This is a genomic window from Lacisediminihabitans sp., from assembly GCF_036404185.1.
Taxonomy (GTDB): domain Bacteria; phylum Actinomycetota; class Actinomycetes; order Actinomycetales; family Microbacteriaceae; genus Lacisediminihabitans.
The window spans coordinates 1-55,326 of the sequence record NZ_DASWPB010000174.1; the positions used below are offsets into that span (position 1 = coordinate 1).

Sequence of the window (55,326 nt, forward strand, 5' to 3'; positions counted from 1 at the left end):
TGCCCGCTGCGGTCAGCACTGCGGCGGCCGAGGCCGCCTGCCCCAGCACCACGGTCTGGATCTGGGGACGGATGTACAGCATCGTGTCGTAGATCGCCGTCATGGCCGTGAACGAGCCGCCGGGCGAGTTGATGTACATGACGATGTCGCGGTCGGGGTCCTGGCTCTCCAAGACGAGGAGCTGGGCCATGATGTCGTCCGCCGACGCGTCGTCCACCTGCACGCCGAGGAAGATGATGCGGTCCTCGAAGAGCTTCGCGTAGGGGTCCTGCCGCTTGTAGCCGTAGGCGGTGCGCTCCTCGAAGCTCGGGAGGATGTAGCGGGAGTCCGGCATGGCGACGCGCGGGGCGCCGCCGACAAGGCCGGAGAAGTTCGGGGTTTCCATCTGTGTCGTGTCCTTCGCTCTCTCTCGCCTACTCCTGGGTTCCGCCGCCGCCGACCACGTCGGAGGCGGATTCGCGGATGTGGTCGACGAATCCGTACTCCAGTGCCTCGTGCGCGTTGAACCAGCGGTCGCGGTCGCCGTCCGCGTTGATCTGCTCGACGGTCTTTCCCGTCTGGGCCGCGGTGATCTCGGCGAGGCGGCGCTTCATGTCGAGGATGAGCTGCGCCTGCGTCTGGATGTCGCTGGCCGTGCCGCCGAAACCGCCGTGCGGCTGATGCAGCAGCACGCGGGCGTTCGGGGTGATGTAGCGCTTGCCCTTGGTCCCCGCGGTGAGCAGCAACTGGCCCATCGACGCCGCCATGCCGATGCCGACCGTCACGATGTCGTTGGGAACGAACTGCATGGTGTCGTAGATGGCCATGCCCGCGGTGATCGAGCCCCCGGGCGAGTTGATGTACAGGTAGATGTCACGCTTGGGGTCCTCGGCGGCCAGGAGCAGCAGCTTCGCCGCGATCTCGTTGGCGTTGTCGTCGCGCACCTCCGAGCCGAGCCAGATGATGCGGTCCTTCAGCAGTCGGTCAAAAACACTGGGTTGCAGTGTCGGTTCCGCCATGAACGTGCTCCTTCTTCGTACGTGCTCTCGAATCTATCGAAGGGGTCGCCCGCCCATGCCGCTGTTCGCCGTCGGCAGAGCCGAGGCGGCCAGCACGCCGCGCACCTCGTCAGGGCGCGGCTGCCACCGGGCGCGCCATCGCATCGGCTCGAGCCACCGACTCGAGTCTCAGGCGTCCCCAGACGCGGTGAGGGGCGGGTGCCGCGCACCCGCCCCTCACCGCAGCAGCGGGCACCCCGCGCTAGGCCTTCGCGCTCTTGGACGCCTTCTTCTTGGGCTTCTTGCCGGCGGTCTCGCCTGAATCCTGGGCCGGCTCGTCCGCATCCGCTCCGGGGACCTCCGCGTGCTCCTCGGCAGGCGACTCCTCGGCGGCAGACGCCTCCGCGGACTCCGGCACAGCGGCGAACTCGGAGAGGTCGACCGGCTGACCGTTGCTGTCCTTGACCACCGCGCGGCCCAGCAGCACGGCGATCGTCTTGTTGCGAGCGACCTCGCCGAACATCTGGGGCAGCTGGCCGTTCTCTCCCAGCACCTGCACGAACTCGTTCGGGTCCATGCCGTACTGGGCGGCGGCCTGCACCAGGTAGCTGCTCAGCTCCTCCTGGCTGACCTGCACGTTCTCCTTCTGGGCGATCTCGTCGAAGAGCACCTGGGTGCGGAACGCCTTCTCGCTGGCCTCCTTCACCTCGGCACGGTGCACGTCGTCGTCGAGCCTGTTCTCGGCCTCCAGGTGGCGGTGCACCTCGTCTTCGACCAGGCCCTCGGGGACCGGGATCTCGGTGAGCTCGAGCAGTCGGTCGACCAGCAGGTTGCGGGCCTCGTTCCCCTGGGCGAAAGTCTTGCTGCGAGCGGCCTCGCCGCGCAGGCTCTCCCTCAGCTCCTGGATGGTGTCGAACTCGCTGGCGATCTGCGCGAAGTCGTCGTCGGCATCCGGGAGCTCCCGCTCCTTCACCGCGTTCAGCGTGACGGTGATCTCGGCGTCCTCGCCCTCGTGGTCGCCTCCGAGCAGCCTGGAGGTGAACGTCGTGGTCTCTCCGGCCGACAGGGAGTCGAGGGCCTCGTCGATGCCGTCGACGAGCTCTCCGGAGCCGATCTCGTACGACACGTTGCTCGCGGTGTCCACCTGCTCGCCGTCGATCGTGGCGACCAGGTCAAGCTGTGCGAAGTCGCCCTTCGTCGCCGGGCGGTCGACGGTGACCAGCGTGCCGAACCGGCTGCGCAGCCGGTCGAGCTCGGCCTCGACGTCGTCGTCGGTGACCTCGGCCGCCTCGACGGTCAACTCGATGCCGTCGTAGTCGGGAAGAGTGATCTCGGGGCGCACATCCACCTCGATCGCGACGACGAGGTCGCCGGAGTAGTCCTTGTCGCTGGGCCACTCCTGGATGTCCGCCTCGGGACGCCCGACGGGCTTGACGTCGTTCTCCTCCACCGCGCTGCGGTAGAACGCCTCGAGCCCCTCGTTCACGGCGTGCTCGAGGACAGCCGCCTTGCCGACGCGTTGGTCGATGATCGGTGGCGGCACCTTGCCCTTGCGGAACCCCGGCACGTTCACCTCTTGCGCGATGTGCTCGTAGGCGTGCTTGATGCTGGGCTGCAGCTCCTCGGGGGTCACTGCGATGGTGAGCTTCGCGCGCGTGGGGCTCAGCTTCTCGACCGTGGTCTTCACGTGAGAGATCTCCTGTGTTCGAAATGGTTCGGTCAGAGTCGACCTTGTCGGGGCGACAGGATTCGAACCTGCGGCCTCCCGCTCCCAAAGCGGGCGCTCTAGCCAAGCTGAGCTACGCCCCGGATCGTGGTGGACCCGCGAGGTCCGACCGGCCAGGCACGCACCAGGGCGTTCAGCAAGCCGAAATGACCTCGGACAGTCTAGCGAATGACAGGCGATGCCCGTCCCGGCTGGTTCCGAGCCTCCAGCGGCCATGCACTACACTTGCTGGCGCGGCTCAACCGCCGCGATCCGGGGATGTAGCTCAATGGTAGAGCCTCAGTCTTCCAAACTGATGGTGCGGGTTCGATTCCCGTCATCCCCTCTCACGATCGGCCTCATCCAGCGGCCTTCGCCGGGTGCCATCGACGAACCGATGGCCGTACTCGCGTGCCTCGTTCCCCACGGACCGGGGCGACTACCCAGGTGATCAGCGTCGGCGGTCCCCCACTTTGCGGGTGGCCGAGCTTGGACGCCGCGGCATGGTCATCTGTCAGGATGGGCGGGTGCCGTCGCGCAAGTCAGCAGTTCTCCGCGCCGCGACCGCCCTGCTCGCCGGAGCTCTTGCCGTCGGCATGGCCGGCTGCGTGAGCGCGGAGCGTCCGACGGATGACGCGACCCGCTACGCTGCCGGCCATCATCGCTGCGTGCCCGGCGCATCCGTCGAGCTGGACGGGCCATCGCACACGTTCCACCTCTCCGGTTCGTGCGGAGAGGTGGTGGTCAGGGGCGACGGGGTCACGGCGCGACTGCAACGCGCGGTCTCGCTCGACGTACAGGGACAGTCCAGCACCGTCGCCGTTGCCGACCGGGTGGGATCGGCCGTGGTCCGGGGCGACGGCGTGTCGCTGTCGGCCGACTCCGTGGGATCCGTGCTGATCACAGGGCAGAGCAACTCGGTCACTGCCCCGGCGCTCGGCTCCGTGATGGTTCAGGGCGACCACAACGTGATCACCACCCACGTCCACCCCAGCGACTACCGCGTGAGCGGGCAGGACGACAGGCTCCTCCTGCAGTGACCCTTCCCGTATCCGTCCTCGGCCCGGCAGCTCCGAAGGACATGTCGACGGTCGGGCCCATATGACGTTCGAGACCGCCTCTGTCCTTCCGAACGGCGCGTCCTTCGGGTAGCTGAGGGACTCCCTTGGGTTTGGGAGAATGTCCGGGACGCACGTCCGCCAAGCACCCAGGAAGCCGCTCATGACGCCCGACGAAGCCGCCGACATCCTCGAGGTCGGCAAGGATGCCCCCGCCGCCGACATCCTCGCCGCCTACTCCGCCAAGGCCAAGGCAGCCGGCGGCACGTACGCGGGCAACCTCGAGGCGGAACGGGCCGAGGTGCAGCTGCTCGGCGAGGCCAGAGTGACGCTGATGACGCATCGCCAGAGGGCACAGGGGGCGCAGCAGCGCACCGCGGCGGCGCAGCGAACGGACCGCGGGCCGACGTACGGGGAACGCGGCGAGGCCGTCATCGGCTGGCCCGACGAGACGAAGGGCAGGCCGCGCACCGCCGAGGAGGAGCTCATGCGCAAGCGCCGGTCGTTCGCGATCGCGATCGTCGGGCTGGTGCTCTCGCTCACCGCGTGGGTCTGGTGGCTGCTGGAGCCCCTGTCGCTGTTCGGCATCGGTCTGAACATCTGGGCCCTGGTGAGGGTGCGCGGCTACGGGAGCGGTCTGTACACCGGCACGCGGATCGTGGCATGGGTCTCTGTCGTGCTCGGTGCGCTGGGGCTGCTGGGCAACATCCTGCTGGTCGTCAACGGACTCTCGGCCGCCCACTGACGACCGCGAAACTTAGCACAGCCTGTGCTTCCTTGCGGAATGCACGGGGCCGCGTAGCGTTGAACATGACAACGAGCGAAGGGATCAGCATTCCATGAGCACAACCGACACCACCCCCCAGGCCACCACCAACCCGGACGTCGCCGCGGGCACGGCGCAGTTCCTCACGCCGGTGGTCATCGAGCTCGAGGCCCTCGTGGTCAACGGCAAGAATGCGCACTGGAACCTGCGTGGCTCGAACTTCATCGGCGTGCACGAGCTGTTGGACACGTTCGTCTCCCACGCCCAGGAGTGGGCCGACCTCGCCGCAGAGCGCATCGTCGCACTCGGCCTTCCGATCGACTCGCGGATCGCCACCGTGGCGGCGAACACGAAGGCCGCTCCGCTCAGCGACGGATTCGTGCAGTCCGACAAGTCCATCGCTGAACTGATCGGTCAGATCGACGTCGCGCTCGACGCGGTGAACACCGCCGTGCGCGAGCTGGAGGAGCTCGACCAGACCAGCCAGGACGTCGCCATCGAGATCGCTCGCGGGCTCGACAAGGACCGCTGGCTGCTGTTCGCGCACATCGCCAAGTAGCGATCCGATCGCGAGGGGTCACGGCCGACGGCCGTGGCCCCTCTGCCATGTGAGTGCACGTCGCCGCGGCGCGTCGGCCCGTCGCCTCCTCGAGCGCCCGGTCAGGGGGCGGGCGGCAGCTCCCGTCCCAGCCGCGCGTGCGTGCGACGCATCTCGGCCGCGAGCCGGGCATCCGCATACGGCCCGTCGCCTTCGAGCTCGGCGATGATCGTGCCGACGATCTCGGGCGCCCGGTTCTGGCTCATCTTGTTCTTCGCCACGATCCGCGTGGGGGTGAGCCGCACACCGACCGTGCCGCTCAGCAGGCGTGCGGCGTACGCCTCGTTCTCGGGGGTGTCCGCCATGCGCCGCGGCGCGGCCATCCGCTCCTCGAAACGATCGACGAGGCGTCCGAGCACCTCCCAGTTCTCCTCGTCGCTGAGGAGAACCGGCACTCCCGTCAGATGCGCCGCGACGAAGTTCCACGTCGGCACCGCGGGTCGCTCGTCGTACCACCCCGGCGAGACGTAGCCGTGCGGTCCCTGCACGACCACGAGCAGCTCATGCCGGCCGAGCTCATGCACCTGATCGTCCGGCCTGCCCAGGTGGGTGAGGATCGAGATCTCCTCGCAGGACTCGTCCAGCAGCACCGGGTAGTGCGACGCGACGAGCCCGTTCGATGTCTGACTGACCAGGAGGGCCCACGGGTTCTCGCGAATCAGCCGCTTGATCTCCTCGACGTCGCCCAGAGCGAAACTCGGGTTCTGTCTCATCGTTCCTCCCGTGGCGGCCAGCGGGACGGCGCGTCCTCGCCGGCCGGGGCGGCCGCCGGCATCCGGTGACGCGGACCGAGCACCAGGATGCCTACGCCTGACATCTCGGACACCAGTACAGCTTTCGCCCCGCCATCATCTCCATCACGATGTGCGTTCCGCACACCCGGCACGGGAGACCCTCGCGCTTGTACACCCAGTGCCGGTCCTCCCGGCTCGCCATGGCGCGGGCCCAGTCCTCCGGGCTGAGGTCGTCCATCGTCATCATCTGACCCGTTCGGACCCCGACCTCCAGCAGGTGCGCCCAGTCGCGCCACAGCCGACGCGCCGTGTCGAACGGCACCCTCGTGCCGGGCGTGTGCGGGTTCAACCGGGCTCGGAACAGCAGCTCGGCGCGGTACACGTTGCCGATGCCGCTGATCACGGACTGGTCCATCAGCAGCACGCCGATCGGCGTCTGCTTCGCCGTGAGGTCCCGTGCGACGCTCTCCTCCACCTCGGGTCCGTCGTCCACGAGCGGGTCCGGTCCCAGTCCGGCGATGATCTCCGACACGGCATGCTCATCCAGCACCTCGCACACGGTCGGACCGCGGAGGTCGGCCACAGCGGTGTCGGTGAGCAGCCGGGCGCGCACGGCGCCGACCGGCTCCGGGGGGAAGACGAAGTCCGAGTCGTCCTCCTTCTCCGACTCGGACATCCGCAGCCGCGCCCGGCGGGGAGCCCCCATGCTCGCGATCGAGTCCTCGCCCCGCGAGTCCAGGACCGTGCCGTGCTGGTTCGTCTGCCCGATGCGGCCGCCCGAGGAGCGGATCGTGTCGTCGACCGTGATCTCGCCGGCGAAGTCCCACGCCCCGTAGATGCCGAGGTGCACGCGCAGCCAGAGGCCGTTGTCGAACTCGAGGAACATCTGCTTGCCGACGGCGCGGGCATCCACCATCGTCGCGCCGTCGATGAGGGCCGCGCCGGAGCTGAACCGCCCCTGCGGCGAGCTGACGGCGACCCTCTTGCCCACGAAGTTGCGAGAGAACTGCAGGGCGATGCGATGAACGGAGTGACCCTCGGGCATGGCGGCGGCTACTCGATGTTCCTGTCGGCCCTGTCGGCGATGTCGCACGTCGCCTCGAACTCGGCGATCTGCGCGATGCGGCGCACGTGCCGCTCCTCGAACGAGAACGGCTCGGCGATGAACGTGTCGATGAAGGAGATCGCCTCCTCCACGGTGTGCTGCCTGGCGCCGATGGCGATCACGTTCGCGTCGTTGTGCTGCCGCGCCAGCAGCGCCGTGCTCTTGTTCCACACCAGAGCGGCGCGTATGCCGCGGACCTTGTTCGCGGCGATCTGCTCACCGTTGCCGGATCCGCCGAACACGACGCCGAGCGACTGCCGCCCGGCCTGCTGATCAGCCACCACACCCTTGGCAGCGTTGATGCAGAACGCCGGATAGTCGTCCAGCGGATCGAAATCCCTCGGCCCGTGATCGACGATCTCGTGCCCTGCCTCGCGGAGGTGCCGTTGCAGCGTCTGGGAGAACTCGAGCCCGGCATGGTCCGTGCCGATGTGGATGCGCATGGCCATCAGTCTAGGGACGTCGGGAAACGCGCCGGCCGTCGTTCCTCAGTCGAAGATGGGGTCCCGGGTGCGGGTGCGCTTGAGCTCGAAGAAGCCGTCATACGACGCCGCAGCGACGATGCCGTCCCAGAGCGTGAGCGCCTGCTCGCCGCGGGGGGCGGGCGAGATGACGGGTCCGAAGAAGGCGGTGCCGTCGACCGCGATCACCGGCGTGCCCACCTCCTGCCCCACTCTGTCGATCCCGTCCGCGTGGCTGGCGCGCAGCTGGGCGTCGAACTCGTCCGAGTCCGCGTATCGTGCGTAGTCTTCGGGCAGGCCGACCTCCGCCAGGGCCTCCGCGACGATCGCCTCGACATCCTTGCGACCGCCCGGATGGATGCGGGTGCCCAGCGCGTCATACAGCGGCTTCACCGCCGCCTGCCCCTCGAGCTCGCCGACGGCGGTGACCAGACGTGCGTACCTCAGGGTGCGCGGCAGTATCGCGCGGTAGGACTCCGGCACGTCCTTGTCCTCGTTGAGCACGTAGAGGCTCATGATGTGCCACGTCACGTTCAGGTCGCGATGCGGTGCGACCTCGTCCACCCAGCGCGAGGTCATCCACGCCCACGGACACGACGGATCGAACCAGAAATCGACATCGGTCATGCGGTCCATCTAAGCCGCTGCGCCCCGGCACCGCAGCGCGTCGAGAAGGGACGCGAGGCGAGCTCTCGAAGCGGCGGTGACGCCCTAGGCTTGAGGATCGGACGCGCTGCCGAAGGCGCCGCGCGCAGCGGCCCGCAGCGGAACACGCCCGGGCACGGACACGCGGCACAGAGTCACCGGGGCACGAGAGCACCGGGACACAGAACAAGGAGAGCCATGCCAGGAGAGAATCTCACCCGCACCGAGGCGCAGGAGCGCCGCGCCGTCGTCGACACGCACAGCTACGACGTCGCTCTCAATCTCACGACCGGCGACGAGACCTTCCTCAGCGTCACCACGGTGCGGTTCTCCGGCCGGGCGGGCGCGTCGACCTTCATCGACGCGATCACCGAGTCCGTGGAATCGGTGGTGCTCAACGGCGAGCAGCTCGATGTGGCCGAGGTTAGCGACGGGGTGCGCATCCGGCTGCCGCGCCTGGCTGCGGAGAACGAGCTCACCGTCGTCGCACGGGCGAGATACACGAACACCGGCGAGGGGCTCCACCGCTTCGTCGATCCCGTCGATGGCGAGGTCTACCTTTACACGCAGTTCGAGGTGCCCGACTCCCGCCGCATGTTCGCGGTGTTCGAGCAGCCCGATCTCAAGGCACGGTTCACCTTCACCGTGACGACCCCGCAGCACTGGGCGGTGGTGAGCAACTCTCCGGTGGCGTCCGTCGAGGAGGCCGGTCCCGTCAAGACCACCGTCTTCGACGAGACACCGCGCATCTCCTCCTACATCACAGCGCTCATCGCCGGACCCTACCGGAGCTGGCACTCGGAGCTCACCAGCAGTGACGGCCGCACCATCCCGCTCGGCGTGTATGCGCGTGCGTCACTCGCCGAGCACATGGACGCCGACTACATCTTCGAGAAGACCCGCCAGGGCTTCGCGTTCTACGAGGACCGGTTCGGCGTTCCCTACCCCTTCGCCAAGTACGACCAGCTCTTCGTGCCCGAGTTCAACGCGGGCGCGATGGAGAACGCCGGCGCGGTGACCTTCACCGAGACGTACGTGTTCCGCTCGAAGGTGACCGACGCGATCAAGGAGCGCCGGGTCGTGACGATCCTGCACGAGCTCGCGCACATGTGGTTCGGCGACCTCGTGACCATGAAGTGGTGGAACGACCTGTGGCTGAACGAGTCGTTCGCCGAATACGCCTCGACCCTGGCCACCGCCGAGGCGACCGAATGGCGCGAGGCGTGGACCACCTTCGCCGCCATGGAGAAGAGCTGGGCGTACCGGCAGGATCAGCTGCCCTCCACCCACCCCATCGTCGCGACGATCAACGACCTCGAAGACGTCCAGGTGAACTTCGACGGCATCACCTACGCGAAGGGTGCGTCGGTGCTGAAGCAGCTCGTCGCGTGGGTGGGTCGCGACGACTTCCTCGCCGGCGTCTCGAACTATTTCACGAAGCACGCGCACGGCAACACCGAGCTCCGTGACCTGCTCGTGGAGCTGGAGGCCACCAGCGGCCGGGACCTCACGACGTGGTCGAGGCTCTGGCTCGAGACGGCCGGTGTGAACACCCTGCGACCCGAGCTCTCGACCGATGCCGCCGGCACGATCACCGCGTTCGCCGTGCGACAGAGCGCGCACCCGGATCACCCCACCCTGCGCCCGCACCGGTTGGCGATCGGCCTCTACGACTTCCGCGGAGGCAGACTGGTGCGCGACGGAAGGCTCGAGCTCGACATCGACGGCGAGCTCACCGAGGTTCCGGAGCTCGTCGGCAAGAGGCGTCCCGACCTGATCCTCGTCAACGACGACGATCTGGCCTACGCGAAGATCCGGCTCGACGACGCCTCGCTGGCGGCGGCGATCGAGCATCTCTCCGAGATCGAGTCGCCGCTGGCGCGCTCCCTCGTGTGGGGCTCGGTGTGGGACGCGACACGGGACGCGGAGGTGCCAGCGAGCGACTACGTGCGCCTGGTTCTCGGCAACATCGGCGCCGAGACCGAGTCGACGACGCTGCGCACCACGCTGAACCAGCTGGTGCTCAGCGTCACGGCGTACGTGGCCCCGCAGCGCCGCGCCGAATCCCGGCAGCGGGCCGCGGACGCGCTCTGGGAGCTCGCCACGTCGGCCGAGCCCGGCAGCGACAGGCAGTTCCAGTTCGTCAAGTTCTTCGCCGTCCTCGCCTCCACACCCCAGCAGCTGGCGAACGTCGCCGGACTTCGCAACGGGTCGATCGCACTGGACGGTCTCACGATCGACACCGACCTGTCGTGGGAGCTGCTGACGTCGCTGGTCGCCGGTGGTGCTGCGGGTAACGCGGAGGTCGACGAGGCGCTCGCGGCGGACAACACGGCCAATGGCGCACAGGCCGCGGCACTCGCACGCGCCGCCATTCCGACGGCGGAGGGCAAGGCGGCCGCATGGTCCAGCGTGTTCGATGCGGACGACCTTCCCAACACGATCGTGCGGATGACGACATTGGGCTTCCAGCGCGTGCACGACGCCGCGCTCCTGGAGCCCTACGTGGCCAGGTACTTCGACGCACTGCAGTCGGTGTGGGCGTCGCGCAGCTACAAGATCGCGGAATACCTCGTCGAGGGCATGTATCCGTTCCCGCTGGCCGACGAGCGGCTGGCCGAGGCCACCCGTGCGTGGCTCGACGCCAACCCCGAGCCGGCAGCGCTGCGCCGCCTGGTGTCCGAGCATCTCGCGTCGGTGGATCGGGCGTTGGCGGCGCAGGCGCGGGACGCGAGCGCCTGATCCGCCGACGCGAGCTCATCCTCTGGGTGGATGCCGCGCGCGCACGTCGCCACGTAGGTTGAAGTCATGATCGAGATCGAAGGCCTCTCCAAGAGGTACGGGACGAAGCTGGCGGTGGATGACGTGAGCTTCACGGTGCGCCCCGGCATCGTCACCGGCTTCCTGGGGCCCAACGGCGCGGGGAAGTCAACGACCATGCGGATGATCATGGGGCTCGACAGTCCGAGCGCCGGCCGGGCGCTCGTGGCGGGCCAGCCGTATGCACGGCTCCGCTCCCCCCTGCACGAGGTCGGCGCCCTGCTGGAGGCCAAGGCCGTGCACACCGGCCGGACCGCCTTCAATCATCTGCTCGCCCTCGCCGCCACCCACGGCATCCCGCGCAGCCGCGTGCACGAGGTCATCGCCATGACCGGCCTCGAGTCTGTGGCGAGCAAACGGGTCGGGGGCTTCTCGCTCGGCATGGGCCAGCGGCTGGGAATCGCCGCCGCACTTCTCGGGGACCCCCACACCCTCATCCTCGACGAGCCCGTGAACGGGCTCGACCCCGAGGGCGTGCGATGGGTGCGCGAGTTCTGCCGTTACCTCGCCTCCCAGGGGCGCACGGTGTTCATCTCCTCGCACCTGATGAGCGAGATGTCCCAGACCGCGGACCATCTCATCGTGCTGGGCCGCGGCCGCGTTCTCGCCGACGCGCCGATCGCCCAGGTCATCTCCGGGGCGACGCGACGGGTCGTTCGCGTGCGCACCCCTCGGGCGCGGGCACTCACGGCCGCTCTCACCGGTCCCGGCGTCACCATCACCTCGTTCGACGACGGAGCGCTGGAGGTGTCCGGCCTCGAGGCGGCGCAGGTCGGCGACGCCGCCGCGGCGGCGGGCATCGCGCTGCACGAGCTGACGCCCGTGGACGCCTCGCTCGAGGAGGCCTACCTCGAGCTCACCCGGGACGACGTCGAATACCACTCGGAGGTGACCCGATGACCGCGACCAGCGATGCACGCACCCCGGGAACGTTGCCCGGCAGCCCCCTCGACGGAATCCGAGTCACGTTCCCCGGTGTGCTGCGCTCGGAATGGATCAAGCTGCGCAGCCTGCGCTCCACGTTGTGGTGCTTGGGGCTGGTCGTTTTCATCTCGGTCGGCTTCTCGGCCCTGGTCGCGGGCGTCTACCACGTGGAGAACGTGGCGGCGGTGCCGGTGGAAAGCGGCAGGCAGCTCCAGGTGCTGGCCGCCACCGTCGGCGTCAGCTTCAGCCAGCTCGTGGCAGCCGTGCTCGGCGTGCTCGTCATCACCGGCGAGTACTCCACCGGAATGATCCGGTCCACCTTCTCGGCCGTGCCGGGCCGCCTCGCGGCGTATTTCGCGAAGCTGATAGTCCTCGCGCTCGTCGTGTTCCTCGTCTCGGCGGTCTCGCTCGCCCTCTCCGCGCTCGTCGCCACCGCCATCTTCTCCTCGCGCGGCCTGCACACTGACCTCTTCTCCGGCCAGGTGCTGCTTCCCCTGCTCGGCGGCGCGTGCTACCTCGCCATGATCTCGATGCTGGCGTTCTCGACCGGCGCGATCGTCCGCAGCTCCGCCGGTGGCATCGCCACCGTCCTCGGCGTGCTTCTGGTCCTTCCCGTGGTGCTGAGCCTGACCGCGAGCCTGACACAGGCGAAGTGGGTGGACAACATGACCCAGTTCCTGCCGTCTCAGGCCGGGGCGAAGCTGTACGCGTTCCAGCCGACGCATGAGGCCCAGGTGCCATCGGGAACCGTGTCGCTGGACGTGTGGCAGGGCCTGCTCGTGCTGGCGGCGTGGGTCGTGGTCCCGCTCGTCGTGGGGGCGGTGCTCGTGAAGCGACGCGACGTCTGACCGGGCCTCGCCGCCCGGCATCCGGTGCCCAGCCCACGCATAGCGTCCGCCCAGGTCGGCTCATGCCGTCTCACTAGACTCGTCTGCGATGATCCTTCTCGCCGACCTCCCGACCGCGACCGACATCGCCGATCCGACCTTCTGGGAGACGGTGCTGCACGGTCTGGCCACTCTGGGCTGGAAACTCGTCTGGACCGCCGTCATCATCGCGCTCGCGTTCCTGGCCTCATGGCTGCTGCGGTTCGTGATTCGCCGCGTGGTGCGCCGGATCGTCACCGGCGTGAAGAACAAGCAGAACGTCGAGGACACGCAGGCCCTCGCGGCCTCGCCGATCGCCGCGGTGCGGCTGGTGCAACGCACGCGAACGCTCGGCACCGTGCTGAGCAACATCGTGAACGTCGTCATCGCGATCATCGCGATCGTGCTCATCGTCTACACCATCAACAAGGACATCCTCGGCTCCTTCGCCCTCCTCAGCGCCGCGCTCGGAGCCGGCCTGGGATTCGGCGCCCAGAACATCGTCAAGGACGTCTTGAACGGCCTGTTCATGGTCATGGAGGACCAGCTCGGGGTCGGGGACGTGGTCGACCTGGGGCCCGCGACCGGGATCGTCGAGGCCGTCGGCATCCGCGTCACCCAGATCCGCGACGTCAACGGCACGCTGTGGTTCGTGCGCAACGGCGAGATCCTGCGCGTCGGCAACACGTCGCAGGGATGGGCCCGGGTCATCACCGACCTGGCCGTGCCGTACGACAGCGATGTGGACGCCATCCAGGAGCGCATGCTGCAGGTCGCCAACGAGCTCGCGACTGCGCCGCGCTGGCGCGCCCGGATCGTGGAGAAACCGGAGTCCTGGGGCATCGAATCCGTCTCGAGCGACGCCGTCGTTCTGCGCATCGTGATCAAGACCCGCACCACCGCGAAAGACGACGTGGCACGCGAGCTGCGCAGGCGCATCAAGGCGGCGCTGGACGAGATGGGTGTCGCGCTGCCGTCACTGTCGAGCGTGGTTCTGACGGGTTTCGACGGAGCGGCGAGCATCACCGGCTCCCATCCGCCCCGCACCCGTCCCGAGCCCGTCGTCTCCACGCAGGAGCAGAAGCCCAGGAGGCGAGGATGGAAGCGAGAGGCGGCGGCCGACGAGAAGTCGAGCCCGAGCGGTGCGGCATCCACCCCGGCGCGCACCACCACACCGACGCGGAGCACGTCGGCCCCCCGGAATCCGTCTCCGGGGGAGCACGGCCTGCAGAGCGACCACCACTCCGGCGAGGATGGGCGATGACTCAGGAGCACTCCCCCGGCGACACGCCAGCCGCGACTCCGGCGGCGAACGGCGCTCCGCTGATGCTTCGAGTGTCGCCGGGTGGGGAGGCGGCCGGTGGAAGCCTCTATGACCAGGTCGGCGGGCATGAGACGTTCCGCCGGCTCGTCGACGCGTTCTATCGCGGCGTCGCCGACGACCCGGTGCTGCGTCCGATGTATCCCGAGGAGGACCTGGGCCCCGCATCCGATCGGCTGCGGATGTTCCTGGAGCAGTATTGGGGCGGGCCGACCACGTATAGCGAGCGCCGCGGCCATCCGCGCCTGCGCATGAGGCACGCCCCGTTCGCCGTGACCCCGGACGCCCGCGACCGATGGCTGACCCACATGCGCGCCGCACTCGACGAGGTCGCCCTGCCGCCGCTGCAGGATGCGACGCTGTGGGCGTACCTCGAACGCGCCGCGCACGCGATGGTGAACACGTTCGACCAGTAGGGCCGCGCCGCGACGACAGGCTGGATGCGACGGCGCGCGGGCAGCGATACTGAGACATCGCCGCGATGACACCGAGGCGGTGAGATCCGTTTCGAAGGAGACCCGGATGCCCCCAACGCCCGCAGCCTCGCCCGCACCCGCCACCGCCACCCCCGCGGATCCGACCAGCGCCGACGCGATCGTCGTCGGGGCGGGGCTCGCCGGCCTGGTCGCCGCCGCGGAGCTGCTGGACCACGGCAGACGCGTCCTGCTCCTCGAGCAGGAGCCTCCGCAGTCGCTCGGCGGGCAGGCGTTCTGGTCGTTCGGCGGTCTGTTCCTGGTGGACTCGCCGGAGCAGCGTCGCCTGGGCATCCACGATTCGCTCGACCTCGCCAGGCAGGACTGGTTCGGCACGGCCGGCTTCGACCGGGAGGAGGACCGGTGGCCGCGGCGCTGGGCGGAGGCCTACCTGGAGTTCGCGGCCGGCGAGAAACGGCGCTGGCTCCGGGCCCGGGGCGTGCGGCTGTTCCCCGTCGTGGGGTGGGCCGAGCGCGGCAGCGGAACGGCGGGCGGTCATGGCAACTCGGTGCCGCGCTTCCACATCACCTGGGGCACCGGTCCCGGCCTGCTCCGACCGTTCATCGAGCGGGTGCGGCGAGGGCAGGACGAGGACGGGGCGGTGCTCGCGCACCGGCATCGGGTGGACGAGCTGATCGTCGAGCACGGATCCGTGGTCGGCGTGCGCGGGAGCATCCTCGCCCCTGACGACGCGGAGCGCGGAGTCGCCAGCACTCGCGACGTCGTGGGCGAGTTCGAGTTCCGTGCGCCCGCCGTGATCGTCACCTCGGGCGGCATAGGCGGCAACCACGAGCTGGTGCGGGAGAACTGGCCGGGGCGTCTCGGAGCACCGCCCGCGCACATGCTCGCCGGCGTTCCGGCCCACGTCGACGGACGGATGATCGCGATCGCGGGGCGGGCCGGGGCCCGTGTGATCAACACTGACCGCATGTGGCACTACACGGAGGGGATCCGGAACTGGGCACCGGTGTGGCAGAACCATGGCATCCGGATCCTGCCCGGTCCCTCGTCGCTCTGGTTCGACGCGAACGGCGTTCGTCTGCCCGCTCCCCTGTTCCCCGGCTTCGACACGCTCGGCACCCTCGAGCACCTCCAGAGGACCGGACACGACTACAGCTGGTTCGTGCTGACGCAGAAGGTGCTCGAGAAGGAGTTCACCCTCTCGGGGAGCGAGCAGAACCCCGACCTGACCGAGAAGGACGTGCGCCTGCTGCTGCAGCGCGTACGCCCGGGGGCGCCCGCTCCGATCGAGGCCTTCACGCGCAACGGCGCCGACTTCGTGGTCGCCGCGACCCTTCCGGAGCTCGTCGCGGGCATGCGCGCCATCGCCGACACACCGTTCGATGAGACTGCCATCGAGCGCGCCGTGCTGGAGCACGACCGGGAGCTCGACAACCGGTTCTCCAAGGATGCCCAGCTCGCCGCGATCACCTCTGCCCGCCGCTATCGCGGTGACAGGCTGCTGCGCGTGGCCGCACCGCACAAGTTCCTCGACCCGAAGGCCGGCCCGCTCATCGCGGTGAAGCTGCACATCCTCACCCGCAAGACGCTCGGCGGCATCGAGACCGACCTGCAGGGGCGTGCCCAGGACGCGAATGGGGGGAGCGTTCGCGGGCTGTATGCCGCGGGCGAGGTGAGCGGGTTTGGCGGCGGCGGCGTGCACGGCTATCGGTCGCTGGAGGGCACGTTCCTCGGCGGATGCCTGTTCTCCGGCAGGCAGGCCGCCCGCGGGGTGCTCGCCGACCTCGCCTGAGGCGCCTCTGTCAGCCGCGAAGGGACCAGGCAGGACGCTTCAGGAGCACATGCCCGCGAAGCAGGGTGAGACGCGTCCACGGCCCGGTCTCGTGCACGGTCACCGGTTCCTCCGGCTCCCCGAGGAAGCCCAGCGAGCGGGCGGCGAACGCGGCTCCGGCCGCGACGTATTCCAGTTCCGGCATGGGTCTGCTCCAGACCTCCGCGCGCACGCGTTGCACGAGCTGCTCCCCCGCCTCGTGCGGAATCGCGGACGCCACCTCGGCGATCCCCTCGTCCGCGGACCGCGCCAGCACCGCGGCGGTGGTCTCGCCGACGCGACGCCAGCCGCCGCGCGGCGGCGTTATCCCGGCCCAGGTGACGGTGCTCACCTGCAACGGCAGCCGGATGCCGATCGGGTTGGCCTCCTCGTCCGCCTGGCGCGGGGCGTCCGCCGCGCGTGCCAGGCGGTCGAGCAGCGACCGGGTGGGGACGACGGCGTCGAAGACAGCACCGGGGTCGGTCACGAACGTGCGCAGGCCGAGCACGGTGGGTATGCGATCGAGCAGGCCGCGTGGGTACAGCACGGCCGTGTATGCCGCCAGCACGCCGGAGCCGGCGATCAGTCGCACGGACCCGTCTTCGACGCGGCCCGCGCGCGACAGGTACACCTGGAGGTCGGAGACGGCGAGCGCATCGACCAGGGAGAAGGACTCACTCATGTGCTGTCTAAACTAACGGAATGCGACCCACGCCACGGTCGCGCTGCGCGCCCAGACGCGGCATCCCGCACACGATTCCAGAGGCACCATGACGCTTCCCCTCGACGGCCTGCTCGCCGCTCTCGACCTGACCGACACCGGCGCCCGCACCGACGAGGACATCTTCACGGGACCGAGCCTGTGGATGCCGCACGGCCGAGTGTTCGGCGGCCAGGTCCTGGCCCAGTCTCTGGTCGCGGCGATGCGCACGATGCCGGAGGGCCGCGCCGTGCACTCGATGCACGGCTACTTCCTTCGACCCGGCGACGTCAACGAGCACATCACGTTCTCCGTCGACCGCATCCACGACGGCCGGTCGTTCTCGACGCGCCGGACCCAGGCATACCAGCACGGACTGCCGATCCTGTCCATGATCGCCTCCTTCCAGGACCCGAGCGAGGGTCTCGAACACCAGGCCGAGATGCCCTCCGGCTTTCCGGGGCCCGACGAGCTGCCCAGCGACGCGGACATCCTGGCCGGCTTCGAGCATCCGATCGGCGTCTACTGGCGCACCGAGCGGCCGTTCGACCTGCGGCACGTCCCCTCCCCGGTATATCTCACGGTCGAGGGCGAACGGGTCGCGCACCAAGCCGTGTGGTTCAAGACGCTCGGACCGCTCCCGGACGATCCGGACCTGCACCGTGCCGCGCTCGCCTACGCCAGCGACTACTCGATCCTGGAACCGGTGATGCGACGCCACGGGATCAGCTGGTCCACCCCCGGCCTGAAGATGGCCAGCCTGGATCACGCGATGTGGTGGCACCGGTTCAGCCGGGTGGACGAATGGCTGCTCTACGTACAGGAGTCGCCGAGCGCGACCGGCGGCCGCGGTCTGGCCACCGCCAACATCTTCACACGCGAGGGCACGCTGGTGGCCACGGTCGCCCAGGAGGGGATGATCCGACTGGCGCATGGCTGAGCCGACGGCCGTCCGGTCACCGGCTCGCACGGATCACCGGCCGCCTCCACCGTGCGTGGCGGGTGCGGGAGCGCGCCTCGTCTCAGCGCCGCCACAGCATCGCACGTCATGGTGATAGTGCTGCGGCCTCGGCGCGGCCGCCATCGGCGACGCGAGCGCGCAGACGTCGCGTCGCCCTCGGCGGGGCGAGCGTCGCCATGGCCGCCGTCGCTCTTGCCGGCTGTTCCGCCGACGGGGACCAGAGCGGCGGATCCTCCGGCGAGCACACCCGGGCCGGCTCCGCCACGGTCGAGCTGGCGAAGGTGCCGGTCGGCGGCGCGCTTGCGGCGACGATCGACGATCAGCCCGTCGTGATCGCCCAGCCGACGGAAGGACGGGTCGTGGCGTTCTCCGCGGTCTGCCCGCACCAGGGATGCGTCGTGAAGCCGTCGGGCGACGAGTTCGACTGCCCGTGTCACGGCTCGCGCTTCGACGCAGCGACAGGGAAGGTGCTGCACGGGCCGGCCACACGCGGATTGACACGGCTCACGGCATCCGTCGACGGCGGCACCGTGAACGTAAGACCCTGAGGACGGCGCGACCGTGACGGAGCGAGCATGAGGACGGCGCGACCATCGAACCCCGGCGCTCGAACGTGGGCTCCGAGGGCGCCGGCGCGTGACGTCGGCGCCGCGGTGATGGCGGCGCCGGAGCTCACCGACGGTGGAACTCGATCGCCGGCTCCTGATAGGGCGACCAGGCAACGCGTTCCCGATCGTTGACGCGGCGCGGACGGCCGGTGGCCGCATCGACGAGCACGATCGTCGTCGCGGCGCGCGAATACAGGGTCGCCGGCTCGAGCCCGGCAGGCGACCAGACCTCATAGCACAGTTCGAGGCTCGCTCCGCCGATCGCTGCGACCCAGATCTGGATGTCCAGGGGCTTGCGCATGTAGGGGATCGGAGCGAGGTACTCGATCTCCTGGCGCGCGATGAGGCTCAGGGTGTCCGCACCCGGACGGCTGTCCAGCACGGCGGTCGAGGCGCCCAGCGCCTCGCCCCGATCGACGTCGTCCTCGGAGTCATCCGTCCACAGGGCCACGATCCTGGCCTCCTCGAGAAGCCGCAGCATCTCGGCGTTGTTCACATGGCCGTAGGCATCCAGGTCGCTCCAGCGCAGCCGGATCGGCACCCTCATCCGCACGGATTCAGTCTCTCGTGAGCTTGCGGTACGCGGATCGATGCGGCTTCGCGGCGTCCGGACCCAGGCGCTCCACCTTGTTCTGCTCATATGCCTCGAAGTTGCCCTCGAACCAGTACCAGTTCGCCGGGTCGTCGCTGGTCCCCTCGTAGGCGAGGATGTGCGTGGCGATGCGGTCGAGGAACCATCGATCGTGGGTGATGACCACGGCGCAGCCGGGGAACTCGAGCAGAGCGTTCTCCAGGCTGGAGAGGGTCTCGACGTCGAGGTCGTTCGTCGGCTCGTCGAGCAGGAGCAGGTTGCCGCCCTGCTTGAGGGTGAGGGCGAGGTTGAGCCGGTTCCGTTCGCCGCCGGAGAGCACGCCCGCCTTCTTCTGCTGATCCGGGCCCTTGAACCCGAAGGTCGACACATAGGCTCGGCTGGGCACTTCGGTCTTGCCGACCTGGATGTAGTCCAGGCCGTCTGAGACCACCTCCCACAGCGTCTTGTTGGGGTCGATCCCGCCACGCGACTGGTCGACGTAGGAGATCTCGACGGTCTCGCCGATCTTCAGCTCACCGCCGTCGAGCGGCTCGAGTCCCACGATCGTCTTGAACAGCGTCGTCTTTCCCACGCCGTTCGGACCGATGACGCCGACGATTCCGTTGCGCGGCAGCGTGAAGCTCAGCCCGTCGATGAGCGTGCGATCGTCGAAGCCCTTCCGCAGGTTCTTCGCCTCGATCACCAGCTGGCCGAGCCGCGGCCCGGGCGGAATCTGGATCTCCTCGAAATCGAGCTTGCGGCTGCGCTCCGCCTCCGCGGCCATCTCCTCATACCGTGCGAGTCGTGCCTTCGACTTGGCTTGCCGTCCCTTCGCCCCGCTGCGCACCCACTCGAGCTCGTCGGCGAGGCGTTTGGCCAGCTTGGCATCCTTCTTTCCCTGCACCTGCAGGCGTTCGCGCTTCTTCTCCAGGTAGGTGGAGTAGTTGCCCTCGTAGGGGTACAGGTGCCCACGGTCGACCTCGGCGATCCACTCCGCGACGTGGTCCAGGAAGTATCGGTCGTGCGTCACGGCGAGCACCGCACCCGGGTACTTCTGCAGATGCTGCTCCAGCCAGAGCACGCTCTCGGCGTCGAGGTGGTTCGTCGGCTCGTCCAGCAGGAGCAGGTCGGGCTTCTGCAGCAGCAGCCTGCACAGCGCAACACGGCGCCGCTCGCCGCCGGAGAGCACGGAGACCGGGGTGTCCGAGGGCGGGCAGCGGAGGGCGTCCATCGCCTGTTCCAGCTGGGAGTCGAGATCCCATGCGTCTGCGGCGTCGATCTGCTCCTGAAGGGTGCCCATCTCCGCCAGCAGGGTGTCGAAGTCCGCGTCGGGCTCTGCCATGGCCGCCGAGATCTCATTGAACCGGTCGACCTTCGCCTTGATCTCGCCGACGCCCTCCTGCACGTTCTCCAAGACGGTCCTCGACTCGTCGAGCTCCGGCTCCTGGAGGAGGATGCCGACGCTGTAACCGGGTGACAGCTTCGCCTCGCCGTTGGAGGGGGTGTCGAGCCCGGCCATGATCTTCAGGATGGTGGACTTTCCGGCACCGTTGGGACCGACCACGCCGATCTTCGCACCGGGCAGGAACGCCATGGTGACGTCGTCGAGGATGAGCTTGTCGCCCACCGCCTTCCGGGCGCGCACCATCGAATAGATATATTCGGCCATGCGTTCCAGTCTATGGTCGCGGGCGCCGTGGCCTCGCCGTTGCGGCGGAGCAGGCCGGGGCGTCCGATCGCGTCCTACTGAATGGGCACGGTGTCTCCGATGAGGCACTTGCCGGTGGCCAGCACGGGCGCGACGGTGCTGTGGTAGCCGCCGATGTCCGCGCCGAACTGGCCGATCAGGCATCCGCCGTTGATCAACACGGAGAACTGCACGGAGCCGGGGCTGAGGTTCACCGTCGTCTTGTCGGCGGTCATCTGCATGGCGGATTTCGAGAAGCCGGCCGCGGCGAGGCCATCGACGAACTGCTGCGCCGAGGGGTTCTTCAGCGCGGTGATCGTGCGATTGTTGACGTAGTCGAAGAAGTCACGGTTCTGCTGTGCCGTGCCGTTCGGGTTCAGCGTGGGCAACGCGCTCGGGACGGGCGCGGACGACTGCGTGGTCGTCGGCGTCGCCGACCGCGTCGGAGCGGGCGTGGGCGCGTTCGCTCCGCACGCGGACAGCCCGACGACGAGTGCCACGGTTCCTGCGACCGCCGCAAGGCCGGCCGACAGGCGCCCCCGCGGTTGCCGGGCATCGGTCACGGATCCGACTCCCTTCCCGTCGCCGGACGCGGTCCGAGTCGACGCGTGAGCAGTCTAGGGCGCGGAATCCGGTATGGCATGGGGGCCGGCGTCGCCTCGTCGCCCTGTCGCCCGGCGGCCACGCACCGGTCGGGTCGGAGCACGGGCGTCAGAACGGCGGCTCCACCGCGGTCTCCAGGTGTCGCACCTCCGCGTCATTCGGCGCCTGCTCCAGCGCGCCGCCATCCGTGTCGCGTGCGAGCTGCGGCCGCGCCCCTGGCGCGCTCCCTCCGGGAACGGCCCAGCCATCGGCGTCCACGGCACCGCGCTCCGTCCGCTCCGGCGTCGAGCCGCCGGCCGTCTCGTCCGGACCCGTGCGCGCCGGACCGCTCGCCGCCTTCGCGAGGGTGCTGGTGCCGAACGTGAGGTCATGGCCGATGGCGTCCGCGATGAGCTGCACCGTGGTGCCGTGCCGCCCGTCCTTCTCCCATTCGTTCACCCGCAGCCGGCCGCTCACCACAACCCGGTCTCCCTTGTTCAGGGATTGCGAGCCGTGTTCGGCGAGACGGCGGAAGGCGACGACGGTGTACCAGTTCGTCTCACCGTTCTCCCATCCGCTCGCCTCCCGATTGAACTTGCGCTGCGTCGACCCGAGCCGGAAGGTGAGCCGGGCGAGCCCGTCGCCCACGATGGCGAGCGCGGGCGGGGTACCAACGACCCCCGTTGCAGAGATGGTGTCAGGCATTCTCGTGTCTCCTTCGATCGCGTGTTCCGAGATCGACTCCGCGCGCGCGGGCCGTGACTCCACTGTGGCCGCGCCGGCGAGGGCGCTGGAGGCGCGCGGCCGATGTGGTGGATGAGAAGCCCGGTGCGATGGCTGTGGACGACGAGTCTGTGGGCGCCGGCCACGCTCGTGATCACAGGAACACGGCATGGCTGCGCGAAGATCGACACCGACACGGGTAGTCTCCGGCCCATGCAGTGGTGGAATGACTTCTCTCAGTGGCTCACGTCCCAGGACGCGCGGCCGGTGATCTTCACCGCGATCGTGCTCCTGGTCTCCATCGTCGTCGCCGGGCTGCTGTCGGCCTGGATCGCGCGCGGCGCGATCCGAGGGCTGCTCTCGCGCGCGGAGCGCGAGCAGAAGGCCGCCGCCGTCGCCGCCCTGGTGGACGCCGCCGTGGAGGCGTCCGTCTGGAACTCGTTGACGCCTGCTGAGCAGTTGCTCTCCGATCGCTCGGTGGGTCAGGCGGACATCCAGGTTCGCCTGCTTCCGCTGAAGGGCGCGGCCGTCGCCGCCGACTGGGCCGCGCACCAGCTCGCGGAGCTCAAGCGCAACTCGGCCACGTACGGCTACAGCCTCGAACCGGCGATCGTCGAGTTCCGCGACCGGCTCGTGGAGTGGCAGAACAAGCCGCGCCGCTCACGTCGCCTCTTCCTCGAAGATCTCGAGAGGTGGCGCTTCGAGCGCACCACCACCGGCGATGCGGAGTCCGCGTATGCGGAACAGGACGACTGGGTCGCCAAGCAGCACCACGAGCGCTTCGTCGCGGGCTCCGCGGCCGACGCGACCACCGCCTCATCTGGGCTCCCGGCACGGGACTCCGCGCAAGAGTCTGCGCCTGCGGCAGCCGACGACACCGCCCTGCTCGAGGACTACAGCGCCATCGCCAGCCCGGTCGGCGCCTACGCGGCGCGCAAGCCCACCGGGCTCGAGGAGAGCTGAGCGAGCGGTCCCGCGCGATGCGCTGAGCGTTCGTCCGCCGCAGTCGTTCACCATCGCTTGCGCGGCAGCCGTCCGTCGCGCCTCATACGGCCGCGGTCAGGAACGCCACCACGTGTCGAACGGAGTCACGGGGGTGCGCCGCTTGTGCTCCGTGGACAGGTACTTCGCCTCGATGGCTTCGGCGATGGCATCCGGCACGTCCATGCCCTCGAGATACGCGTCGATGTCCCGATACCGGATGCCGAGGTTGTCCTCGTCGGCCTGCCCGGGGGTCTCGTCGAGCAGATCCGCGGTGGGCGACTTCTCGTACAGTCGCGAGGGCGCTCCGAGGTGCTCGAGGATCTGCCGGCCCTGGCTCTTGGTCAGCCCGGTGAGGGGCGTGATGTCCACGCCGCCGTCGCCGAACTTCGTGAAGAAGCCCGTGACGGCCTCGGCCGCGTGATCGGTGCCCACCACCAGAAGGCGGCGCTGGCCGGCGAGCGCGTACTGGGCGACCATGCGCATCCTCGCCTTCACATTCCCCTTGGTGAAGTCGTGGATCGGCTCGCCGGTCGCATCGGCGAACTCCGCGGCGACCCCGTCCACGCCGCGCTGCACATTGAAGGTGACGGCCCGTTGCGGCCGGATGAACTGGATCGCCAGCTTCGCGTCCTCCTCGTCTGCCTGCACCGCGTAGGGCAGACGCATCGCGATGAACTCGGCCTCGGCTCCGGACGCCAGCATCCGCTCGGCCGCGAGCTGACAAAGCCGCCCGGTGAGCGTCGAGTCCTGACCGCCGCTGATGCCGAGGACGAAACCGCGTGAGCCCGACGACCGGGCGTAGTCCACGAGGAACGAGACACGGGCCTCCACCTCTACGGCGGGGTCGATCGATGGCTTCACATTGAGCTGGCGGATGATCTCCGCCTGGATTTCGCGCATGGTGTGCACTTTATTCCGGTCGTGTTTCGGGCGCGCTACGTCGGATCCGCCGGGTCGCGTCGGCGCATGGCGGTCTCCGCCCGCGGAACGGCCGGTCGCATCGGAACGCCGAGCGCGCGGCGTCCGGATGGCTGCTGATGGGCCATGTCAGACGGTGGATGTTCGTTCCCGTGGCGACGACCACGTCAAGCCGGGCGAGCACGCCGTCCGAGAGCACGATCATCTCCGTCCGACCGAAGCTCCCGCACGGTCGTCTCGATCGGTCTGAGCGCCGAGGCGGGCGGTGGGCGAGCCCGCCGAGGGCGCACCACTCACGCCAGCGTCCCCTCGACCGGCACGAAGATCCGCATGGCGGACGGGCCGCGGTTAGCCCAGAGGGCGTAGGGAATCGCCACGAGGCGAAGTTCCTGTCCGCAGCTCGGGGGCACGTCTTCGCGACGCTTCCAGCCTGCACCCCTCCACCCCGCATCGTCGCGGGCACGCCCCGGAACAGTGAGCACGACGGCGCGCTGACCCAGGAAGTCTTCGCGGACCTCCTCGACCAGCTCGCCATCGCGGAGCAGCTCGACATGATTCAGATCGACACCGTCGGCTTGGTCTATGCCCTCGAACGCGTACACGACCGGGCCGCGCTCGATGGCGACTGTGCCGCGCACCGCGTCGACCGAAGGATGCGCGACCGTCAGTCGCGGCTTCACGGGAAGTCGCAGTATGACCACGTCGCCAGGCATCCAGGCGCGGTTCACACTCGCGTATCCGAGCTCGTTCACGGTGAACGTGCTCAAGACGCCGTTGACCAGCAGGCTTGCGTCCTCCGCCCAGTCCGGAATGCGGAACTCCATCGCCCAGTCCGTGCCTGGTGCTGCGGCGACGGTCACCGTGACCGTCCCGTCGATGGGATAGTCGGTGACGACGTCCAGGCGAGTCGCGCCGCCGGACACGGCCGCCTGGATGGTCGTCGGCATGTACTGGTGGATCTGGATTGCCTCGCCGGTGCGGGTCGCAACGTACGCGGCCAGCGATGCAATGGTGCGCATGACGTTGGACGGGCAGCACGCGCACTCAAACCATGCCGGGCGGGTCCCGGGCGCATCGGCGCGGTTCGGTCTGGTGTCGGTGGGAGCTGCAGGCAGCGCTGTCCTTCGCTGCGCGGGGTTGTTGTAGAAGAAGCCCCGCCGGTCGACGGCAGTGGATGCGGCGAACAGGTTGTACAGCGCCCGCTCGATCGCGTCGGCGAAGCGCGACTCTCCCGTGGCGAGCAGCAGACGCCAGCTGACCATGATGTTGCCGATCGTCGCACAGGTCTCGCCGTAGGCGAGATCGGGCGGGAGCTCGTAGCTGTCGCCGAACGCCTCGCCGACGAATCGGGAGCCCAGCGCGCCCGTGATATACGTCTTGGTCGCTGTCATGGACTCCCACTGTGTGAGTGCAGCGGTCAGCAGGGCCTCCTCCCCCGTCTCGATATAGAGGTCGACGACGCCGGCGAGAAGATAGACGGCACGTACCGCATGTCCGACGACCGTTGTCTCCTCGCGCACGGGTGTCGCGTCCTGGTAATAGGGGCTGTCGCCGAAGTTCGTGGTGTCCAGGGTCTTGTGCCCACGCACGTCGATGAACTGCTCGGCGAGCTCGAGGTAATCACGCTTGCCGGTCTCGCGGTACAGCTCGACGAGGGCCATCTCTATCTCCTCGTGGCCATCGGTGTCTGTGCGGCGACGGCCACGTCGAACAGGACTGTACGGTAATTGGTGTAACTCCGTTTCAGGAGTGACACATGAGTATGGAAGGCTCCGGGCCTGCCGTGGCTGCGACCGAGAATCGTTGAGAATCCGCGTGTTTTCGCGGTTCTCATGGGGTTCAGTGTACCTATGAGTACCGGCTCGTAACGGCCAATCTGGTCACTTCTGAGGGCAATCTGGTCACCAAAGTGGTCACCAATTTCAACGGCACCGGTTCTTCACACGACCGGCATCTGAATGTAGTTTTCCTGCCTCCAGACCCAACCCACGGTCAGGGAACGTCCTGGAAAAGTGGTGGCTCGGGCGCCACGCCGCAAGGCTGGCGATCGCGGACGGCACAGGATTGTCGGAAGTGCCGGATAGCGTGTGCGCAGCAGACCTGCCTCGGATGGGCAGGCAGACAGGAACCGATGGCGACCCGAGTCTTCGTGAGCTTCGACTATGACAACGATGCGCGACTGAAAGACCTGCTGATCGGGCAGGCAAAGAATCCGGGCTCGCCCTTCGAGGTGCAGGACTGGTCCGTCAAGACCGCCAGGCCCGGATGGCGTACAGATGCGAAGAATCGCATCGCGCGCAGTTCCCAGGTCGTCGTCCTTTGCGGGCGTCATATGGGTACGGCCTCCGGTGTGAATGTCGAGATCGAGCTCGCGCGCGAGGCCGGCAAGCCGTACTTTCTGCTTGCCGGCTACGACAATTCAACTCGACCCACTGCCGCCGCTGGCGACAAGCTGTACAAGTGGACTTGGGAGAACCTGAAGATTCTGATCGCCGGGGGGCGGTAACACTGATGCTGCCTCTCGAAGCGTTTGACATGTACAAAATGGCTGTCGAGATGGCCGACCGTGTATCGGCGCGACGCGGCCAGGCGAACCAGTTCTATCTGGCGGTCGAAACGCTTCTGCTCGGCATACCTGCATCGATCACGCTCCTGCTGTCCGCAAGCGCATCTGCGGGTCTCGATCCGTGGGTTACGTTGGTGCTCGGCATCTGCGGTCTTGCGGTCAGCACAATCTGGTGGATGCAGCTTCGCAGCTACCGCGACCTGAACACCGCGAAGTTCAAGGTCATCAACAAGATTGAAGCTGACTATTTCGAGGTCCGTCCGTTTTCAGACGAGTGGGCACACCTGAAGCACGATGAGAACATCAAGCGGTGGCGTGGCCGGTACGCAGAACTCGGTACGGTGGAACGCGTCATGCCCGCGGTGTTCGCCGTGCTGTATCTGGCGCTGATTGTGATTGGGTTCCTATGAACTATCTCGACCAGGTCGCCAGCGAAATCAAGCAGGCGATTCCAGCGGAGTTACGCCCGGACAACGACGCACAAGTCCTGTATCGCTTATACGCGCTCCTTGTCCTCACACGAGGAGTCGAGACCACCCTCGCTAATGTCCACGATGCATGGTCGGTGTGGATGCTCGGGCGTGAGCCCAGCCACGAGTCGCTGGTTCCCTTCGAGAGTCTTCCCGAAAAAGTGCGACAGGAAGACGAGCCATATCAGCGTGCGATAGTTGTCGTTGCGCGGGCTAGAACGGTCAGAACATAGAAGTTCTGAGGGCTCCGGGCTCGCCGCGGCTGCGGCCGAGAATCGTTGAAAATCCGCGTGATTTCACGGTTCTCATGAAGTTGAGTGTACTGACGCGTATCGGCCGATGACGGCCAATCTGGTCGCTCCTAAGGTCGATCTGGTCACCAAGGTGGTCACCGATTCCAGCGTCCCTGATTCTTGAAGTACGCCGCACTCGGATGCGGTTTTCCGGCGTCCGGGTCCCGATAGCGATCAGGGAGGCTATGAATCCACTCGACAGCTTCCCTCGGGAGGAAGCGAGGATCGACTTGGTTGACGTACCCCCATAGCGACTCACGTGACCAGTAAGGATCATTCCGAGATGGACCGCCGACCTCGGCGATCTCCTCAAGTACAGGCTCAGCGAGCGCCGCATACGGATGACTCTCGATCCACCGACGGTATGCCTTGTTCAGCAACGGGAGCCACTCTTGAATTTCCATCGAGCCCCCTTATCCGAGCCCGGAGAATCGCTCGAAGTAGGCCAGGAGCGCGTCGAGGACGGCCGTGCGTTTCTCGACGTAGTGTGCGGCCGCACCGGCGCCGAAGCGCGGCATCGGGGGCAGGAGGCGGCCGATGGCCGTCCCTCCCGTCTGCACGCTACCGTCGCGGAACGCGGCGGCCATGAACGCTCGTGTCTCCTCAGGCTTGAGGGACTCTCGCTCGATGATCTCGGCGAGTTCCTCGGCCTTGCGCTCCGCGATGAATCGCCGCCACTCTTCGTCGACATCCGCGCTCACCGCGATGGACGCGACGAAGGCTTCAATGAGGTCCTTCTTGGAACGCAGCGTGATCGAGGAGTCGAGGGCGCGGGTGATCGAGGCCGTGATCTCCTTGCCGGCCTTCAGGTCCTTGCCGCGGCCGTCGTTGTAGGAGCGCACCAGCATGAGCACGTAGTCGACGCCGACCTCGACGGACTTGACCAGCTCGATCTCGAAGACGACGTCCTCGGTGATCGCCTCCTTGTCAACCTTCGTCCGCTCGCGGCGCTCGGCGTAGAGGTCAACGTAGCGGCTCTGGTAGTCCTGGAGCACGCCTTCCGGAACGATCTCGTTGCCGGCGAACTCGTCGAACGCGGTGAGGATGTTCCGCAGCCGCAGGATGTCGCCGTAGAGGGCGATGAAGGCGTTCTCGGCCTGCTCACCGAACAGCGCCTCGCCGGGCGGGAACTCGGTGAGCAGACGGTCGACGAGCGCCTGGTAGTCGCCGTAGTAGTCGGCGAAGGGCTTCAGCACGACGATACCGCGCGCGTCCTTGTCGCCGAAGAGCGCGATGGCGTCGTTCGTCGCCTCTTCCAGGTTCCGGAACGAGACGATGTTCCCGTATGCCTTGACGGAGTTCAGGATGCGGTTGGTACGCGAGAACGCCTGGATGAGGCCGTGCTGCCGGAGGTTCTTGTCGACGAAGAGCGTGTTCAGCGTCGTCGCATCGAAGCCGGTGAGCAGCATGTCGACCACGATCACGAGGTCGATCTCGCGGTTCTTGATCCGCTGGGTGAGGTCGACGTAGTACCGCTGGAAGCCGTCCCCGCTAGTCGAGAAGTTCGTGCGGAACAGCTCGTTGTAGTCGTTGATGGCGTCTTCGAGGAAGTCCCGTGAGACCTTGTCGAGGCGGTCGGTGTCCATCGCCTCGTCGGGCAGCAGGTCGCTGTCCGACTCGGCCTCGTTGGCCGCGTAGCTGTAGACGATCGCGACCTTGAGACGCTGCGCCTCGGGGATGCTCTGCTGCTGCCAGGAGAACTGGTTGTAGTAGCGGCGGCCCGCATCGATGGAAGCCGTCGCGAAGATCGCGTTGAAGCCCGCGACGCGACGGCCGCGGAAGTCATAGGTGTCGTGCCGCTGGGTCTTCTGGTCGAAGTGCTCGCGAATGTACTCGACGACCCCCGCGATCCGCTCCGGGGCGAGCAACGCCTGCTCGGTGTCGATCGCCCGCACCTGCTTGTCGGTGATCACCGGCGGCGCCTTGATCGTGTCGATGTAGTCGATGCGGAACGGCAGCACGTTCCGGTCGCGGATCGCGTCGACAATCGTGTAGGTGTGCAGCTTCTCGCCGAACGCCTGCTCCGTCGTGCGCAGATGCACCTTGCCACCGCTGGCGGCGTTCACCGCGAAGATCGGCGTACCCGTGAAGCCGAAGAGGTGATACTGACGGAACGCCTTCGTGATCTCCGCGTGCATGTCGCCGAACTGTGAGCGATGGCATTCGTCGAAGATGACGACAACGTGCTGCCCGTAGATCGGGTGCTGCCTGTGCCGCTCGACGAAGACCGAGAGCTTCTGGATCGTCGTGACGATGATCCGTTTCGTCGGATCGCCGAGCTGCCGGGTGAGCACCGCGGTCGAGGTGTTGCCATTCGCGGCGCCCTCTTCGAAGCGGTTGTACTCCTTCATCGTCTGGTAGTCGAGATCCTTGCGATCGACGACGAAGAGTACCTTGTCGACCTCCGGCATCCGGGAGGCGAGCTGCGCGGTCTTGAACGAGGTGAGCGTCTTGCCCGAGCCAGTCGTGTGCCAGATGTAGCCGCCGGCCTCGACCTTGCCGAGCTGCTTCGCGTTCGTGGCCGTGACGATGCGCTGGAGGATCTTCTCCGTGGCGACGATCTGGTACGGCCGCATCACCAGCAACATCCGGTCGGTGTCGAAGACGCAGTACTTCGTCAGGATGTTGAGGAGCGTGTGCTTCGCGAAGAACGTCTTGGTGAAACCGACTAGGTCCTCGATCGGCTGGTTGTTCTCCGCGGCCCACCACGACGTGAACTCGAAGCTGTTCGAGGTCTGCTTGCCCCGGCCACCCCTGGTGCGCGCGGACTCGTCGATGTGCCGCTCGCGGGTCGTGTTCGAGTAGTACTTCGTCTGCGTGCCGTTGGAGATCACAAAGAGCTGCACATATTGGAACAGCCCGCTCCCCGCCCAGAAGCTGTCGCGCTGGTAACGGCCGATCTGATTGAACGCCTCGCGGATTGGCACTCCGCGGCGCTTCAGCTCAACGTGGACGAGCGGCAGGCCGTTCACGAGGATCGTCACGTCGTAGCGGGTGGACCTGCTTGCCGCCTCCGCGCCATCGACCTCGTACTGGTTCAGCACCTGGAGCACGTTGTTGTGGATGTTTCGCTTGTCCAGCAACGCGATGTTCTTCGTCGTCCGGTTGTCACGCCGGAACGCGATGATGTGGTTCTCCTGGATGCGCGCCGTCTTCTCGACGATGCCGTCCGAGTCGCGGGCCAGCTCATCGCGATAGAACCGCGCCCACTCCTCATCAGTGAAGGTGAAAGCGTTCAGCGCCTCGAGCCGCGCCCGCAGGTTCGCCACCAACTCGGCCTCGGACGTGATGCGGAGCCGCTCATACGCCTGCGCGACGAGCTGCCCGATGAACGCCTCTTCGAGCTGCGCCTCCGACTGGTAGGCGGCGACCACGGCCGGCTCCGGCGTGAATTCCGCGACGACCGTCGACTCGCTGGAGACCGCGATTGGCTCATACCGCAGGGCTGGAAGATCAGTCACCGAGACCCCGATCCTCCCAGGCGCCGTAAGAGATGCCTGCGTCGCTGACCCATTCCTTGCGACCGTTGCAAGACCGGCCGAGCGCCACCGCTCCCGCAGCGGACGGCGATCGGAACGGGATGTCGCGGGTCAGCGTTCCGACCTTCCCCTGCACCGCGATCGAGCCATCGGCCACGAGCTTTTGATGCTGGCTGCGGTACGCGCTGTACGCACGTCTCGTGCTGTCCGCGGTGCCGGTGGCGTTCCAGGACGCCACCACTCTCGAACCTTCGAGCACCAGGAACTCGTCGCCCACCTGCTGCGCGAGTGCACTCACCCCAGACTTCTTAAGTTCGAGGCGGAAGATCGGCGATTCGATCGAGGCCGCCTTCGGACTGTCAGGAGCGGGCCTGACCTTGATGGCGTCGACCCCGAGAACGGGGAGGATCACTTCGAGCTGCCCGATGAACGCCTCCATATCTGACGCCTGTGCCTCGGAGAGCTTGCGGCCCTGTGGGGTCTGGATGTTGCTCAGGTCGACGCGCTTCGCCTGGCGCGCCAGCTCGACGAGCCGGGCTTCCAGGTAGCCCCAGTGCCCCTCCGTGAGCGCGTCGTCCTTCGCCGACACGAGCACAGCTCGATCGAAGAACTCCTTCGACGGCTTCGCCTTGTGGTCCGCGAATCGCCTCGCGAAGCTCTCGGTCCGCCCGATGTAGCAGCGCACTCCGCCGAGCGCCTCATCATCATCGCCGAGCAGGAGGTAGACGCCGTTCCGCTGTGCCTCCGGACGCTTGAGCAGGTCACCGAGGTCCGAGCGCGGGCCGAAGAGCACATGGCCGGTCCAGCCGACGATCTCCGCCGTCGTGATCCCGCCCGGCACCCCCTCGACGAGGAAGACCTCAATGTGCTTCCCCATCATGCCACCTCCTGGAACGTCAGCAGCCGATCCCGGTAGTACCCGTACTGCTGCCGCCTGGCCTCCAGTTCGGCGGGCAAGCCGATTGAGAGGTCGTTCACGAGGGCATCGAACTTGTCGAGGATCGAGACGATCCGCCGCTGCTCGTCAAGCGGCGGGAGCGGGATGCGCAGCCCTAGGAGAATTTCGTCATTAAGGCTGACACGCGTTGACAGAATCGCCTTCTTCGCGATCTGCCGTCTGAGTAGAGACGACCGGAAGCAGTAAGCGGCAAATTGCGCATCAATAGCACCAACCCGCTTGGGGCGAAGCCGCTTCGTGAAGCCGTTGAACGTTGCCTTGGGGTAGTCCACAAGCGCAGCACACGCCATGCCCAGTCCGTCAATGTCCTCGCTGGTCCTCGTGACGAATACATCACCAGCTCTGACCGAATAACGACCCTGTTCCGCCAGGGTCGAATTAACCAGACTCTGAAGTTCAGAGGGAACGGCCAGATTGTTGAACACTGTCTTGAAGGACAGGAACGGCTGGCCAAAGCCGAACTGATCGGCGTTCTTCGAAAGTCCGGAAGAGGACTCGTATAGCTCACCCATCGAAACCCATCGGACCCTCTGGGGAGCCTCTGCGAAGCTCAGAAGCTGGTTCCGATAGTAGGCATACTGACGCCGCCGAGCCTCCAGCTCCGCCTCCAGCTCCGCCTCCAGCGTCTGGAACAAGTCGAGCACCCGAACGATCTCCCGCTGCACTTCGACAGGAGGAACGGGGATCTTGTACTTGAGGATCATCGCCTTGTCTCCGCGAGGCATCGCGGCGCCCTTGGCGAACTTTGTGTCGTACGCAAAGAACAGGTCCGACGCGAGCAACTGGTAAAGAAACCGCGGTTCGATCAACCCTACGTTCTCAAAGCGAATCCGCACCGAAAGCACATCGCCGGAGTGACCGCCGGACCCCGCAGCAAGCCAGATCTTCTTCAGGTATGGTCGGATATTCCCGATCAGGACGTCTCCGGGCAGGTATTGCGACACCTGACCTGATGACGGAACGAAGGATGATTCAACTCGTCCCCCGCGGTTCGGTCGGAGGTTGTCGACGCCGACGAACGAATGCTCGTCCAATAGCGCACCGTCGACGCGCGTCCGCGAATAGTCGGCGACCTCACCGAGGGTCTTGAATGGCACCCCATCCGGGCACAGCTCGCGGATGAGATCATCGATGCGGCTCATTCGTCAGCCTCCAGCTCGGCGACGATCGCGTCGATCTGCGTGCGCAGCTCGACCTGGCGGGTGACGATCCCGGCGATCCGGGCGTTCAGCTCGGTAATGTCGATCGCCTCGGTCGTATCCTCCTTGTCGACGTAGGCATCGACGGAGAGTCGGTAGTCGTTCTCGGCGAGATCGGCGGAGGAGACGAGCTTCACGAGGTAGTCGGCATCCGCCCGCTCGGTGAAAACCTCCATGATGCGGTCGCGGTGCGCAGCGAGCAGCTTGTTCTTGTTGCCGACGCGGGTGAAGAGCTTCGAGGCATCGATGAAGCACACGTCGTTGGTCTTCTTCGACCTCTTGAGCACGATGATGCAGGTCGCGATGCCGGTGCCGAAGAACAGATCGGGCGGGAGCTGGATGACCGTGTCGATGTAGTTGTTGTCGATCAGGTACTTGCGGATCTTCTGCTCCGCGCCACCGCGATACAGCACACCGGGGAACTCGACGATCGCCGCGGTGCCATCGACCGCGAGGTACGACAAGATGTGCATCGTGAAGGCGAGGTCGGCCGCCGATTTCGGGGCGAGCACGCCGGCCGGGGCGAAGCGCGGGTCGCTGATGAGCACCGGGTCGCTGTCGCCGGGCCACTTGATCGAGTAGGGCGGGTTGGAGACGATTGCCTCGAAGGGCTCGAAGTCATCGTGGCGCGGATCGAGAAGCGTGTCCCCGTGGGCGATGTCGAACTTCTCGTAGGGGATGTCGTGCAGGAACATGTTGATCCTGGCGAGGTTGTACGGGGTCAGGTTGATCTCCTGACCGTAGAAGCCCTGCCGGACCTTCTCCTTGCCGAGCACCTTGGCGAACTGGAGCAGCAGGCCACCGGAGCCGCACGCCGGGTCATAGACCTTGTTGACCTCGGACTTGCCCGCCACCGTGATGCGCGCGAGCAGCTCGGAGACCTCCTGAGGTGTGTAGTACTCTCCACCGGACTTGCCCGCGCTCGATGCGTACATCTGCATGAGGTACTCGTAGGCGTCGCCGAAGGCGTCGATCGTGTTGTCCTCGAAGCTTCCGAGCGGCAGGTCGCCGATCGCCTCCAGCAGCTTGACGAGCTTTTCGTTGATCCGCTGCACGGTGGGGCCGAGCTTCGGGGAGTTCACGTCGAGGTCGGCGAAGAGCCCCTTGAAGTCTTTTTCGCTCGCGGCTCCCGCCGCGGAGCCCTCGATGTGCTTGAAGACCGCGTCGAGCCTCTCGTTGAGGTTCTCGTCGTGCCGCGCGTGGGCACGAACGTTCACGAACAGCTCGGAGGGCAGGATGAAGAAGCCCTTCTCCTCGACGGTCACCTCCCGCGCCGGCTCCGCCTCTGCATCAGGCAGCCTCGCGTAGGAGAAGGTCGCGTCGCCAGTCGCGTACTGGGCACGGTCGAAGTGGGCGGCGAGGTTCTCGCTGATGTAGCGGTAGAACAGCATCCCCAGAACGTAGGACTTGAAGTCCCAACCGTCGACGGAGCCCCGCAGATCGTTCGCGATCCGCCAGATCGTCTTGTGCAGCTCGGCGCGCTGCGCTTCCTTTGTCGTCGGTGTCATCAGAACTTGGCCTTCATCCTCAATACCGACACAAGGTTGATCCTATTGACTCGCTCGCGGCGTCCCGGACCACAGCTCGCCCCGGAAGTACCACGCTTCTTGCAGATCAGGTGCTCCGCATATGCTGCGGGGCGCAGACGCGTACTCGGATTGAATGAAATAACGCTGCGTTGCCGGAAGGTCAAGAGCGGCGTACCTCGACCCACAAGGAGCTTCAAGGACTGTTTCGACGCGTCCCATCAAGCCCCAGCGGTCCTCGGTCGGGCACAACGAGATCCCGGCCGCACTCTCGTTGATTGAGACGTCCAGACGCTAAACGGCTATTGAAAAGTCGAACCTTGAGCTCTAAACGATCGGAGCCCAAGGTAACTTTCCTCACCACAGGACTTCTACCGGGGCTCTCGATCTCGATAGAACTGGACGCCGCTCATCGCCTCGGCGAGGACGAACGTGGTCACGCGCTCCTCGGCCGAGTCGAACAACTCATTCCACGCGCGCATCGCTGCTTCCAGAGCATCGAGTGCCCGCCCGGCCTCGGCGATGAGAAGACGGTGGTCGTCAGGTTGAAGCGTTTCACCCTGATACACGGTGAGCACGCTGAATCTCTCGCCGTCGGCCTCGGCCTCAATCCACGGGCTGGCAGGTTCTACTCCACCGGCAACCGACTGCGGGCGCCAACGGTGGAAGTCAGTGTTTCGGCGCTCAACGAGTCTGGTCCATCGGTCGTCCTCCACGAGCGTCCGCAGAAGTCCGACGATCTCTCGGACTTCATCCCTGTGATGGTCGACGGCCTGCTCCAGCCCAGTCACGGATCCCGCGTTGAAAGCCAGCCAGTGGTCGGTCTTCTCATCGAAAGGAGGGAACCCCTTGCTCGCTTTGAATCGCTGCGTGAGCACCGCTCGGCTACGGTTATCGAACGCGAGCAAGCGCGCAGTCACGTTGACCAGCCCATGGGCTGCGGCCAAGGCATAGTAGCTGGCGATCTCGGCGAGCGCGCGTGCAGGAGGACGAACCTCGTTATCGGAGTGAACGCTGCTGAGCCATGCGCATGCGTCGCGGTAAGCAGCACCCGCTAGACCGAGTTGCTCCCCCGCCGAAGCGATGCGACCGTAGAGCACATAGGCGCGGTTGGGCTGAACTCGAAGGCTAATCGCGCGCATCTCCTGAAACGTCGCCTGCTCGCCACGGACTTGCCAAGCGAGCGCCGTCTGAATGACGCGCTGATCGAACGCACTGTAGTCCTCGACCCGGCCAGAGAACAGCGTGGGCACGATGATCCCAATGGGAGCCCCAACGGAGTCTGCGTCTGTCATAGGGCGAGGCTATATCGGGATCGTTATCCTCGATCTGCAAGAGGCGTGGTAGCTCAGGAAGGTCCTCGCGGCGAAATTCTTGAAGCTCCGACCGCGGCAAGAGGCTCGTCACGGATTCGCTCTATGCCGCACCGCCGGCATTCGCCCGATTCGACAGGCTGGCCGGTACAGCGCGTGCACCTTGGCTGATGAACTACCGATGACCTTGAAGCACAGCTGAAGGAGACATGACACCACCGAGCTTTCGCGCGACACGCGCGGAGTCGACATAGATCTCACGGTGCCGCCACCGTGGCGGGGCCGTCCATGCCTAGGGCGGGGCAACCGCCGACGGCGGTGCCACGGTGGCCCCACCGGCCCTCTTACGGTGGTGCCAACTTGGCACCACCGCCATTTCCAGAGAAATGGACGATCTTCGCGATGAGGAACGCCCCACGCTCGCCCCGGCCTCAGCGCCAACTACTTCGACACAATAGGCACGCGCTCGTTCGTCTCGCAATAGCACGCCTCCGGAATCTCCCGATCTCTCAGCAGCCATTCACCTCCGATCTCGCCGCAATGAGGGCTCACGTACTCACAGCTTGACAGGCACGCGCGCTGAGAGGGGTGAAGCGCTCAACTAGTGCTACCGCCACTCCCTCGCTTCCGGATCCCAGCGTACGGAGCCCGCGCCGCCCAGCGCCGGATCGGCGAACGCCGTGCACTCCGCGAGAAGCTCCTCGAACTGCTCGGGCGTCGAGTCGATCAACCACTGATTTTTCCGCCAGGTCGCCCACTTGCGCTGGGCTAGGACTGGCATCCCCGCAAGCAAAGGCGCGAGCGGTTCGAGCGTGACACCGCGGTAAGCAGCGACGCTATTGAGCGCCTCGCGCAGGTCACGGGCGGCTATCTGACGCGTCCGGGTGATCGCGGCGATGTCAACGAAGTCACGCCATCGGGTGTTCTGCTCGCCACGATCGATCGCCGTCACGATCTTCTCTGCGAGCACCATATGGTCGGGATAGCCGCGCAGTCGGAGCACGCCGCCGAGCAGCAGCGGGAGCTCGGCTTCGGTGGGCGCCGGCCAGATCGGATCGCCGAAGTTCACGTCAACGTGCAGAGCGATGACTGCCGAGACCAGTCGTGCGACCACGCGGACGCGCACACCGCTGTAGGCAGCGTCCTCCCGGATCTCCGCAGCCGACACCGATTCAAGGTCGAAGGAGAGCCCGTCCTCCACTGGGTTCGCCAGCACATCGCGGATCCGCCGCTCGACCTCGGCGACCTCGTTGGCGAAACCGAGGGCGGCGAGATCGATGTCGCGAGTCGGACGACGAACGGCGAAGGCGGCCATGAGCACGCCGCCCTTGAGCACGAAGTCTTCCGCGTTCGGTGAGGCCGCGAGACGGGTGAGGAAGCCTTCCAACGCGTAGAGCGTGAAGTACTCGGACGGCTCCCGGCCATGGCGCTTCGCAAGGTTGCGAAGGTCGTTGTAGGCGCGGCCTTCCGGAGTGTCTCGCCTCGGCGCAGGCGGCGTCACAGGAGCACCTCCAACGCCACCCGCAACCGGGGCGATGCCTTCGGGAATGAGCGCGCCATCTTCAGCAGAGCTGCCGGAGAGTTCCCGCGGCGCCGCAGCCAGCGCCGCAGCGCCTCGTGGGCCACGTCGCTGCCTTCCTGGTGCATGAGGCGGAACGCGTCGATGATCGTCCGCTCCGCCGAATAGATCGACACCTTGATTCCTTCTCCTGCGTCGATCTGCTCGCGGCCGATGTCGAAGGTCGCGGCATCGAAGCTGTGCCAGCTCGCGTGCGCGAAGCCCGCCGGGTGACGGGTCCCCCGAGGCAGTGCGATGTCCGTGGCGAAGGGGATGGCGTCGCTCAGCTCGTGGTGCACGAGCGCGCTCGTCAGACACAGCGTTGCGGCGGCGTTCACAGCCGTTGCGGCCGCAATCGTGGCGAACGCAGGGTCGACCGCGATCGGGCGCACGAATGCGCCGCGGCCCACGCGCTCGATCTCACCCCGTTCGAGCAGCTCGTAGATCTGGTCCTTGCGCAGGCCAGTCGCACGCGCATCATCGAGAGTGAATGCGGGTGCGAGCTCAATCGTTGCCACGACTCCTCCTAACTGATGACAGATCAATGCTACCTGTATGCGGATAGGAAGACAATGCGTGCTCAGCATCCCAGCACCGCGTCGAGGATGTCGACGGTGATCGGGTCGACCTGTTCGGCGGAGACGACGTAGCTGGCGCGGGTGATCTGCTCGTTCGCGTGGCCGAGCAGGCGTGAGGCGAGCGTGATGCCCGCGGCCTGCTCGACGAGGGTTGCAACCGTACGGCGGTAAATGTGCGTGGAGTAGCGATCCGGGTCGACGCCGATTGCGGTGAGCGCGCCGCGGTTGTCGTCAACGAAGGAGCGCAACAGTCGTTCGTAGTTGCTCACGCTCATCGGCGACCCGGTCGCGGTTGGGAACAGCAGCGCCTCGGCGCCACGATCCGCCAGCGCAAGCCGGCGTCGCACAGCGGCAGCGGCCATGCTCGGCAGGGCGATCCTGCGCCGCTGCCGGGTGCGCTTCGGCGCGTTCTTGCGTCGCACGCCCAGCTCGCGGGTCTGCGTGATCGTGCCGTCAATGAGCAGCGTCGGCGGGTTCGTGGTCATGTCGACGTCGCAGCGGCGCAAGCCGATGCACTCCCCGACGCGGGCGGAGGTGCCGAGCATGATGTCCATGCCGTCGATGAGCGCGCGATAGTTCGGGCGCGGGCCCATGCCGCTGTCCTCGCGCCAGCGCTCCATCAACTCGCGGATACCCGCGATCTGCGGCGGTGTGAGCACCGTTGTCTTCTTCTCGGGCAACGGCAGGCGTTGCACGTCGCGCACCGGATTGAACGGGATCGCGTCGTCGCGCACCGCGTAGCCGCACACGAGCCCGAGCACCGAGCGGATGCGGCGGGCAGCGGAGAGGGACTGCTCCAGGAAGGCGGCCTGGATGATCCGGTCGCAGCGCCCGACGGTCAGCGCACCGAGGGTGATGCCGCCGCAACGGGGCACGAGCAGCAGCCGTGCGGTCTGCTCATAGGACTCGTAGGTGGAGAAGCTGAGCGCCCCAGCCTGGGCGCGCACCCGCACTTGGGCAAGCCAGGCTGCACAGGCGTCAGCGACGGTGTCGAATGCGGTCAGCCCGATGTACCCCGAACTGCTCAGGGCTGTGGCGCGGCGGGTGATCTCTGCGCACGCTTCGTCCTCGGTGTCCGCGACGACACGCAGCTGGTGCAGTTCGCCGGCGTCGTCTCGGGTGCGCGCTCGTGCTCGCCAGGTGCCGTTTGCCAGACGGGTGAGCTGGATGTCGCCGAGCTCGCCGGCGGCGATGCGGCGCCTAGCCATGTCGTCGCTCCCGCACCCAGGCGAGCAGCTCAGCCTGCTCGTAGCGGACGTGATGGCCGAGCTTCACGTAAGGCGGCCCCTGCCGGGTCTGCCGCCAGTCCTCCAGCGTGCGCTCCGGCAGGCGCAGCGCCTCAGCGACCTCGCGCTGGGTGAGGAAGACGGGGAGAGCAGGCGTCGGCTCCATGACGGGCAGGTGCGCCCGTGCTCCCCCGCATGCGCCCGCAATCTGCCGTGGTTTCGACGCGCTTCGCTCGCTCAACCAGCGGGTTCGAGCCAATCTGGTCACCAAAGCGGTCACCTGAGCCGAAACGGCCTCTCCGAGAGGAGTTCGGAGCTGCCTGCTTAGAGGCGGAAACTCAACGATCTCAGTGCTGGGGTACCTGGACTCGAACCAAGAACAACTGAACCAGAATCAGCCGTGTTGCCAATTACACCATACCCCATCGGCCTTGGCCGACGGCCGGGATGCTGCCCGGCACGCACCGCAGCGGAGGCGGCACGAGCGTCAACTTTACCGCACGGCGCAGTGGCGTTCAAAACGCGGTGGCCTCAGAGGGGCCCGATCAGGATGCCAGCTGCTCGACCAGCCGACGCAGGCGCGCGAGGGTCTCGGCCTTGCCGAGGATCTCCATCGACTCGAACAACGGCGGGGAGACACGACGACCGCTCACGGCAACCCGGAGCGGCGCGAACGCGACCCGCGGCTTGAGACCCAGCACCTCGATCAACGAAACCCGCAGGGTCACCTCGATGCCCTCGTGCTCCCAGAGGTGTTCGGCGAGACGATCGAGCGCGGCGATCGAGCCCTCGAGCGCCGGCACCGCGTTCTCCGGCAGCCCGGCCAGCGCGTCCTCCTCGTATCGGAGGGCCGCGGCATCGGTGAAGAGGAAGCCGAGCATGCCCGGGGTCTCGCCGAGCAGCTGCACGCGCTCCTGCACGAGCGGGGCGGCCGCGTCGAGCACGGCACGCTGGCGGTCGGTGAGCGGCTCGGTGAGGATGCCGGCCGCGACGAGGTAGGGGATCGTACGCCGCGCAAAGTCGGCCGTGTCGAGCATCCTGATGTGGTCGGCGTTGATGGACTCGGCCTTCTTCAGGTCGAATCGCGCCGGGTTGGGGTTCACGTCGACGACGTCGAACCTCTCCACCATCTCGTCGAGGGTGAAGACGTCGCGGTCGTGCGAGTACCCCCATCCGAGCAGGGCGAGATAGTTGTCGAGCCCCTCGGGGATGAAGCCGCGGTCGCGGTGATGGAAGAGGTTCGACTCGGGCGAGCGCTTCGACAGCTTCTTGTTCCCCTCGCCCAGCACGGTGGGGAGGTGCGCGAACTGCGGGATGAAGTCGGTGATCCCGACATCGATGAGCGCACGGTAGAGCGCGATCTGCCGCGGCGTGGACGGCAGCAGGTCCTCGCCGCGCAACACGTGCGTGATCCGCATCAGGGCGTCATCGACCGGGTTGACGAAGGTGTAGAGCGGCCGTCCGTTGGGGCGCACGACGACGAAGTCGCTGAACGATCCGGCCGGGAACGTGATCGGACCGCGCACGAGATCGTGGAATCCGAGCTCCGTGTCGGGCACCCGAAGTCGGAGGGCGGGGCGGCGTCCCTCGGCGCGGAAGGCCTCGCGCTGCTCATCGGTCTGGTCGCGATCCCCGTTGTCATACCCGTGCTGCCGCGGTCGCCCCGCGGCCACGTTGCGCGCCTCGATCTCCTCCGGGGTCGAATAGCTCTCGTAGACGTGGCCGGCGTCGATGAGCCGGTCGAGCACGGCCGCATACACCTCACTGCGCTCCGACTGCCGATAGGGGCCGTCCGGGCCCCCCGTGACGACGCCCTCGTCCCAGTCCAGGTTCAGCCACCTCAGAGCCTCCAGGATCTGCTCGTAGCTCTCCTCGCTGTCTCGCGCGACATCCGTGTCCTCGATGCGGAAGACGAGCTTGCCCCCGGTGTGCCGGGCATACGCCCAGTTGAACAGTGCCGTGCGGATCAGTCCCACGTGTGGTGTGCCGGTGGGCGAAGGGCAGAAGCGCACGCGCACCTGGGATCCGGTGGCGGAGCTGAACGGATACGCGGCCGGTGCTGGGGTCTCGGACATCGCCTCGATTCTACGGGGACCGAAGGCCGCCGATCGGTCCGCTCCCCCTAGCGCTGGATCTCCACCAGGAGCACCCAGGCGTTCAGCATCGACGTCACGAACACCAGGACCATGGCGGCGGCGACCAGGAACAGTCCGGCCGAGGACCCGGCGATCACGACCACTCCCCCGGCCAGCGCCAGCGCGACCGGGATGACCCCGATCGCGACGCGCGACACTCGCGTGGCGACGCCCGCCGCATAGGTGCGGTCGGTGATCACGCGGTGGGACATCAGCAGCACCGGCAGGAGTGCGATCGCGCTGGCGAGGACGATCTCGAGCCCGAGCACGACATCGGTCTGATGCGGCATCAGGCCCAGGATCGCCAGCACCAGGATGAGCACCATCGAGCTCACCGTCGCGCCGGCACGAGAGGGAAGCGTGCGCGAGGCGATGATCTCCTTGATCGTGACGCTCATCGCCACGATGATCAGACCCGCGAGCGCCGCCGCAGCGCCGGCCACCGCGACGAAGAAGTCGCCCCAGCCCTCCGCCATGCCGGAAGTCTAGGGTGCGCTCGTCTCCTTCGCCCGCACCGGGTTCGAGAGCGTTCCGATGCCGCTGATCGTCACGTCGACGCGGTCGCCCGCCGCCAGAGGGCCGACGCCCGCCGGGGTGCCCGTCATGATCACGTCGCCTGGCAGCAGCGTCCACACGCCGGCCGCGTACGCCACCAGCTCCGGGATGCCGTGGATCAGGTCCGCCGTCCGGCCCGTCTGCCGCGGCTCGCCGTTCACCTTCGTCTCGATGGTCGCGGATGCCACGTCGAAGTCCGTCTCGATCACCGGGCCGAGCGGGCAGAACGTGTCGAACCCCTTGCCGCGCGCCCACTGGCCGTCCGCGCGCTGCAGGTCGCGGGCGGTGACGTCGTTGCCGGCCGTGTAGCCGAAGACGTAATCCAACGCGTTCCGCGCGCTGACGTCCTTCGCGATGCGGCCTATCACGACGACGAGCTCGCCCTCGTGCTCCACGCGCTGCGACTGCGGCGGCAGCACGATCGCATCGTCGGGGCCGATGACCGACGTGTTCGGCTTGAGGAACATCAGCGGGGACTCCGGAGCCTCCGATCCCATCTCCTCCGCGTGCTCCCGGTAGTTGCGCCCGATGCCGACGACCTTCGACCGAGGCAGCACGGGCGCCAGCAGCGTCGCGTCCGACAGCGCGATCCGCTCCCCCGTGGTGTCGTAGCCGGCGTACTTCGGATCACCGGCGAGCACGACCCACTCACGTTCGTCCTCGTCGAGGATCCCGAACGACAGCGCTCCCCCGTGCCGAAAACGTGCGATCTTCACGGGTTCAGGCGTCCAGTCGCGTGAGCCAGCCGTGCCTGTCCTCCGCACGCCCGTACTGGATGTCGGTGAGCTCGCGACGCAGCGACATCGTGAGCTCGCCGGCCGGGGCGTCGGCGGATCCGATGGTGAAGTCCCGCGCCTTCAGCTGTGCGATCGGGGTCACCACCGCCGCGGTGCCGCAGGCGAACACCTCGGTGATGTCGCCGGATGCCTCGCCCGCCTTCCACTCGTCGATGGACACCGGACGCTGCTCCACCCGGTGACCGCGATCGCGGGCCAGCTGCAGGATCGAGTCGAGCGTGATGCCCTCGAGGATCGAGGCGGACGCGGGCGTCACCAGGGTGCCGTCGCGGTAGACGAGCACCACGTTCATCCCGCCGAGCTCCTCGAGGAACTTCCCCTCGACCGAGTCCAGGAACAGCACCTGGGCGCAGCCGTGCTCGTGTGCCTCGGCCTGCGGCAGGAGGCTCGCCGCGTAGTTGCCGCCGGTCTTCGCCGAGCCGGTGCCCCCGACACCCGCGCGGGAGTACGCGTCCGACAGCCAGATCGACACGGGCGCGATGCCACCCGTGAAGTACGGACCCGCCGGGCTCGCGATGACGTAGAACGCGACCTTGTCCGCCGGCCGAACGCCGAGGAAAGCCTCCTTGGCGAACATGAACGGGCGGATGTAGAGACTCGTCTCGGGCGCGGAGGGCACCCAGTCGCCGTCCAGCTCGATGAGCCGACGCAGCGACTCGATGAAGTACTCGGTGGGAAGCTCGGGCAACGCCAGCCGATGCGCGGAGCGCTGCATGCGGCGGGCGTTGGCCTCCGGGCGGAACGTCCAGATCGATCCGTCCGCGTGGCGATACGCCTTCAGCCCCTCGAAGACCTCCTGCGCGTAGTGCAGCACGGCCGCGGCCGGCTCGAGCTGGATCGGCCCGTAGGGGCTGACCCGCGGCCGATGCCAGCCGCCACGGACCGACCAGCAGATGTCGACCATGTGGTCGGTGAAGTACTGGCCGAACCCCGGATCGGCCAGGATCCTCTCCCGCTCCGCCGGGCTGCGCGGTGCCGGGTTGGGCGTGACCTGCCAGGTGAGCGGCGTGATGTCCGTGAGCGGGATGGTCATCGATGTTCCCCTAATCAAGGTCGGACGACGCGATGCGTGGCGCGTCGAGAACAGGTTACGTCAGCGGGCCGCTCGTCCTCGCGGCGATTCAGCCCGCCAGCCGAGCGGCGATCGCGTCGCCGATCTCGGCCGTGCGGCGCGGACCCGACCGCTCGGCGAGGTCCGCCGCGACGGCTGCGCGCACACGTGACGCGGCGTCCGCGAAGCCGAGATGATCCAGCATCAGCGCGACGGAGAGGATCGCGGCGGACGGATCCGCCTTGCCCTGGCCGGCGATGTCCGGTGCCGAGCCGTGCACGGGCTCGAACATGCTCGGGAACGCGCCCTCCGGGTTGATGTTGCCGGATGCCGCGAGACCGATGCCGCCGCTGATCGCGGCCGCGAGATCGGTCAGGATGTCGCCGAAGAGGTTGTCCGTGACGATGACATCGAATCTAGCAGGATCGGTCACGAGGAAGATCGTCGCCGCGTCCACGTGCAGATAGTCGACGACGACATCCGGATGCTCGGCCGCCGCCTCGTCCACGATCCGCTTCCACAGACCGCCGGCGTTGACCAGAACGTTCGTCTTGTGCACGAGGGTGAGCCTCCCGCGCCGTCTCCGCGCCTGCTCGAACGCGTAGCGCACCACCCGCTCGACCCCGAATGCGGTGTTCACCGACAGCTCGTTCGCGATCTCGTGCGGTGTGCCGACGCGGATCGCCCCGCCGTTGCCGACGTAGGGCCCCTCCGTGCCCTCGCGCACGACGACGAAGTCGACGTGGCCAGGATCGGCGAGCGGGCTGACGACCCCGGGCAGGATGGCGGTCGGACGCAGGTTGACGTAGTGGTCGAGCGCGAACCTCAGCTTCAGCAGCAGTCCGCGCTCGATGTTCGCCCCGGCGAGCCTCGGGTCGCCCGGTGTTCCGCCGACCGCGCCGAGCAGGATGGCGTCGTGCCGGGCGATCGCTGCGAGGTCGTCGTCGGTCAGCACGTCACCGGTCGCCAGGTATCGTGCTGCGCCGAGCTCGAAGCGGGTCTTCTCGAAGACGACCTCCGCGGGGTCGGCGACGGCGTCGAGCACCTTGAGCGCCTCCGTCACCACCTCCGGACCGATGCCGTCGCCCGGGATGACGGCGAGCCTGACCTGACGGGACATGGAACTCCTTCTCGACATGCGACCGACGCCGCGCACGGGCGATCCGGTTGGGATACCAGCCTACGGCCGCCGCGGACCCCGGCGATCGCACCGCGACCGAGACGCGGCCGTCGAGTGCCGCTCGGCGACTCAGAGGGCCGCGAGCCCGTCGACCACCGTTCGCGTGCTGCCGCCGATCCAGTAGCGGTCGCCGATGCGCTCCACGTGCACCCGCCCGACACGACCCAGCACGGTGCCCTGGGACGCGACGTAGCGGTCGGGCGCGAAGCCTGAGCCGATCAACCACATCGCGATGCCCGCGTTGAGGCTCCCGGTCACCGGGTCCTCGGGGATCCCGAGGCCAGGGACGAAGCCCCGCACCTCGAGATCGGCGTCGGAGTCTGGCGGCAGGGGCGCGACGACGCCGACGTCCATGCCGCGCATCGCGGCGAAGTCGGGACGCAACGCGAGCACCTCGTCGGCCGAGCGCAGGAGCACCGCCAGCCATCCCGGGCCGTTGTCCACCCACTCCGCGGCGACGACGTCGCCCGGTCGGATCCCGAGCGCGGCCACGGCACGCGCGAGCGTCTCGGAATCGACGGGGCCGGAGCGGACGAGCGGCGGTGCCGCGAACGCGAGACGATCACCATCACGACGGAGCTCCACGAGACCCACGCCGCATTCCTGCACCATGGTGTCCGTGCCGCGTGGCACGCCGCCCGCGGCCAGCCAGGCGTGCGCGCTGCCCAACGTGGGGTGCCCGGCGAAGGGGAGTTCGCCACCCGGCGTGAAGATGCGCAGCCGGTAATCGGCGGCCGGGTCGGTCGGCGGCAGGAGGAAGGTGGTCTCCGACAGGTTCGTCCACCGGGCGAAGGCGGCCATCTGAGCATCCGGCATCCCCTCGGCGTCGACGACCACGGCGACCGGGTTGCCGAGCAGCGCCTGCGCGCCGAACACGTCGACCTGCGCGAACCGCCGCCTCCGGCTCATCGGATGCGCCTACGCGGCCGCGATGTCGATGGCCTGCAGCAGGTCGGCCTCGATCGCCGCGCGCACCGACTCGAGGATGCCCTCAGGCACCGGGGAGTCCACCGTGAGCACGCTCAACGCCTTGCCACCGGCGGTGGTGCGCGCCACCTGCATGCCGGCGATGTTGATGCCCGCCTCACCGAACTCCCGCCCGTAGACGGCCACGATGCCCGGCCGGTCGTCGTAGACCATGACGATGAGGTGCTGGGCGAGCGGCACCTCCACGTCGTAGCCGTTCACCCCGACGATCTTCTCGATCTGCTTGGGGCCCGTGAGCGTGCCCGAGACCGACACCTGTGAGCCGTCGGCGAGGGCGCCGCGCAGGGTGAGCACGTTGCGGTAATCCTCGCTCGTCGAGTCGGTGATGAGACGCACCTCGATGCCGCGCTGCTCGGCCAGCAGCGGGGCGTTCACATAGGACACGTTCTCGCTGACGATGTTCGTGAAGATCCCCTTGAGCGCCGCCAGCTTGAGGACGCTCACGTCGTAGTCCACGAGGTCGCCACGGATCTCCACGTCGACGCTGGTGATCGGGCTGTTCCTCGCGAGGCCGCTGAACACCTGGCCGAGCTTCTCCAGCAGCGGGATGCCCGGCCGCACGTACGGATCGATGACTCCGCCGGCCACGTTGACCGCATCCGGGACGAGCTCGCCGGAGAGGGCCAGGCGCACCGAGCGGGCTACAGAGACGCCCGCCTTCTCCTGGGCCTCGGCCGTGGACGCGCCCAGGTGCGGGGTGAGCACGACGTTCTCGAGACCCAGCAGCGGGGAGTCCAGCGGCGGCTCGGTCGAGAAGACGTCGAGGCCCGCGCCGGCGATGGTGCCTGTCGTCAGCGCCCGGAAGAGAGCGTCCTCGTCGATCAGGCCACCACGGGCGACGTTCACGATGTATGCGCTGGGCTTCATGAGCGCCAGCTGGTCATCGCCGATCATGCCGATCGTCTCAGGCGTCTTCGGCATGTGGATGGTGACGAAGTCGGCGCTCTGCAGCAGCTCGTCGAGGCTCACGAGCCGCACCCCCAGCTGCTGCGCCCTCGCCGAGGTGACGTACGGGTCGTACGCGACGATCGTGGTGCCGAAGGCCTGCAGTCGAGCCGTGATGAGCGCGCCGATGCGGCCGAGGCCGATGATGCCGATCGTCTTCTCGTACAGCTCGGTTCCGGTGAACTTCGACCTCTTCCACTCCCCGGCAGTGAGCGAGGCGTTCCCCGCGGGGATGTGCCGTGCCAGCGACAGGATGTGGCCGATGGTCAGCTCCGCAGCCGAGATGATGTTGGAGGTCGGCGCGTTCACCACCATCACCCCGGCCGCGGTGGCGGCCTTGATGTCGACGTTGTCCAGGCCGACGCCCGCCCGCGCGATCACCTTCAGCTTCGGAGCAGCGGCGATGGCCTCCTCATCGACCCTCGTCGCGGACCGGACGAGCACGGCGTCAGCGTCCGACAGCGCCTCCAGCAGCGCGGGCCGGTCGGTGCCGTCGACGGTGCGGACCTCGAAGTCCGGGCCCAGTGCCTCGACGGTGGCGGGCGAGAGTTCTTCGGCGAGCAACACGACCGGTTTCGACACGGAAGATGACCCTTCGATGGAGAGGAGAGCTCGGGAGGACGAGCACGGAAGCGGGACGAGCGCCCGCGCGCCAGGGGGCGTCGGGGCGTGATCACACACAACTGTAGTGGTCGCCGTGACCACCGCCGGTCGAGCCCACCGCCGGTCGAGCCCCCACCGCCGGTTGAGCCTGTCGAAACCGATGCCCTCGTCAGACCGGTTTCGACAAGCTCAACCGGCGAGAGTGGCCGGTTTCGACAAGCTCAACCGACGGAACGGGACCGCGATCAGCGGGCGACCTCGCCGTCGACGTAGTCGTCGTCGTTGGACGCGTTCCAGGCGAAGAGCTTGCGCAGCTCGCGCCCGGTCGACTCGATCGGGTGGTCCTCGCCCTCCTTGCGGAGCCTCAGGAACTCGGGGGCGCCTGAATCCTGATCGGCGATGAAGCGCTCGGCGAACGCGCCGGACCGGATGTCGTCGAGGATGCCCTTCATGGCCTGCCTGGTGTGATCGTCGATCACCCGCGGCCCCGACACGTAGTCGCCGTACTCGGCTGTGTCAGAGACGCTCCAGCGCATCTTCGAGATTCCACCCTCCCAGATCAGGTCCACGATGAGCTTCATCTCGTGCAGCACCTCGAAGTAGGCGATCTCCGGCTGATAGCCGGCCGCCGTCAGCGTCTCGAACCCGGCCTGGATGAGGTGCGAGACCCCGCCGCAGAGCACGGCCTGCTCGCCGAAGAGGTCGGTCTCGGTCTCCTCGGTGAACGTCGTCTTGATGCCACCGGCACGAAGACCGCCGATGCCCTTGGCGTAGCTGAGCGCGAGCGGCCACGCGTTCCCGGTGGCGTCGTTCTCCACGGCGACGATCACCGGGACTCCGCGTCCGGCGACGTACTCGCGGCGAACGGTGTGACCGGGACCCTTCGGTGCGACCATGACGACATCGACCCCGGCCGGCGCCTGGATGTAGCCGAACCGGATGTTGAAGCCGTGCCCGAACACGAGCGCCTTGCCGTCGCTGATGTTCGGGGCGATGTCGTTCGCGTAGAGGTGCCGCTGCACCTGGTCGGGCGCGAGGACGACGATGACATCGGCCCACGACGTCCCCTCGGCGGGCGTCACGACCTGGAAGCCGGCCTCCTGGGCACGCTGAGCGGACTTGGAGCCCTCCTGGAGGCCGATGCGGACCTCGACGCCGGAGTCGCGCAGGTTCTGCGCGTGCGCGTGGCCCTGCGACCCGTAGCCGACCACGAGCACCTTCTTGCCCTGGATGATCGTCAGGTCGGCGTCGTTGTCGTAGTAGATCTCAGCCATTGATGTGTCCTTCTCCTTCGTGACCGGGCCTCGAGGTCGTCCACGGGCCGGTGGGATGATCCGCTCACGCTGTGCCCCTCGACGAGCGCGAGGCGGCGTGAGCGCCGTTCTAGTTCTTGAAGACGCGATCCGAGATCGACTTCGAGCCGCGCCCGATGGCGAGCAGGCCGGACTGCGCCATCTCCTTGATGCCGTACGGTGCGAGCACGCGCAGCAACGCCTCGGTCTTGCCCGTGTCGCCGGTGACCTCGATCACCAGCGCATCGGTGGAGACGTCGACGACCCGTGCACGGAACAGGTTCACGGCCTCCAACACCTGCGACCGGGTGGTGTGGTCGACACGCACCTTGATCAGCAGGTGCTCCCGCTGCACCGACTGGTCGGGGTCGAGCTCCACGATCTTGATCACGTTGATGAGCTTGTTCAGCTGCTTGGTGACCTGCTCGAGGGGGGCATCCTCGACATCGACGACGACGGTGATGCGCGAGAGTCCCGGGACCTCGCTCACCCCCACGGCGAGCGAGGAGATGTTGAACCCGCGGCGCGAGAACAGCCCGGCCACGCGGGTGAGCAGGCCCGCCTTGTCCTCGACGAGCAGCGACAGCACGTGCGTCGACACGGCCTACTCCTCTCCCCAGGTAGGTGCGTGATCCTTCGCGTACTGCACGTTGGAGTTGCTGACCCCCTGCGGGACCATCGGCCACACCATGGCGTCTCGGCTCACGATGAAGTCGATGACGACGGGCCGGTCGTTGGTCTCCAACGCCAGCCGGATGGCGTCATCGACCTCGTCCTCCTTCGTGACGCGGATGCCCAGGGCACCATACGCCTCCGCGAGGCGCACGAAGTCCGGGATCATCGCCGTCTCGTGCCCCGTGTTCAGGTCGGTGAACGAGTGACGCCCGTCGTAGAACAGGGTCTGCCACTGGCGCACCATGCCCAGCGACGAGTTGTTGATGATCGCGACCTTGATGGGAATGTCGTTGATGGTGCAGGTGGCGAGCTCCTGATTGGTCATCTGGAAGCATCCGTCACCGTCGATCGCCCACACCACGCGATCGGGCTGAGCCACCTTGGCCCCCATCGCGGCGGGAACCGCGAAGCCCATCGTGCCGGCACCGCCGGAGTTGATGAAGGCGTTCGGGCGCTCGTACGAGATGAACTGCGCGGCCCACATCTGATGCTGGCCCACCCCCGCGACGTACACGCCCTCGGGACCCGTGAGCTCGCCGATGCGCCTGATCACCGCCTGCGGGGCGAGGAGCCCGTCGCTGGTCGGCGTGTAGCCGAGCGGGAACTGGGTGCGGAGCCCGTCGAGCTTGGCCCACCAGTCGCTGAGATCGGGCTTGCCGACCGCGGCGACCTCGTGTTCGTAGGCCGATGTCAGGTCGGCGATGACGTCCTTGGCATCGCCGACGATCGGGACATCGGCGTGCCGGATCTTGGAGATCTCGGCCGGGTCTACGTCGACGTGCACGATCTTGGCGTGCGGAGCGAACTCCGACACCTTCCCCGTGACGCGGTCGTCGAAGCGTGCGCCAAGAGACACGATGAGATCGGCGTCCTGCAGTGCGAGCACCGCGGCGACCGTGCCGTGCATGCCGGGCATGCCGAGATGCTGCCGGTCGGAGTCGGGGAACGCGCCCCTCGCCATCAGCGTGGTGACCACCGGGGCGCCGGTCGCCGCGGCCAGGACGGCCAGCTCGTCGGAAGCCTCCGCACGCACCACCCCGCCGCCCACGTAGAGCACGGGCTTGCGCGACTCCGCGAGCAGGCGCGCCGCCGCGTGCACCTGCTTACCGTGCGCCTTCGTCACCGGCCGGTATCCGGGAAGGTCGACCACCGGCGGCCACGAGAACTCGATGAGGTCCTGCTGGGCATCCTTCGTCACGTCCACCAGCACCGGCCCGGGACGACCGGTCGAGGCGATGTGATGGGCGGCCGCGATCGTGGACGGGATGTCCTCGGCACGCTTCACCAGGAAGGAGTGCTTGGTGATGGGCATGGTGATGCCGACGATGTCCGCCTCCTGGAAGGCATCCGTGCCCATCAGGGTGGAGAACACCTGGCCGGTGATGAACAGGGTCGGCACGGAGTCCATGTGCGCGTCGGCGATGGCCGTGACGAGGTTCGTGGCGCCAGGGCCGGAGGTCGCGATCGCGACCCCGACGCTGCGACCGGCCGTCGCGTAGCCCTCGGCGGCGTGACCGGCGCCCTGCTCGTGCCGAACCAGGATGTGGCGGATCGCGTCCTGCGCCATGAGCTCGTCGTAGAAGGGGATCACGGCGCCGCCGGGGATGCCGAAGACGTCCCTGACGCCGAGGTGCGCCAGCGACCGCAGGATGGCCGCCGAGCCGGTGATGAGCTCCGGCCTCTCCGAAGTGGGATCCGCCCCGGCAGCGCGCGCTGCCGAAGCCGGCACGACTCGAGGTTCCGTTGTCATGGGGGGCGACTTCCTTCGGTGCGTCGATGGAACGAGCTGACGAGCGAGACGACTACCCCGTGATCGCGCCCTCCGCGGCGGAGTGCACGAGCTTGGAGTACTTCGCGAGAACGCCACGGGTATAGCGCGGGGGAAGAGGCTTCCAGCCTTCCCGGCGGGAGGCCAGCTCGGACTCGTCGACAAGTAGGTCGAGGGAGCGAGCCGCGATATCGACCCGTATCAGATCACCATCGCGCACGAAGGCGATGGGACCGCCGTCCACCGCTTCGGGTGCTATGTGGCCGATGCACAGGCCGGTTGTGCCGCCGGAGAATCGACCGTCCGTCAATAGTAGTACATCCTTGCCGAGGCCTGCGCCCTTGATCGCCGCGGTGATCGCCAGCATCTCCCGCATGCCCGGACCGCCCTTGGGCCCCTCGTACCGGATGACGACGACGTCGCCGTGGTCGATCCTGCCCTCCGTGAGGGCGTCCATCGCCTCCCGCTCGCGCTCGAAGACCCGGGCGGGCCCCTCGAACACCGTGGCGTCGAATCCGGCGGTCTTCACCACCGCGCCGTCGGGCGCGAACGAGCCCTTGAGGATGGTGAGGCCGCCCGTGGGATGCAGCGGGTTGTCCAGCGTGTGCAGCACCTCGCCGTCGAGAGGGCCCGGGTTCAGCTCCGCGAGGTTCTCGGCCACCGTCTTGCCGGTGACGGTGATGCAGTCGCCGTGCAGCAGGCCGGCGTCGAGCAACGCCTTCATCAGCACGGGGATGCCGCCGTGCCGGTCCACGTCGTTCATGACGTACTTGCCGAACGGCTTCATGTCGGCGATGTGCGGGACCCGGTCGCCGATGCGGTTGAAGTCGTCGAGGGTGAGCTCCACCTCCGCCTCGCGGGCGATGGCCAGCAGGTGAAGCACGACGTTGGTGGAGCCGCCCAGCGCCATCGCGACCGTGATGGCGTTCTCGAACGCCTCCTTCGTGAGGATGTCGCGGGCGGTCAGCCCGCGCCGCAGCATTCCGACCACGGCCTCCCCCGAGCGGTGCGCGTAGTAGTCGCGGCGGCGGTCGGCGGACGGCGGTGCGGCGGATCCCGGGTAGCTCATCCCGAGCGCCTCGGCGACGGACGCCATGGTGTTGGCCGTGTACATGCCGCCGCACGCGCCCTCGCCCGGCGCGATGGCGCACTCGATGCGCTTGAGGTCTTCCAGGCTCATGGTGCCCGCCTTGCAGGCGCCGACGGCCTCGAAGGAGTCGATGATGGTGACGTCCTTCTGCGTTCCGTCGCTGAGCTTGACCCAGCCAGGCGCGATGGAGCCGGCGTAGAGGAACACCGAGGCCAGGTCGAGCCGCGCCGCAGCCATCAGCATGCCCGGTATCGACTTGTCGCATCCGGCGAGGAGCACCGACCCGTCGAGACGCTCGGCCATCATCACCGTCTCCACGGAGTCGCAGATGACCTCCCTCGAGACGAGCGAGAAGTGCATGCCCTCATGCCCCATCGAGATGCCGTCGGACACCGAGACGGTGCCGAACTCGAGGGGATAGCCGCCACCTGCGTGCACGCCCTCCTTGGCCGCCTGGGCGAGCCGATCGAGGGAGAGGTTGCACGGCGTGATCTCATTCCACGAGCTGGCGATGCCGATCTGCGGCTTGTCCCAGTCCTCGTCTCCCATGCCCACCGCGCGAAGCATTCCGCGACTCGTCGTCGCCTCGATCCCGTCCGTGACGACGCGGCTGCGCGGCTTCATGTCGATTTCTGGCATGAAAACGAGTCTAGGACCGCCGCGGCACCGTCGAAGACGACCGCCGGTCGCCCCGCTACCGGCCGGTCGGTCGTGCCGCCCTGAAGCGGGCGAGCACCTCGAGCGCCTCCGCGACGGCATCGGGATCGGGGACCCGGAACCTCGCCAGGCTCTGCCCCTCGCCGACCTTCACGCCGATGTCATCGGGGCCGAGCACGGCGAACGCGTCCTCGTCGGTCACGTCGTCACCGGCGTAGAACGCCCCGGTGGCCTCGACATGGTCGCGCAGGCGCCGCATGCCATCGCCCTTGGTCACGTCCCGCACGGCGAACTCGAGGATGTCCTTGCCCGCTCGTTCCAGGAACCCGCCGCCCAGCTCGGCCGCCGCAGCGCGGGCGGCGTCCTCCGCCACCCGGGCCGCCGCGGCCGGCACCCCGCGGGTGTGCAGCCCCAGCCCCACCGGCTTGCGCTCGAGGCGGGCACCCGGCACGGCGGCCACGACCCGCTGCAGCGCCGCGGCGAGCGCGTCGAGGCGGGAGCGTTCCTCGGGCGTCAGGCCGACGTCCACCGCTCCCCCGGTGAGACGCACCTCGGCTCCATGCGAGGCGATGAGCAGATCGGATTCGTCGGCCTCCGTCACGCGGATCAGCCCGGCCAGCGGACGGCCCGACACGAACGCCACCCAGGTGTCCGGCGTCCGTTCGAGCTCGCGCAGCGCCGCCCGGGCGGCGGGAAGCACCCGGGAGTCGCCCGGGTTGTCGACGAGCGGACTCACCGTGCCGTCGAAGTCCAGCGCGACGAGCAGGCGAGGGGTGTCGGCGAGGCGACGCAGGGCGTCGACGAGAGCGGCGTCGAGGCCGGTGCCGCCAGGCGACGTCACGATTCCGACGGCGCCACTGACCCCGGCACCGACGAGGCCTGCTGCGCCCGCTCGTACGCCCCATAGTCGTCGTCGGACGTCACGTGGGCGAGGGCATCCAGGAACGTGGCTGACCATCGCTGCACGTCGTACGTGAGCACGCGCTTGCGCAGCGCACGCATCCTCCTGGCGCGTTCCCGCTTGGGCATGTGGATGGCCTGCAGCATGGCGTCCTTGAGCCCCTCGATGTCGTGCGGGTTCACCAGCAGGGCCTGTTTGAGCTCGTCGGAGGCACCCGTGAACTCGCTCAGCACGAGCACGCCGTCGTTGTCGATGCGGCTGGCGACGTACTCCTTGGCGACGAGGTTCATGCCGTCGCGCAGAGCCGTGACCAGCATGACGTCGGCGGCCAGGTACAGCGCCACCATCTCCTCGCGCGGGTAGCCCTGGTGCAGGTAGCTGATCGCGGTGTGGCTGATGGTCGAGTAGTCGCCGTTGATGCGGCTCACCGTGAGCTCCACCTCGTCGCGCAGCTGCTTGTACGTCTCGACACGTTCCCGGGACGGACTCGCCACCTGCACCAGCGTGATGTCGTCCACGTCGATGGAGCGGTCACGCAGCAGCTCCCCGTAGGCCTTCAGCCGGTGTCGGATTCCCTTGGTGTAGTCGAGCCGGTCGACGCCGAGCATGATCGTCCTCGGATCGCCCAGCTCCTCACGGATCTGATGCGCCCTCGCCTGGATGTCGGGCCGGGACGCGAGCTCCTGGTAGCGCTGGGCGTCGATCGAGATGGGGAACTGCTTCGCCAGCACGGTGCGCACCCGGATGCCACGGCGGTTCGTCTTCACACGACGATGCCCAACGGCCTCGCCGTCGCGAACCGGCACGTCGATCACCGATCCCCGCGTCTCGTAGCCGAGCAGACGCCGCACGGCCCGGGCGAAGTTGCCCGCGTCCGCGAGCCGTTGGAAGCCGATCACATCGGCGCCCAGGAGTCCCTCTATCACCTGGCGGCGCCACGGCAGCTGTGCGTAGATGCCGTACGCGGGGAACGGGATGTGGTCGAAGAAGCCGATCACCAGGTCCGGCCTGGCGTCGCGCAGCATCTTCGGCACCAGCTGCAGCTGGTAGTCGTGCACCCAGATGGTGGCGCCGGGCGCGGCCTGCGCGGCGGCGGCCTCGGCGAACCGGCGGTTCACCCGCTGGTACACGTCCCACCACTGCCGGTGGAACGTGGGCGGCTGGATCACGTCGTGGTACAGCGGCCAGAGGGTGTCGTTGGAGAAGCCCTCGTAGTAGTCGGTGAGCTCGTCCTCGCTGAGCGGGACCGGCACCAGCCGCATGTCGTCGGCGTCGAAGGGCTCCAGGTCGAGGTCGGCCGCCCCGCCCCACCCCACCCAGGCGCCGTCGGAGCCCTGCACCACCGGCTCCAACGCGGTCACCAGACCGCCGGGGGACCGGGTCCAGCTCGGGTTCCCGTCGTCGTCGAGCGTCACGTCCACCGGGAGGCGGTTCGCGACGACGACCAGGTCATAACCAGCAGATGCCACTGCCCATCAGCTCCTTGGTGTCGCCCTGACCTTAACGTGACCTCCCACGGGTCGCCTCCGGATCGGACGGGGTGCGGGCCGCGCGGGTGCCCGGGTC

The 55,326-nt window shown here is 67.7% G+C and carries 51 protein-coding genes and 3 tRNA genes; 16 read left to right on the forward strand and 38 right to left on the reverse strand.

Annotated elements, in window-relative coordinates; all coding sequences use genetic code 11:
- From VGC18_RS12655 to VGC18_RS12670, 4 genes are all read right to left on the reverse strand, one after another.
- Window positions 1-385: ATP-dependent Clp protease proteolytic subunit (locus VGC18_RS12655; RefSeq protein ID WP_331097917.1), on the reverse strand; the 385-nt coding region annotated here is incomplete at its 3' end.
- 28 nt (window positions 386-413) lie between these two features.
- Window positions 414-998, reverse strand: a complete 585-nt coding sequence (locus VGC18_RS12660; protein WP_331097920.1) for an ATP-dependent Clp protease proteolytic subunit — start codon at window positions 996-998, stop codon at window positions 414-416.
- 241 nt (window positions 999-1,239) lie between these two features.
- Window positions 1,240-2,664: a trigger factor gene (tig, locus tag VGC18_RS12665; RefSeq protein WP_331097922.1), complete on the reverse strand. Its 1,425-nt coding sequence runs from the start codon at window positions 2,662-2,664 to the stop codon at window positions 1,240-1,242.
- A gap of 47 nt (window positions 2,665-2,711) precedes the next feature.
- Window positions 2,712-2,786 (reverse strand) — tRNA-Pro (locus tag VGC18_RS12670).
- Window positions 2,787-2,957: 171 nt separating this feature from the next.
- Here VGC18_RS12670 and VGC18_RS12675 point away from each other — a divergent pair.
- The 4 genes from VGC18_RS12675 (at window position 2,958) to VGC18_RS12690 (ending at window position 5,065) form a co-directional block, all read left to right on the forward strand.
- Window positions 2,958-3,028 (forward strand) — tRNA-Gly (locus tag VGC18_RS12675).
- A gap of 181 nt (window positions 3,029-3,209) precedes the next feature.
- Window positions 3,210-3,722 (forward strand): hypothetical protein, encoded by a 513-nt coding sequence (locus tag VGC18_RS12680; protein ID WP_331097924.1) that lies wholly within the window; start codon window positions 3,210-3,212, stop codon window positions 3,720-3,722.
- A 181-nt stretch (window positions 3,723-3,903) separates the two neighbouring features.
- Window positions 3,904-4,485 (forward strand): hypothetical protein, encoded by a 582-nt coding sequence (locus VGC18_RS12685; RefSeq protein WP_331097926.1) that lies wholly within the window; start codon window positions 3,904-3,906, stop codon window positions 4,483-4,485.
- 94 nt (window positions 4,486-4,579) lie between these two features.
- Complete coding sequence (locus VGC18_RS12690; RefSeq protein WP_331097928.1) at window positions 4,580-5,065, forward strand: DNA starvation/stationary phase protection protein; 486 nt, start codon at window positions 4,580-4,582, stop codon at window positions 5,063-5,065.
- A 101-nt stretch (window positions 5,066-5,166) separates the two neighbouring features.
- Here VGC18_RS12690 and VGC18_RS12695 read toward each other — a convergent pair whose 3' ends face one another.
- The 4 genes from VGC18_RS12695 to VGC18_RS12710 form a co-directional block, all read right to left on the reverse strand.
- Window positions 5,167-5,817 (reverse strand): FMN-binding negative transcriptional regulator, encoded by a 651-nt coding sequence (locus VGC18_RS12695; RefSeq protein ID WP_331097930.1) that lies wholly within the window; start codon window positions 5,815-5,817, stop codon window positions 5,167-5,169.
- Between the two features lie 91 nt (window positions 5,818-5,908).
- Window positions 5,909-6,883, reverse strand: a complete 975-nt coding sequence (locus tag VGC18_RS12700; protein ID WP_331097932.1) for an Fpg/Nei family DNA glycosylase — start codon at window positions 6,881-6,883, stop codon at window positions 5,909-5,911.
- 8 nt (window positions 6,884-6,891) lie between these two features.
- Window positions 6,892-7,386, reverse strand: coding sequence for a ribose-5-phosphate isomerase (locus VGC18_RS12705; RefSeq protein ID WP_331097934.1), 495 nt, complete (start codon window positions 7,384-7,386; stop codon window positions 6,892-6,894).
- 45 nt (window positions 7,387-7,431) lie between these two features.
- Window positions 7,432-8,031: a DsbA family protein gene (locus VGC18_RS12710; protein WP_331097936.1), complete on the reverse strand. Its 600-nt coding sequence runs from the start codon at window positions 8,029-8,031 to the stop codon at window positions 7,432-7,434.
- A gap of 216 nt (window positions 8,032-8,247) precedes the next feature.
- On the opposite strand from VGC18_RS12710, the gene pepN reads away from it, so the two are divergent.
- The 6 genes from pepN (at window position 8,248) to VGC18_RS12740 (ending at window position 16,206) form a co-directional block, all read left to right on the forward strand.
- The gene (pepN, locus tag VGC18_RS12715) at window positions 8,248-10,791 is read left to right on the forward strand and encodes an aminopeptidase N (protein ID WP_331097938.1); all 2,544 of its coding nucleotides are present in this window, start codon (window positions 8,248-8,250) and stop codon (window positions 10,789-10,791) included.
- A 66-nt stretch (window positions 10,792-10,857) separates the two neighbouring features.
- Window positions 10,858-11,769 (forward strand): ATP-binding cassette domain-containing protein, encoded by a 912-nt coding sequence (locus VGC18_RS12720; RefSeq protein ID WP_331097940.1) that lies wholly within the window; start codon window positions 10,858-10,860, stop codon window positions 11,767-11,769.
- Complete coding sequence (locus VGC18_RS12725) at window positions 11,766-12,641, forward strand: ABC transporter permease (protein ID WP_331097942.1); 876 nt, start codon at window positions 11,766-11,768, stop codon at window positions 12,639-12,641. The genes VGC18_RS12720 and VGC18_RS12725 overlap by 4 nt, the downstream gene beginning before the upstream one ends.
- 88 nt (window positions 12,642-12,729) lie before the next feature.
- On the forward strand, window positions 12,730-13,923 hold the full coding sequence (locus VGC18_RS12730) for a mechanosensitive ion channel family protein (RefSeq protein WP_331097944.1): 1,194 nt from the start codon (window positions 12,730-12,732) through the stop codon (window positions 13,921-13,923).
- A gap of 62 nt (window positions 13,924-13,985) precedes the next feature.
- Window positions 13,986-14,396 carry a globin gene (locus VGC18_RS12735; RefSeq protein ID WP_331098014.1) on the forward strand — a complete coding sequence of 137 codons (411 nt, stop codon included), beginning with the start codon at window positions 13,986-13,988 and terminating at the stop codon, window positions 14,394-14,396.
- 106 nt (window positions 14,397-14,502) lie between these two features.
- Window positions 14,503-16,206, forward strand: coding sequence for an FAD-binding dehydrogenase (locus VGC18_RS12740; RefSeq protein WP_331097946.1), 1,704 nt, complete (start codon window positions 14,503-14,505; stop codon window positions 16,204-16,206).
- Between the two features lie 10 nt (window positions 16,207-16,216).
- Here the strand turns inward: VGC18_RS12740 and VGC18_RS12745 are convergent, their stop codons facing one another.
- The gene (locus VGC18_RS12745; protein ID WP_331097949.1) at window positions 16,217-16,906 is read right to left on the reverse strand and encodes a hypothetical protein; all 690 of its coding nucleotides are present in this window, start codon (window positions 16,904-16,906) and stop codon (window positions 16,217-16,219) included.
- Between the two features lie 88 nt (window positions 16,907-16,994).
- Here VGC18_RS12745 and VGC18_RS12750 point away from each other — a divergent pair, with 88 nt between their 5' ends.
- Both VGC18_RS12750 and VGC18_RS12755 read left to right on the forward strand, forming a co-directional pair.
- Window positions 16,995-17,864 (forward strand): acyl-CoA thioesterase II, encoded by an 870-nt coding sequence (locus VGC18_RS12750; protein WP_331097951.1) that lies wholly within the window; start codon window positions 16,995-16,997, stop codon window positions 17,862-17,864.
- Between the two features lie 197 nt (window positions 17,865-18,061).
- The gene (locus VGC18_RS12755) at window positions 18,062-18,433 is read left to right on the forward strand and encodes a Rieske (2Fe-2S) protein (RefSeq protein ID WP_331097953.1); all 372 of its coding nucleotides are present in this window, start codon (window positions 18,062-18,064) and stop codon (window positions 18,431-18,433) included.
- Between the two features lie 124 nt (window positions 18,434-18,557).
- Here VGC18_RS12755 and VGC18_RS12760 read toward each other — a convergent pair whose 3' ends face one another.
- The 4 genes from VGC18_RS12760 to VGC18_RS12775 all read right to left on the reverse strand — a co-directional run bounded on the left by VGC18_RS12760 (window position 18,558) and on the right by VGC18_RS12775 (window position 22,038).
- Window positions 18,558-19,040 (reverse strand): thioesterase family protein, encoded by a 483-nt coding sequence (locus VGC18_RS12760; RefSeq protein ID WP_331097955.1) that lies wholly within the window; start codon window positions 19,038-19,040, stop codon window positions 18,558-18,560.
- A gap of 10 nt (window positions 19,041-19,050) precedes the next feature.
- Window positions 19,051-20,733, reverse strand: a complete 1,683-nt coding sequence (ettA, locus tag VGC18_RS12765; protein WP_331097957.1) for an energy-dependent translational throttle protein EttA — start codon at window positions 20,731-20,733, stop codon at window positions 19,051-19,053.
- 74 nt (window positions 20,734-20,807) lie between these two features.
- Window positions 20,808-21,314: a DUF6993 domain-containing protein gene (locus tag VGC18_RS12770; RefSeq protein ID WP_331097959.1), complete on the reverse strand. Its 507-nt coding sequence runs from the start codon at window positions 21,312-21,314 to the stop codon at window positions 20,808-20,810.
- 148 nt (window positions 21,315-21,462) lie between these two features.
- A complete protein-coding gene (locus VGC18_RS12775; protein WP_331097961.1) occupies window positions 21,463-22,038 on the reverse strand; it encodes a single-stranded DNA-binding protein in 576 nt (191 codons plus the stop codon).
- A 231-nt stretch (window positions 22,039-22,269) separates the two neighbouring features.
- Between VGC18_RS12775 and VGC18_RS12780 the strand changes: the two genes are divergently transcribed.
- The gene (locus tag VGC18_RS12780; protein WP_331097963.1) at window positions 22,270-23,019 is read left to right on the forward strand and encodes a hypothetical protein; all 750 of its coding nucleotides are present in this window, start codon (window positions 22,270-22,272) and stop codon (window positions 23,017-23,019) included.
- Window positions 23,020-23,115: 96 nt separating this feature from the next.
- On the opposite strand, the gene nadE is transcribed toward VGC18_RS12780, so the two are convergent.
- Both nadE and VGC18_RS12790 read right to left on the reverse strand, forming a co-directional pair.
- Window positions 23,116-23,940 (reverse strand): ammonia-dependent NAD(+) synthetase, encoded by an 825-nt coding sequence (gene nadE / locus VGC18_RS12785; RefSeq protein WP_331097965.1) that lies wholly within the window; start codon window positions 23,938-23,940, stop codon window positions 23,116-23,118.
- 311 nt (window positions 23,941-24,251) lie between these two features.
- Window positions 24,252-25,769 carry a glycoside hydrolase family 127 protein gene (locus VGC18_RS12790; RefSeq protein ID WP_331098016.1) on the reverse strand — a complete coding sequence of 506 codons (1,518 nt, stop codon included), beginning with the start codon at window positions 25,767-25,769 and terminating at the stop codon, window positions 24,252-24,254.
- A 338-nt stretch (window positions 25,770-26,107) separates the two neighbouring features.
- Here VGC18_RS12790 and VGC18_RS12795 point away from each other — a divergent pair, with 338 nt between their 5' ends.
- The 3 genes from VGC18_RS12795 to VGC18_RS16225 are packed head-to-tail and all read left to right on the forward strand — an operon-like array spanning window position 26,108 to window position 27,227.
- The gene (locus VGC18_RS12795) at window positions 26,108-26,464 is read left to right on the forward strand and encodes a TIR domain-containing protein (RefSeq protein WP_331097967.1); all 357 of its coding nucleotides are present in this window, start codon (window positions 26,108-26,110) and stop codon (window positions 26,462-26,464) included.
- Window positions 26,465-26,493: 29 nt separating this feature from the next.
- A complete protein-coding gene (locus tag VGC18_RS12800; RefSeq protein WP_422653763.1) occupies window positions 26,494-26,934 on the forward strand; it encodes a RipA family octameric membrane protein in 441 nt (146 codons plus the stop codon).
- Window positions 26,931-27,227 (forward strand): DUF7701 domain-containing protein, encoded by a 297-nt coding sequence (locus VGC18_RS16225; protein WP_422653762.1) that lies wholly within the window; start codon window positions 26,931-26,933, stop codon window positions 27,225-27,227. The genes VGC18_RS12800 and VGC18_RS16225 overlap by 4 nt, the downstream gene beginning before the upstream one ends.
- A 473-nt stretch (window positions 27,228-27,700) precedes the next feature.
- Here VGC18_RS16225 and VGC18_RS12805 read toward each other — a convergent pair whose 3' ends face one another.
- The 23 genes from VGC18_RS12805 to otsA all read right to left on the reverse strand — a co-directional run bounded on the left by VGC18_RS12805 (window position 27,701) and on the right by otsA (window position 55,229).
- On the reverse strand, window positions 27,701-30,748 hold the full coding sequence (locus tag VGC18_RS12805) for a type I restriction endonuclease subunit R (protein WP_331097971.1): 3,048 nt from the start codon (window positions 30,746-30,748) through the stop codon (window positions 27,701-27,703).
- Window positions 30,741-31,643, reverse strand: a complete 903-nt coding sequence (locus tag VGC18_RS12810; RefSeq protein ID WP_331097973.1) for a GIY-YIG nuclease family protein — start codon at window positions 31,641-31,643, stop codon at window positions 30,741-30,743. Before VGC18_RS12810 ends, VGC18_RS12805 begins: the two co-directional genes overlap by 8 nt.
- A complete protein-coding gene (locus VGC18_RS12815) occupies window positions 31,643-32,866 on the reverse strand; it encodes a restriction endonuclease subunit S (protein WP_331097975.1) in 1,224 nt (407 codons plus the stop codon). The genes VGC18_RS12810 and VGC18_RS12815 overlap by 1 nt, the downstream gene beginning before the upstream one ends.
- Window positions 32,863-34,431, reverse strand: a complete 1,569-nt coding sequence (locus VGC18_RS12820; RefSeq protein ID WP_331097977.1) for a type I restriction-modification system subunit M — start codon at window positions 34,429-34,431, stop codon at window positions 32,863-32,865. Before VGC18_RS12820 ends, VGC18_RS12815 begins: the two co-directional genes overlap by 4 nt.
- Window positions 34,432-34,820: 389 nt before the next feature.
- Window positions 34,821-35,744 carry a hypothetical protein gene (locus VGC18_RS12825; RefSeq protein ID WP_331097979.1) on the reverse strand — a complete coding sequence of 308 codons (924 nt, stop codon included), beginning with the start codon at window positions 35,742-35,744 and terminating at the stop codon, window positions 34,821-34,823.
- 625 nt (window positions 35,745-36,369) lie between these two features.
- Window positions 36,370-37,263 (reverse strand): nucleotidyl transferase AbiEii/AbiGii toxin family protein, encoded by an 894-nt coding sequence (locus tag VGC18_RS12830; RefSeq protein ID WP_331097981.1) that lies wholly within the window; start codon window positions 37,261-37,263, stop codon window positions 36,370-36,372.
- Complete coding sequence (locus tag VGC18_RS12835; RefSeq protein ID WP_331097983.1) at window positions 37,260-37,838, reverse strand: type IV toxin-antitoxin system AbiEi family antitoxin domain-containing protein; 579 nt, start codon at window positions 37,836-37,838, stop codon at window positions 37,260-37,262. Before VGC18_RS12835 ends, VGC18_RS12830 begins: the two co-directional genes overlap by 4 nt.
- A 62-nt stretch (window positions 37,839-37,900) precedes the next feature.
- Entirely contained in the window at window positions 37,901-39,106 is a 1,206-nt protein-coding gene (locus VGC18_RS12840) for a tyrosine-type recombinase/integrase (RefSeq protein ID WP_331097985.1), read from the reverse strand.
- Window positions 39,099-39,290: a helix-turn-helix domain-containing protein gene (locus VGC18_RS12845; protein ID WP_331097987.1), complete on the reverse strand. Its 192-nt coding sequence runs from the start codon at window positions 39,288-39,290 to the stop codon at window positions 39,099-39,101. The genes VGC18_RS12840 and VGC18_RS12845 overlap by 8 nt, the downstream gene beginning before the upstream one ends.
- Before the next feature lie 187 nt (window positions 39,291-39,477).
- Window positions 39,478-39,549: transfer RNA gene (locus VGC18_RS12850), tRNA-Gln, on the reverse strand.
- A gap of 120 nt (window positions 39,550-39,669) precedes the next feature.
- Window positions 39,670-41,199, reverse strand: coding sequence for a glutamate--tRNA ligase (gene gltX, locus VGC18_RS12855; protein WP_331097989.1), 1,530 nt, complete (start codon window positions 41,197-41,199; stop codon window positions 39,670-39,672).
- A gap of 47 nt (window positions 41,200-41,246) precedes the next feature.
- On the reverse strand, window positions 41,247-41,735 hold the full coding sequence (locus VGC18_RS12860) for a hypothetical protein (protein ID WP_331097991.1): 489 nt from the start codon (window positions 41,733-41,735) through the stop codon (window positions 41,247-41,249).
- A gap of 9 nt (window positions 41,736-41,744) precedes the next feature.
- Window positions 41,745-42,530 carry a fumarylacetoacetate hydrolase family protein gene (locus tag VGC18_RS12865; RefSeq protein WP_331097993.1) on the reverse strand — a complete coding sequence of 262 codons (786 nt, stop codon included), beginning with the start codon at window positions 42,528-42,530 and terminating at the stop codon, window positions 41,745-41,747.
- A 4-nt stretch (window positions 42,531-42,534) separates the two neighbouring features.
- The gene (locus VGC18_RS12870; RefSeq protein ID WP_331097995.1) at window positions 42,535-43,644 is read right to left on the reverse strand and encodes a branched-chain amino acid aminotransferase; all 1,110 of its coding nucleotides are present in this window, start codon (window positions 43,642-43,644) and stop codon (window positions 42,535-42,537) included.
- 88 nt (window positions 43,645-43,732) lie between these two features.
- Window positions 43,733-44,782, reverse strand: a complete 1,050-nt coding sequence (locus tag VGC18_RS12875) for a 3-isopropylmalate dehydrogenase (protein WP_331097997.1) — start codon at window positions 44,780-44,782, stop codon at window positions 43,733-43,735.
- Between the two features lie 129 nt (window positions 44,783-44,911).
- The gene (locus VGC18_RS12880) at window positions 44,912-45,751 is read right to left on the reverse strand and encodes a PhzF family phenazine biosynthesis protein (protein ID WP_331097999.1); all 840 of its coding nucleotides are present in this window, start codon (window positions 45,749-45,751) and stop codon (window positions 44,912-44,914) included.
- Window positions 45,752-45,760: 9 nt separating this feature from the next.
- Window positions 45,761-47,356 (reverse strand): phosphoglycerate dehydrogenase, encoded by a 1,596-nt coding sequence (gene serA, locus VGC18_RS12885; RefSeq protein ID WP_331098001.1) that lies wholly within the window; start codon window positions 47,354-47,356, stop codon window positions 45,761-45,763.
- A 266-nt stretch (window positions 47,357-47,622) separates the two neighbouring features.
- Window positions 47,623-48,651: a ketol-acid reductoisomerase gene (gene ilvC, locus VGC18_RS12890; protein WP_331098003.1), complete on the reverse strand. Its 1,029-nt coding sequence runs from the start codon at window positions 48,649-48,651 to the stop codon at window positions 47,623-47,625.
- A 109-nt stretch (window positions 48,652-48,760) separates the two neighbouring features.
- A complete protein-coding gene (ilvN, locus tag VGC18_RS12895; RefSeq protein WP_331098005.1) occupies window positions 48,761-49,270 on the reverse strand; it encodes an acetolactate synthase small subunit in 510 nt (169 codons plus the stop codon).
- Between the two features lie 3 nt (window positions 49,271-49,273).
- Window positions 49,274-51,094 (reverse strand): acetolactate synthase large subunit, encoded by a 1,821-nt coding sequence (locus VGC18_RS12900; RefSeq protein WP_331098007.1) that lies wholly within the window; start codon window positions 51,092-51,094, stop codon window positions 49,274-49,276.
- Window positions 51,095-51,146: 52 nt separating this feature from the next.
- Entirely contained in the window at window positions 51,147-52,841 is a 1,695-nt protein-coding gene (gene ilvD / locus VGC18_RS12905; RefSeq protein ID WP_331098009.1) for a dihydroxy-acid dehydratase, read from the reverse strand.
- A 55-nt stretch (window positions 52,842-52,896) separates the two neighbouring features.
- Window positions 52,897-53,700, reverse strand: a complete 804-nt coding sequence (gene otsB, locus VGC18_RS12910) for a trehalose-phosphatase (protein WP_331098010.1) — start codon at window positions 53,698-53,700, stop codon at window positions 52,897-52,899.
- Entirely contained in the window at window positions 53,697-55,229 is a 1,533-nt protein-coding gene (otsA, locus tag VGC18_RS12915) for an alpha,alpha-trehalose-phosphate synthase (UDP-forming) (RefSeq protein ID WP_331098012.1), read from the reverse strand. Before otsA ends, otsB begins: the two co-directional genes overlap by 4 nt.
- Window positions 55,230-55,326 lie beyond the last annotated feature (97 nt).

What these genes read in the sequence shown, in the direction of transcription:
- pepN (WP_331097938.1), top strand. Translation starts at nt 8,248, where the DNA reads ATGCCAGGAGAGAATCTCACCCGCACCGAGGCGCAGGAGCGCCGCGCC.
- VGC18_RS16225 (WP_422653762.1), top strand. Translation starts at nt 26,931, where the DNA reads ATGAACTATCTCGACCAGGTCGCCAGCGAAATCAAGCAGGCGATTCCA.
- VGC18_RS12745 (WP_331097949.1), bottom strand. Translation starts at nt 16,906, where the DNA reads ATGAGTGAGTCCTTCTCCCTGGTCGATGCGCTCGCCGTCTCCGACCTC.
- ettA (WP_331097957.1), bottom strand. Translation starts at nt 20,733, where the DNA reads ATGGCCGAATATATCTATTCGATGGTGCGCGCCCGGAAGGCGGTGGGC.
- VGC18_RS12775 (WP_331097961.1), bottom strand. Translation starts at nt 22,038, where the DNA reads ATGCCTGACACCATCTCTGCAACGGGGGTCGTTGGTACCCCGCCCGCG.
- VGC18_RS12755 (WP_331097953.1), top strand. Translation starts at nt 18,062, where the DNA reads ATGGCCGCCGTCGCTCTTGCCGGCTGTTCCGCCGACGGGGACCAGAGC.
- VGC18_RS12880 (WP_331097999.1), bottom strand. Translation starts at nt 45,751, where the DNA reads ATGAGCCGGAGGCGGCGGTTCGCGCAGGTCGACGTGTTCGGCGCGCAG.
- VGC18_RS12760 (WP_331097955.1), bottom strand. Translation starts at nt 19,040, where the DNA reads ATGAGGGTGCCGATCCGGCTGCGCTGGAGCGACCTGGATGCCTACGGC.
- VGC18_RS12695 (WP_331097930.1), bottom strand. Translation starts at nt 5,817, where the DNA reads ATGAGACAGAACCCGAGTTTCGCTCTGGGCGACGTCGAGGAGATCAAG.
- VGC18_RS12660 (WP_331097920.1), bottom strand. Translation starts at nt 998, where the DNA reads ATGGCGGAACCGACACTGCAACCCAGTGTTTTTGACCGACTGCTGAAG.
- VGC18_RS12730 (WP_331097944.1), top strand. Translation starts at nt 12,730, where the DNA reads ATGATCCTTCTCGCCGACCTCCCGACCGCGACCGACATCGCCGATCCG.
- VGC18_RS12700 (WP_331097932.1), bottom strand. Translation starts at nt 6,883, where the DNA reads ATGCCCGAGGGTCACTCCGTTCATCGCATCGCCCTGCAGTTCTCTCGC.
- gltX (WP_331097989.1), bottom strand. Translation starts at nt 41,199, where the DNA reads ATGTCCGAGACCCCAGCACCGGCCGCGTATCCGTTCAGCTCCGCCACC.
- VGC18_RS12720 (WP_331097940.1), top strand. Translation starts at nt 10,858, where the DNA reads ATGATCGAGATCGAAGGCCTCTCCAAGAGGTACGGGACGAAGCTGGCG.
- VGC18_RS12860 (WP_331097991.1), bottom strand. Translation starts at nt 41,735, where the DNA reads ATGGCGGAGGGCTGGGGCGACTTCTTCGTCGCGGTGGCCGGCGCTGCG.
- VGC18_RS12750 (WP_331097951.1), top strand. Translation starts at nt 16,995, where the DNA reads ATGACGCTTCCCCTCGACGGCCTGCTCGCCGCTCTCGACCTGACCGAC.
- VGC18_RS12710 (WP_331097936.1), bottom strand. Translation starts at nt 8,031, where the DNA reads ATGACCGATGTCGATTTCTGGTTCGATCCGTCGTGTCCGTGGGCGTGG.
- VGC18_RS12845 (WP_331097987.1), bottom strand. Translation starts at nt 39,290, where the DNA reads ATGGAGCCGACGCCTGCTCTCCCCGTCTTCCTCACCCAGCGCGAGGTC.
- VGC18_RS12825 (WP_331097979.1), bottom strand. Translation starts at nt 35,744, where the DNA reads ATGACAGACGCAGACTCCGTTGGGGCTCCCATTGGGATCATCGTGCCC.
- VGC18_RS12780 (WP_331097963.1), top strand. Translation starts at nt 22,270, where the DNA reads ATGCAGTGGTGGAATGACTTCTCTCAGTGGCTCACGTCCCAGGACGCG.
- VGC18_RS12870 (WP_331097995.1), bottom strand. Translation starts at nt 43,644, where the DNA reads ATGACCATCCCGCTCACGGACATCACGCCGCTCACCTGGCAGGTCACG.
- VGC18_RS12815 (WP_331097975.1), bottom strand. Translation starts at nt 32,866, where the DNA reads ATGAGCCGCATCGATGATCTCATCCGCGAGCTGTGCCCGGATGGGGTG.
- VGC18_RS12685 (WP_331097926.1), top strand. Translation starts at nt 3,904, where the DNA reads ATGACGCCCGACGAAGCCGCCGACATCCTCGAGGTCGGCAAGGATGCC.
- VGC18_RS12735 (WP_331098014.1), top strand. Translation starts at nt 13,986, where the DNA reads ATGCTTCGAGTGTCGCCGGGTGGGGAGGCGGCCGGTGGAAGCCTCTAT.
- VGC18_RS12800 (WP_422653763.1), top strand. Translation starts at nt 26,494, where the DNA reads ATGTACAAAATGGCTGTCGAGATGGCCGACCGTGTATCGGCGCGACGC.
- VGC18_RS12810 (WP_331097973.1), bottom strand. Translation starts at nt 31,643, where the DNA reads ATGGGGAAGCACATTGAGGTCTTCCTCGTCGAGGGGGTGCCGGGCGGG.
- VGC18_RS12875 (WP_331097997.1), bottom strand. Translation starts at nt 44,782, where the DNA reads ATGTCCCGTCAGGTCAGGCTCGCCGTCATCCCGGGCGACGGCATCGGT.
- ilvC (WP_331098003.1), bottom strand. Translation starts at nt 48,651, where the DNA reads ATGGCTGAGATCTACTACGACAACGACGCCGACCTGACGATCATCCAG.
- nadE (WP_331097965.1), bottom strand. Translation starts at nt 23,940, where the DNA reads ATGCGCGAAATCCAGGCGGAGATCATCCGCCAGCTCAATGTGAAGCCA.
- VGC18_RS12840 (WP_331097985.1), bottom strand. Translation starts at nt 39,106, where the DNA reads ATGGCTAGGCGCCGCATCGCCGCCGGCGAGCTCGGCGACATCCAGCTC.
- VGC18_RS12705 (WP_331097934.1), bottom strand. Translation starts at nt 7,386, where the DNA reads ATGCGCATCCACATCGGCACGGACCATGCCGGGCTCGAGTTCTCCCAG.
- VGC18_RS12725 (WP_331097942.1), top strand. Translation starts at nt 11,766, where the DNA reads ATGACCGCGACCAGCGATGCACGCACCCCGGGAACGTTGCCCGGCAGC.
- VGC18_RS12740 (WP_331097946.1), top strand. Translation starts at nt 14,503, where the DNA reads ATGCCCCCAACGCCCGCAGCCTCGCCCGCACCCGCCACCGCCACCCCC.
- VGC18_RS12900 (WP_331098007.1), bottom strand. Translation starts at nt 51,094, where the DNA reads ATGACAACGGAACCTCGAGTCGTGCCGGCTTCGGCAGCGCGCGCTGCC.
- ilvD (WP_331098009.1), bottom strand. Translation starts at nt 52,841, where the DNA reads ATGCCAGAAATCGACATGAAGCCGCGCAGCCGCGTCGTCACGGACGGG.
- VGC18_RS12820 (WP_331097977.1), bottom strand. Translation starts at nt 34,431, where the DNA reads ATGACACCGACGACAAAGGAAGCGCAGCGCGCCGAGCTGCACAAGACG.
- VGC18_RS12690 (WP_331097928.1), top strand. Translation starts at nt 4,580, where the DNA reads ATGAGCACAACCGACACCACCCCCCAGGCCACCACCAACCCGGACGTC.